The organism is Cryobacterium sp. TMT1-2-1, from assembly GCF_004403955.1.
In the GTDB taxonomy this organism is placed as follows: domain Bacteria; phylum Actinomycetota; class Actinomycetes; order Actinomycetales; family Microbacteriaceae; genus Cryobacterium; species Cryobacterium psychrotolerans.
Genome location: NZ_SOHC01000065.1, coordinates 1 through 56,137 on the forward strand (window position 1 = coordinate 1; position 56,137 = coordinate 56,137).

65 protein-coding genes (1 of these 65 cut by a window edge) are annotated in these 56,137 nt (G+C 65.7%); 58 read left to right on the top strand and 7 right to left on the bottom strand.

Translation table 11 applies throughout. From position 1 onward, the window contains the following. The 3 genes from E3T33_RS11595 to E3T33_RS11605 all read right to left on the bottom strand — a co-directional run. Positions 1–1,460 (bottom strand): DEAD/DEAH box helicase (locus tag E3T33_RS11595; RefSeq protein ID WP_134575345.1); only part of this gene is annotated, 1,460 nt, incomplete at its 3' end. Between the two features lie 263 nt (positions 1,461–1,723). Then, positions 1,724–2,362 (bottom strand): DUF1684 domain-containing protein, encoded by a 639-nt coding sequence (locus E3T33_RS11600; RefSeq protein ID WP_092322425.1) that lies wholly within the window; start codon positions 2,360–2,362, stop codon positions 1,724–1,726. A 4-nt stretch (positions 2,363–2,366) separates the two neighbouring features. Next, entirely contained in the window at positions 2,367–2,873 is a 507-nt protein-coding gene (locus tag E3T33_RS11605; protein WP_092322423.1) for a hypothetical protein, read from the bottom strand. 42 nt (positions 2,874–2,915) lie between these two features. Here E3T33_RS11605 and E3T33_RS11610 point away from each other — a divergent pair, with 42 nt between their 5' ends. The 3 genes from E3T33_RS11610 (at position 2,916) to E3T33_RS11620 (ending at position 5,434) form a co-directional block, all read left to right on the top strand. Further along, entirely contained in the window at positions 2,916–3,359 is a 444-nt protein-coding gene (locus E3T33_RS11610; protein WP_241982928.1) for an EVE domain-containing protein, read from the top strand. Between the two features lie 142 nt (positions 3,360–3,501). After that, positions 3,502–4,767 (top strand): hypothetical protein, encoded by a 1,266-nt coding sequence (locus tag E3T33_RS11615; RefSeq protein WP_092322419.1) that lies wholly within the window; start codon positions 3,502–3,504, stop codon positions 4,765–4,767. Positions 4,768–4,879: 112 nt separating this feature from the next. Then, entirely contained in the window at positions 4,880–5,434 is a 555-nt protein-coding gene (locus E3T33_RS11620) for a 2-phosphosulfolactate phosphatase (protein ID WP_092322418.1), read from the top strand. A gap of 11 nt (positions 5,435–5,445) precedes the next feature. Here E3T33_RS11620 and E3T33_RS11625 read toward each other — a convergent pair whose 3' ends face one another. The 4 genes from E3T33_RS11625 to E3T33_RS11640 all read right to left on the bottom strand — a co-directional run bounded on the left by E3T33_RS11625 (position 5,446) and on the right by E3T33_RS11640 (position 8,822). Further along, entirely contained in the window at positions 5,446–5,937 is a 492-nt protein-coding gene (locus E3T33_RS11625) for a SprT-like domain-containing protein (RefSeq protein ID WP_092322416.1), read from the bottom strand. Beyond that, on the bottom strand, positions 5,937–7,013 hold the full coding sequence (locus E3T33_RS11630) for a PQQ-dependent sugar dehydrogenase (RefSeq protein ID WP_241982929.1): 1,077 nt from the start codon (positions 7,011–7,013) through the stop codon (positions 5,937–5,939). Before E3T33_RS11630 ends, E3T33_RS11625 begins: the two co-directional genes overlap by 1 nt. A 207-nt stretch (positions 7,014–7,220) precedes the next feature. After that, complete coding sequence (locus E3T33_RS11635) at positions 7,221–7,805, bottom strand: hypothetical protein (protein ID WP_241977136.1); 585 nt, start codon at positions 7,803–7,805, stop codon at positions 7,221–7,223. 147 nt (positions 7,806–7,952) lie between these two features. After that, positions 7,953–8,822 carry a fused MFS/spermidine synthase gene (locus E3T33_RS11640; RefSeq protein ID WP_134575347.1) on the bottom strand — a complete coding sequence of 290 codons (870 nt, stop codon included), beginning with the start codon at positions 8,820–8,822 and terminating at the stop codon, positions 7,953–7,955. Positions 8,823–9,168: 346 nt separating this feature from the next. Here E3T33_RS11640 and rpoB point away from each other — a divergent pair, with 346 nt between their 5' ends. The 55 genes from rpoB to truA all read left to right on the top strand — a co-directional run. After that, positions 9,169–12,660, top strand: coding sequence for a DNA-directed RNA polymerase subunit beta (rpoB, locus tag E3T33_RS11645; protein WP_092322411.1), 3,492 nt, complete (start codon positions 9,169–9,171; stop codon positions 12,658–12,660). Positions 12,661–12,704: 44 nt separating this feature from the next. Next, entirely contained in the window at positions 12,705–16,601 is a 3,897-nt protein-coding gene (locus E3T33_RS11650; RefSeq protein ID WP_092322408.1) for a DNA-directed RNA polymerase subunit beta', read from the top strand. A gap of 99 nt (positions 16,602–16,700) precedes the next feature. Further along, positions 16,701–17,411: a hypothetical protein gene (locus E3T33_RS11655; RefSeq protein ID WP_134575348.1), complete on the top strand. Its 711-nt coding sequence runs from the start codon at positions 16,701–16,703 to the stop codon at positions 17,409–17,411. A 165-nt stretch (positions 17,412–17,576) separates the two neighbouring features. Beyond that, positions 17,577–19,247: an ATPase, T2SS/T4P/T4SS family gene (locus tag E3T33_RS11660; RefSeq protein WP_092322405.1), complete on the top strand. Its 1,671-nt coding sequence runs from the start codon at positions 17,577–17,579 to the stop codon at positions 19,245–19,247. Between the two features lie 19 nt (positions 19,248–19,266). After that, complete coding sequence (locus E3T33_RS11665) at positions 19,267–20,751, top strand: type IV pilus twitching motility protein PilT (protein ID WP_277870638.1); 1,485 nt, start codon at positions 19,267–19,269, stop codon at positions 20,749–20,751. Continuing rightward, a complete protein-coding gene (locus tag E3T33_RS11670; protein ID WP_241982930.1) occupies positions 20,752–21,981 on the top strand; it encodes a type II secretion system F family protein in 1,230 nt (409 codons plus the stop codon). A 135-nt stretch (positions 21,982–22,116) separates the two neighbouring features. After that, on the top strand, positions 22,117–22,524 hold the full coding sequence (locus E3T33_RS15700; RefSeq protein ID WP_092322402.1) for a prepilin-type N-terminal cleavage/methylation domain-containing protein: 408 nt from the start codon (positions 22,117–22,119) through the stop codon (positions 22,522–22,524). A gap of 133 nt (positions 22,525–22,657) precedes the next feature. Beyond that, positions 22,658–23,086 (top strand): type II secretion system protein, encoded by a 429-nt coding sequence (locus E3T33_RS11680; protein WP_134575349.1) that lies wholly within the window; start codon positions 22,658–22,660, stop codon positions 23,084–23,086. Next, the gene (locus tag E3T33_RS11685) at positions 23,086–23,670 is read left to right on the top strand and encodes a hypothetical protein (RefSeq protein ID WP_092322399.1); all 585 of its coding nucleotides are present in this window, start codon (positions 23,086–23,088) and stop codon (positions 23,668–23,670) included. Before E3T33_RS11680 ends, E3T33_RS11685 begins: the two co-directional genes overlap by 1 nt. Next, positions 23,661–25,295: a polymer-forming cytoskeletal protein gene (locus tag E3T33_RS11690; RefSeq protein ID WP_134575350.1), complete on the top strand. Its 1,635-nt coding sequence runs from the start codon at positions 23,661–23,663 to the stop codon at positions 25,293–25,295. Before E3T33_RS11685 ends, E3T33_RS11690 begins: the two co-directional genes overlap by 10 nt. Positions 25,296–25,298: 3 nt before the next feature. Continuing rightward, the gene (locus E3T33_RS11695) at positions 25,299–26,132 is read left to right on the top strand and encodes an A24 family peptidase (RefSeq protein WP_092322396.1); all 834 of its coding nucleotides are present in this window, start codon (positions 25,299–25,301) and stop codon (positions 26,130–26,132) included. Between the two features lie 25 nt (positions 26,133–26,157). Further along, positions 26,158–27,207, top strand: coding sequence for a type IV pilus assembly protein PilM (gene pilM / locus E3T33_RS11700; protein ID WP_134575351.1), 1,050 nt, complete (start codon positions 26,158–26,160; stop codon positions 27,205–27,207). Next, positions 27,204–27,869: a hypothetical protein gene (locus E3T33_RS11705; protein ID WP_092322393.1), complete on the top strand. Its 666-nt coding sequence runs from the start codon at positions 27,204–27,206 to the stop codon at positions 27,867–27,869. Before pilM ends, E3T33_RS11705 begins: the two co-directional genes overlap by 4 nt. Positions 27,870–27,871: 2 nt before the next feature. Beyond that, entirely contained in the window at positions 27,872–28,603 is a 732-nt protein-coding gene (pilO, locus tag E3T33_RS11710; RefSeq protein WP_092322392.1) for a type 4a pilus biogenesis protein PilO, read from the top strand. A 92-nt stretch (positions 28,604–28,695) separates the two neighbouring features. Further along, a complete protein-coding gene (locus E3T33_RS11715) occupies positions 28,696–29,682 on the top strand; it encodes a tripartite tricarboxylate transporter TctB family protein (RefSeq protein ID WP_092322390.1) in 987 nt (328 codons plus the stop codon). A gap of 10 nt (positions 29,683–29,692) precedes the next feature. Further along, the gene (locus E3T33_RS11720) at positions 29,693–30,181 is read left to right on the top strand and encodes a DUF6121 family protein (RefSeq protein WP_092322389.1); all 489 of its coding nucleotides are present in this window, start codon (positions 29,693–29,695) and stop codon (positions 30,179–30,181) included. 24 nt (positions 30,182–30,205) lie between these two features. After that, positions 30,206–30,859 (top strand): spermidine/putrescine ABC transporter substrate-binding protein, encoded by a 654-nt coding sequence (locus tag E3T33_RS11725; RefSeq protein ID WP_092322387.1) that lies wholly within the window; start codon positions 30,206–30,208, stop codon positions 30,857–30,859. A 285-nt stretch (positions 30,860–31,144) separates the two neighbouring features. Next, positions 31,145–31,519: a 30S ribosomal protein S12 gene (gene rpsL / locus E3T33_RS11730; RefSeq protein WP_055811472.1), complete on the top strand. Its 375-nt coding sequence runs from the start codon at positions 31,145–31,147 to the stop codon at positions 31,517–31,519. Continuing rightward, complete coding sequence (gene rpsG / locus E3T33_RS11735) at positions 31,519–31,989, top strand: 30S ribosomal protein S7 (protein WP_092322384.1); 471 nt, start codon at positions 31,519–31,521, stop codon at positions 31,987–31,989. The genes rpsL and rpsG overlap by 1 nt, the downstream gene beginning before the upstream one ends. Before the next feature lie 99 nt (positions 31,990–32,088). Next, positions 32,089–34,203 carry an elongation factor G gene (gene fusA, locus E3T33_RS11740; protein WP_092322383.1) on the top strand — a complete coding sequence of 705 codons (2,115 nt, stop codon included), beginning with the start codon at positions 32,089–32,091 and terminating at the stop codon, positions 34,201–34,203. A gap of 137 nt (positions 34,204–34,340) precedes the next feature. Continuing rightward, the gene (gene tuf / locus E3T33_RS11745; protein ID WP_092322382.1) at positions 34,341–35,534 is read left to right on the top strand and encodes an elongation factor Tu; all 1,194 of its coding nucleotides are present in this window, start codon (positions 34,341–34,343) and stop codon (positions 35,532–35,534) included. A 192-nt stretch (positions 35,535–35,726) separates the two neighbouring features. After that, complete coding sequence (locus E3T33_RS11750) at positions 35,727–35,936, top strand: antitoxin (protein WP_241977134.1); 210 nt, start codon at positions 35,727–35,729, stop codon at positions 35,934–35,936. A 182-nt stretch (positions 35,937–36,118) separates the two neighbouring features. Beyond that, positions 36,119–37,099, top strand: a complete 981-nt coding sequence (locus E3T33_RS11755) for a hypothetical protein (protein WP_134575352.1) — start codon at positions 36,119–36,121, stop codon at positions 37,097–37,099. Between the two features lie 528 nt (positions 37,100–37,627). Further along, the gene (gene rpsJ / locus E3T33_RS11760; RefSeq protein WP_005050520.1) at positions 37,628–37,936 is read left to right on the top strand and encodes a 30S ribosomal protein S10; all 309 of its coding nucleotides are present in this window, start codon (positions 37,628–37,630) and stop codon (positions 37,934–37,936) included. Between the two features lie 8 nt (positions 37,937–37,944). Next, positions 37,945–38,604, top strand: coding sequence for a 50S ribosomal protein L3 (gene rplC, locus E3T33_RS11765; RefSeq protein WP_092322377.1), 660 nt, complete (start codon positions 37,945–37,947; stop codon positions 38,602–38,604). Positions 38,605–38,609: 5 nt separating this feature from the next. After that, positions 38,610–39,260, top strand: a complete 651-nt coding sequence (gene rplD / locus E3T33_RS11770) for a 50S ribosomal protein L4 (protein ID WP_092322376.1) — start codon at positions 38,610–38,612, stop codon at positions 39,258–39,260. Beyond that, complete coding sequence (gene rplW / locus E3T33_RS11775) at positions 39,260–39,562, top strand: 50S ribosomal protein L23 (protein WP_092322375.1); 303 nt, start codon at positions 39,260–39,262, stop codon at positions 39,560–39,562. The genes rplD and rplW overlap by 1 nt, the downstream gene beginning before the upstream one ends. A gap of 25 nt (positions 39,563–39,587) precedes the next feature. Beyond that, positions 39,588–40,427 (top strand): 50S ribosomal protein L2, encoded by an 840-nt coding sequence (gene rplB / locus E3T33_RS11780; RefSeq protein WP_092322374.1) that lies wholly within the window; start codon positions 39,588–39,590, stop codon positions 40,425–40,427. A gap of 9 nt (positions 40,428–40,436) precedes the next feature. Further along, positions 40,437–40,718, top strand: coding sequence for a 30S ribosomal protein S19 (gene rpsS / locus E3T33_RS11785; protein WP_092322373.1), 282 nt, complete (start codon positions 40,437–40,439; stop codon positions 40,716–40,718). Positions 40,719–40,744: 26 nt separating this feature from the next. Continuing rightward, entirely contained in the window at positions 40,745–41,110 is a 366-nt protein-coding gene (rplV, locus tag E3T33_RS11790) for a 50S ribosomal protein L22 (protein WP_092322372.1), read from the top strand. Then, complete coding sequence (rpsC, locus tag E3T33_RS11795; protein ID WP_092322370.1) at positions 41,110–41,883, top strand: 30S ribosomal protein S3; 774 nt, start codon at positions 41,110–41,112, stop codon at positions 41,881–41,883. Before rplV ends, rpsC begins: the two co-directional genes overlap by 1 nt. A 2-nt stretch (positions 41,884–41,885) precedes the next feature. After that, positions 41,886–42,305: a 50S ribosomal protein L16 gene (gene rplP, locus E3T33_RS11800; RefSeq protein WP_092322369.1), complete on the top strand. Its 420-nt coding sequence runs from the start codon at positions 41,886–41,888 to the stop codon at positions 42,303–42,305. Further along, positions 42,305–42,646, top strand: a complete 342-nt coding sequence (rpmC, locus tag E3T33_RS15705; RefSeq protein WP_092322367.1) for a 50S ribosomal protein L29 — start codon at positions 42,305–42,307, stop codon at positions 42,644–42,646. The genes rplP and rpmC overlap by 1 nt, the downstream gene beginning before the upstream one ends. A gap of 2 nt (positions 42,647–42,648) precedes the next feature. Beyond that, the gene (rpsQ, locus tag E3T33_RS11810) at positions 42,649–42,948 is read left to right on the top strand and encodes a 30S ribosomal protein S17 (RefSeq protein ID WP_092322365.1); all 300 of its coding nucleotides are present in this window, start codon (positions 42,649–42,651) and stop codon (positions 42,946–42,948) included. Positions 42,949–42,981: 33 nt separating this feature from the next. Next, positions 42,982–43,350 (top strand): 50S ribosomal protein L14, encoded by a 369-nt coding sequence (gene rplN / locus E3T33_RS11815; protein ID WP_092322364.1) that lies wholly within the window; start codon positions 42,982–42,984, stop codon positions 43,348–43,350. A 2-nt stretch (positions 43,351–43,352) separates the two neighbouring features. Then, positions 43,353–43,712: a 50S ribosomal protein L24 gene (gene rplX / locus E3T33_RS11820; RefSeq protein WP_092322362.1), complete on the top strand. Its 360-nt coding sequence runs from the start codon at positions 43,353–43,355 to the stop codon at positions 43,710–43,712. Next, complete coding sequence (gene rplE, locus E3T33_RS11825; protein ID WP_092322360.1) at positions 43,712–44,299, top strand: 50S ribosomal protein L5; 588 nt, start codon at positions 43,712–43,714, stop codon at positions 44,297–44,299. The genes rplX and rplE overlap by 1 nt, the downstream gene beginning before the upstream one ends. A gap of 110 nt (positions 44,300–44,409) precedes the next feature. Beyond that, on the top strand, positions 44,410–44,808 hold the full coding sequence (gene rpsH / locus E3T33_RS11830; RefSeq protein ID WP_092322359.1) for a 30S ribosomal protein S8: 399 nt from the start codon (positions 44,410–44,412) through the stop codon (positions 44,806–44,808). A 6-nt stretch (positions 44,809–44,814) separates the two neighbouring features. Then, positions 44,815–45,351 carry a 50S ribosomal protein L6 gene (gene rplF, locus E3T33_RS11835; protein WP_092322357.1) on the top strand — a complete coding sequence of 179 codons (537 nt, stop codon included), beginning with the start codon at positions 44,815–44,817 and terminating at the stop codon, positions 45,349–45,351. 2 nt (positions 45,352–45,353) lie between these two features. Continuing rightward, on the top strand, positions 45,354–45,725 hold the full coding sequence (gene rplR, locus E3T33_RS11840; RefSeq protein ID WP_092322356.1) for a 50S ribosomal protein L18: 372 nt from the start codon (positions 45,354–45,356) through the stop codon (positions 45,723–45,725). Positions 45,726–45,763: 38 nt separating this feature from the next. Then, on the top strand, positions 45,764–46,432 hold the full coding sequence (gene rpsE, locus E3T33_RS11845) for a 30S ribosomal protein S5 (protein WP_277870639.1): 669 nt from the start codon (positions 45,764–45,766) through the stop codon (positions 46,430–46,432). Beyond that, positions 46,432–46,614 carry a 50S ribosomal protein L30 gene (rpmD, locus tag E3T33_RS11850; protein WP_174774754.1) on the top strand — a complete coding sequence of 61 codons (183 nt, stop codon included), beginning with the start codon at positions 46,432–46,434 and terminating at the stop codon, positions 46,612–46,614. The genes rpsE and rpmD overlap by 1 nt, the downstream gene beginning before the upstream one ends. Next, complete coding sequence (gene rplO / locus E3T33_RS15610) at positions 46,614–47,333, top strand: 50S ribosomal protein L15 (RefSeq protein ID WP_134575353.1); 720 nt, start codon at positions 46,614–46,616, stop codon at positions 47,331–47,333. Before rpmD ends, rplO begins: the two co-directional genes overlap by 1 nt. A gap of 95 nt (positions 47,334–47,428) precedes the next feature. Next, positions 47,429–48,751 carry a preprotein translocase subunit SecY gene (gene secY, locus E3T33_RS11860; RefSeq protein WP_092322351.1) on the top strand — a complete coding sequence of 441 codons (1,323 nt, stop codon included), beginning with the start codon at positions 47,429–47,431 and terminating at the stop codon, positions 48,749–48,751. Next, positions 48,748–49,350: an adenylate kinase gene (locus tag E3T33_RS11865; RefSeq protein WP_092322350.1), complete on the top strand. Its 603-nt coding sequence runs from the start codon at positions 48,748–48,750 to the stop codon at positions 49,348–49,350. The genes secY and E3T33_RS11865 overlap by 4 nt, the downstream gene beginning before the upstream one ends. A gap of 19 nt (positions 49,351–49,369) precedes the next feature. Then, positions 49,370–50,200, top strand: a complete 831-nt coding sequence (map, locus tag E3T33_RS11870) for a type I methionyl aminopeptidase (RefSeq protein ID WP_092322348.1) — start codon at positions 49,370–49,372, stop codon at positions 50,198–50,200. A gap of 245 nt (positions 50,201–50,445) precedes the next feature. Continuing rightward, positions 50,446–50,667, top strand: coding sequence for a translation initiation factor IF-1 (gene infA / locus E3T33_RS11875; protein WP_055811571.1), 222 nt, complete (start codon positions 50,446–50,448; stop codon positions 50,665–50,667). A 66-nt stretch (positions 50,668–50,733) separates the two neighbouring features. Next, entirely contained in the window at positions 50,734–50,847 is a 114-nt protein-coding gene (gene rpmJ / locus E3T33_RS11880) for a 50S ribosomal protein L36 (protein WP_035834639.1), read from the top strand. A gap of 144 nt (positions 50,848–50,991) precedes the next feature. Then, the gene (gene rpsM, locus E3T33_RS11885; RefSeq protein WP_092322347.1) at positions 50,992–51,366 is read left to right on the top strand and encodes a 30S ribosomal protein S13; all 375 of its coding nucleotides are present in this window, start codon (positions 50,992–50,994) and stop codon (positions 51,364–51,366) included. Positions 51,367–51,411: 45 nt separating this feature from the next. Then, positions 51,412–51,810, top strand: a complete 399-nt coding sequence (gene rpsK / locus E3T33_RS11890) for a 30S ribosomal protein S11 (RefSeq protein WP_092322345.1) — start codon at positions 51,412–51,414, stop codon at positions 51,808–51,810. A gap of 125 nt (positions 51,811–51,935) precedes the next feature. Further along, entirely contained in the window at positions 51,936–52,925 is a 990-nt protein-coding gene (locus E3T33_RS11895) for a DNA-directed RNA polymerase subunit alpha (RefSeq protein ID WP_092322344.1), read from the top strand. Positions 52,926–52,972: 47 nt separating this feature from the next. After that, positions 52,973–53,506 carry a 50S ribosomal protein L17 gene (rplQ, locus tag E3T33_RS11900; protein ID WP_092322342.1) on the top strand — a complete coding sequence of 178 codons (534 nt, stop codon included), beginning with the start codon at positions 52,973–52,975 and terminating at the stop codon, positions 53,504–53,506. A 336-nt stretch (positions 53,507–53,842) separates the two neighbouring features. Further along, positions 53,843–54,886, top strand: a complete 1,044-nt coding sequence (locus E3T33_RS11905) for a GNAT family N-acetyltransferase (protein ID WP_134575354.1) — start codon at positions 53,843–53,845, stop codon at positions 54,884–54,886. Positions 54,887–54,911: 25 nt separating this feature from the next. Next, entirely contained in the window at positions 54,912–55,955 is a 1,044-nt protein-coding gene (locus tag E3T33_RS11910; protein WP_134575355.1) for a GNAT family N-acetyltransferase, read from the top strand. Positions 55,956–55,984: 29 nt separating this feature from the next. After that, positions 55,985–56,137: the start of a tRNA pseudouridine(38-40) synthase TruA gene (gene truA / locus E3T33_RS11915; protein ID WP_134575356.1), read on the top strand. Its footprint extends 783 nt past the window's final position; 153 of the gene's 936 nt are visible here — the first part of the coding sequence; the start codon lies at positions 55,985–55,987; the stop codon falls past the right edge of the window.

A 56,137-nucleotide genomic window follows, 5' to 3' on the forward strand; every position in this document is an offset into this window, starting at 1 on the left:
AGGCCGCCGGTGCGACCGGAGCCCTGAGCCGAGCGTCCGCCGTTGCCCTGGGGTGCGTGGCCGCGGCCGGATGCTGCGGGGCGCTCGCCGCGCTCGTGGCGGTTCCCGCCGGGGGCGACGTCGTTGCTGCGGCCACCGCGGCCCCCGGCGCCCTGACCTCCACGGCCGTTGTCACGGTCGTCGCGGTTGACGCGCTTGCGCTGGGCGTTGGCGCCCTGCGAGCGTCCGCCCTGCGACTGGCCCTGCGGCTGCTCGATGCGCGGGACGGGCTTCACATAGGCGGCAACCTCGCCGACGAGGGCGTCCACGGCGGGCGAATGCGCGGTGACGCGCTGCGGAGTCACCTTGATGGCGGCCTTCTTCAGCAGGGCGTCCGTGTCGCGCTTCTGCTCGGGGAGCACGACGGTGACGACGTCACCGGCGCTGCCGGCGCGGGCGGTGCGGCCCGAGCGGTGCAGGTACGCCTTGTGCTCTGCGGGCGGGTCGACGTGGATGACGAGTTCGATGTCGTCGACGTGCACGCCGCGGGCGGCGACATCCGTGGCGACAAGCACCTTGACGGTGCCGGCGCTGAACGCGGCCAGGTTGCGGTCGCGGGCCACCTGCGAGAGGTTGCCGTGCAGGTCGACCGAGGGGATGCCGGAGTCGGTGAGCGACTTGGCCAGCTTCTTGGCCTGGTGCTTGGTGCGCATGAAGAGGATGCGGCGTCCGCTGCCCGAGGCCAGCTTCTGCACGAGCGCCTTCTTGGAGTCGGTGCCGTCGACCTCGAACACGTGGTGGGTCATCGCGGAGACGTGGCTGGTGGCCTCGTCGACCGAGTGCAGCACCTCGTTGTTCAGGAAGCGGCGGACGATCTTGTCCACGCCGTTGTCGAGCGTCGCCGAGAACAGCAGGCGCTGTCCGCCCTTGGGGGTCTTGTCGAGGATGCGGGTGACAACGGGCAGGAAGCCGAGGTCGGCCATGTGGTCGGCCTCGTCGAGCACGGTGATCTCGACCGAGTCGAGGTTCACGAAGCCCTGCTTCATGAGGTCCTCGAGGCGGCCGGGGCAGGCCACGACGATGTCGACGCCGGCCTTGAGGGCCTGCACCTGGCGGCCCTGCGACACGCCACCGAAGATGGTTGTCGTGTTGAGGCCGTAGGCCTCGGCCAGCGGGGTGAGCGCCGCGGTGATCTGGGTGGCCAGCTCGCGGGTCGGGGCGAGGATCAGGCCGAGCGGGCGACCCGGGCGACGCTTGCCGCCGGCGAGCTTGCCGCCGAGGCGCGCCACCATGGGCAGCGAGAACGCGAGGGTCTTGCCGGAGCCGGTCTTCCCGCGGCCGAGCACGTCGCGTCCGCCGAGGGTGTCGGGCAGGGTGTCGACCTGGATCGGGAAGGGGCTGTCGATTCCCTGGCTCGTCAGGATGGTGACGAGGGGAGCCGGCACGCCGAGCGTGCTGAAAGATGAAGAAGTTGCAGACAAAGTGGTGCCTTTCGGGCATCAGAGTCCTCGCCGGATCGCACGCCGCGATGGCGACGATCCGGGATCAGGGAGGAATCACATGGCGAAGGTGCCGAAGGGCACATCCGTTCGCCGTAAGAAAGTGACATTCGAAAAATCGGGCCGGGCCTGCAGGTGATGCGGGAGGCCTCGATAAGAAGAGGGCGTTCTACGACGCAGCAAGCGCAGCAATGCACTCGCAAGTGATTCCAGCTTAGCGGATGCTGTCAAGTCGGGTCAGAAAGCTAGTACTGACGCGGGTGGTACAGCTCGCCGACCGGCACGTCGACCGGCACGATATTGCCGGCCTGGGGGAGCGGGCAGGCCCACATCGGGTCGAAGGCGCACGATGGGTTGTAGGCGAAGTTGAAGTCGAGGATGAGGGTGTCGTCGTCCACGCCTGGGCCGAGGTCCGCGCCCTTGACGGTGTCGAGCAGGTAGCGCCCGCCGCCGTAGGTTCCGCCGGGTTTGCCGGCCAGGGCGTCTTTGAGCGGCAGGAACAGGCCGCCCGCGTAGCCGGCGAGGCGCCACACGTCCAGCACGCCGATGTAGGGCAGCCGAACCGTGCCGACGAGGTCGAACGGGACCGCGCCATCCGTTCCGGTCTCGACCACCATGCGCAGCGGTTCCTCGGCGCGGTGCACCTCGGCCTCGAACCGCCAGTCGGGGTCGTAGGCGGCGATGGGCAGGCCGGTGAACGCGGCGCGGTCATCCGGAAGCAGCGGCGACGACGGATGCCCGGCGAAGAGTTCGTCGCGGCCGGAGCGCCACAGCTCGTGGCCTGCGGCCGGGTTCTGCACGCTGAGCTGCCGCACTCCGGCGTAGAGGCCGAAGACCCGGCGCCGCCAGTCGACGAGCTGCAGGGCGCCCAGTGTTGAACTCATTCCGTCAGGCTAGCGGGATGTCGGCGCCGAGGTCGAGGCGCCAGGTGGGGGCGAGGCGCTTGAGCCGCAGCGCCCGCCACTGCCAGAACGCCCAGAAAGCGGGCCACAGGGCGAGGGTCGCCGGGCCGGCTCGGAAGACGAGCTGATCCCGGTAGAGCGTCTTGCCGGTGCCGGCCGGGTCGGGGGCGATCGCCATCCGGTGGTCCCACAATGTCACCGCGGCCAGCGAGCCGGACGTGCCCCGCCCGGTGTCGCGCAGGATGCGCACGCCGTCGGGCCTCGTGGTCGCCATGGTCAGCCGGATGACCTGCTCGCCGAGCGGCACCAGGCCCAGCCCGCGCAGCGCGACGGGGTGCTCGCCGGACTCCCACACGGTGGGGAAGCCCTCGTCGCCGAGCGACTCCATCCTGACGAGCGGCGAACTCACCTCGGCGAAAACGGCCGGGCTTCGGATGGCGCGCCAGGCGGCATCCGGGGGGCAGTCGAGAATTTCTTTCAGCAGCACGCGCATGCCCCCAGTCTCTGTGGAAGCGGGATGGGATACAACTGGAGCGTGGCAATCCGATACTGGCTGGGCGTTGCGCAGCGCGAAAACGTGCGGCGCGGGGTCGCCATGGGCATCGCCCAGGTCAGTAACGGCGCGCGGGAGGCGCTGGAGAGCATGCGGGACTCTGACGGGATCGTCTACTACTCGCCCAAATCCGACTTCGAGGGCGAGCCGCTCAAATCGTTCACCGCGATCGGGTGGGTGGCCGACGACACGGTCTTCCAGCCCGCCGAGTCCCCGGCGGGCGGCTACCGGCCGTGGCGGCGCCGGGTGGAGTACGACCCGGGCGCCGTGGAAGCGCCCATCCGCCCGCTCCTGCCCCTGCTCGACCTCACCCGCGGAAATCCGGACTGGGGGTATCAGCTCAGGCGCGGCCTGCTCGAGATCTCCCGGCATGACTTCGAGGAGATCCGCCGGCAGATGCGGCGACCCTCGGCCGACGACCGGTAGCGCCGGCACCTGGCTCGCCGAGTTCGCCCGTTCCGGTTGAGTTTGGCCGGCGCACCCGGGCAACTCGACCGGAACCGGTCAACGCGGCGCAGGCCGGCGGATGCGCCGGGCCGGGCCCCGGGGGATCGTTAGACTCGCGACTATGACTGGCGAACTGTGGTGGGTACCTTCGGTCATTGTCTTCGGTGCGGTCCTAGCCCTCGTCGCGCTCACCGTGATGCTCGCCGGGCGGCGACGCCGGCAGCGTGAGGGGGTCGCTGACGCGGCGGCGGCCGACCTCGCCCGCACGGCCTCGATCGGCCTCGTGCGTGCCGATGACGTCATCCAGGCTGCCACCGACGAACTGGGTTTCGCGATCGCGCAGTTCGGGGAGAAGGCCACCGGCGACTTCGCGGCGGCGCTCGCCGTGTCCCGCCGCCAGTTGGGCGACGCCTTCTCCGTGCAGCAGAAACTCGACGACGCGATGCCCGACAGCGCCGCCGAACGGCGGCGCTGGAGCGAGCAGATCATCGAGCTCACCGCGGAGGCCACGGCGCGCCTGGACGAGCAGACCCGGGACTTCGACGCAAAACGCGGCATGGAGCTGGACGCCCCGCGCCGGCTCGACCAGCTGAGCCGGCGCCTGGACCGGGTCGCCGACCGCCTCAAATCCGGGGCGGCGAGCCTGGACCGCCTGGGCCGGACGTACGACGCCCCGGCCCTCGCTCCGATCATTGGCAATGTGGCGCGGGCGAAGAGCGCCCTCGACGAGGCACGATCCGCGGCCGACGTCGCCGCCGACCGGCTGGAGCGCGGGGCGACCGAGCCGGTGGGAGAACAGATGCGCGAGGCCGAGCGCGGCCTGTTTCTCGCCACCCGACTGCTCGATGCGATCGAAACCGGCGAGGACGAGCTGCACATCGGCCACGCCGGCCTGGTCACCGCCCTCGACGCGGCCGAGACGGAACTCGCCGAGGCGCGCGCGCTGCGCGACCGCCACGAGGAAGCCGACACGAGCGCCGACCTCAACCAGGTCATCGCCGAGGCCGGCCGGGTGCTCGGCGAGCTGCGGGATCCGACCAGGCTGAGTCATCCGTCGGTGGACCTCGCCCGTCTCCGGGACGCGATGGACGGCCTCGACGTCATGCGCTCCGCGGCACGGAACCGCCAACTGCGCCTCGAGAACGCGCGCACCGCGCTGGGCGGCGCGCTGCTCGCGGCCCGCAGCCAGATCACGCTCACCCGCGATTTCATCACCGGGCACCGCGGCCGGGTGGGAGCGGCGGCCCGCACCCGTCTCGCCGAGGCCGAACGGCAGCTAGCGCTCGCCGAGGCCGAGGCCGACCCGGTCACCGCCCTCGACGCCGCCCGCCGGGCCATGACCCTCGGGACGGATGCCGAGGCCCTCGCCCACTACGACGCCGCCTGAGCCGCCCGTCCCGCCCCGCCGTTCCCGCGCGTGAGGGGTCGCATATCGACCTTCCCGAGGGCAACGAAGGTCGATATGCGACCCCTCACGCGGAGTTAGCTAGCCTTGGGGGGTGATTGACGAGCAGCCGCAGCAGAAGTACCAGGTGAGGTTCGACTGGGGGCTGGCGGGGTTCCAGGCCCTCGCGGCGCAGGCGGACGTCGTCATCCTCGCCGACGCGCTGCCCGGGACCGATGCCGAGAGCGGCTACCCGACACCGCTCGCCGCGCACCAGGTCATCGCCGCCGGGTTCGGCAATCGCAGCGCCGTGGCCGAGTGGGTGCTCGCCCGCCAGACCGAGAAGGGCGACCGATTCGCCGTCGCCGTCATCGCCGTGGGGGAGCGCCGCCCCGACGGCACACCGCGCGTCGCCGTCGAAGACCTCCTCGTCGCAGGTGCCGTGATCGACGCCCTCACCGGCCTCGGCATCGACCATTGTTCTCCGGAGGCGGCCGCGGCATCCGCGGCCTTCGTGGGCTTGAAGCGCGCGCTGCGGCACCTCACCAGCGCCTCCGAAACCGGCCAGGCGCTCGCCCGAGCCGGCCGGGAGCTCGAGGTGGAAGCCGCGGGGCGGCTGGACGACTCCTGCACCGTGTTGGCACTCGGGGAATTTACCTTTCCAGCCTGAACCCCGGGCGGTCAGCTGGCGGCCGCTGCCGCCCGGCGCCGGGCCGCCGCGGTGATCTCGCGCCGGTCCCAGGTGATCAGGTGGGCGCGGTTGAACCCGCGGCCGCACAGCCCGCAGGCCAGCGCGCGGGTCGGCTGCCGGTACCGGTAGTGCGTGTGCCCGGCCGGGCAGGTTCCCACCCAGGGAGCGAGCTCGTCGGCGATCTCGCCGTCGTGCGTGCGCTTGCCGTCGTAGCCGAGGTCGAGGGCGACCTTTTTCCACCTCGGGCCGTGGGCGGCGCGAGGGCCGGCGAGCGCGTGGGCGACCTCGTGCAGCAGGATCTGGTGGATCTCGTCGTCGTCGTACCGGGCCGCAAGGTAGCGGGAGACGGTGACGCGCCGGGCGGTGAAGTTGCAGAGGCCCGCGCGCTTCTTCGCGTTGTCGAAGTCGAAGGTCCAGCTGGGGTCGAGGTGCAAGGCGATGAGCGCATTCGCCCACCGGCGCACTCGGTCGAGGTCTGCCATCAGGGCGCCACCTCCACCTGGTACAGCCGGTCGTCGCCGGGAGCGGGGCTGCCCCGGCCATCCGTATTGTTGCTCACAAACCACAGTGTGCCATCCGGACCCGGCACCACATCGCGCAGCCGCCCGTAACTGTGCACAAACCAGTCGCTGGACTCGCCTGTCGAGGGGTCGATGCGCCACAACCGCTGGCCGCGCAGGCTCGCCATGAAGACGGTGTCGCCCACGATCGCGATCCCGCTGGGGCTGGCCTGGTCCGTCGGCCACTGGACCAGGGGGTCGACGAAGCCCTCGCGGTCCCCGGTCCCCTCGACGATCGGCCAGCCGTAGTTCGCGCCCGCCGTGATCTCGTTGAGCTCGTCCCAGGTGTTCTGGCCGAACTCGCTCGCCCAGAGCCGACCCCGGGAGTCCCACGCGATCCCCTGCGGGTTGCGGTGCCCGTAGGAGTAGACGAGCGTACCGAACGGGTTGTCGGTCGGCGCCCGGCCGGTCGGCGTCATCCGCAGGATCTTGCCGCCGAGCGAGTCCCGGTCCTGCGCGTTCGCACCGTTCCCGGCGTCGCCGGCCGTCGCGTAGAGCAGTCCGTCCGGTCCGAACGCGATGCGGCCGCCGTTGTGGTTCCCGGCCTTCGGGATGCCGTCGAGCACGAGCTCGGGAGCGCCCAGGGTGAGGCGTCCCGCGGGGCCGTCGAGGGGCATCCGCACGATGCGGTTGTCGTCGGCGGCCGTGAAGTAGGCGTACACCCAGCCCTGCCCGCCGGGGGCCGCATTGTCCGCGAGGAACGCCAGGCCGAGGAGGCCGCCCTCACCGGATGGCCGGGCATCGGCGACGGCACCGGCCCGCCGCAGGCTTCCGTCGCGGCGCAGTTCACGGATGAGCGTCGTGTCGCGTTCGCTGATCAGGGTGCCGCCGCCGGGAATGCGCAGGATCGACCACGGTGCGGCCAGGCCGGAGGCGATGACGACGGGGTCGCCGACCGGGTGCACCGGGCGCGGAACGGCTCCGGGCGACGGACTCGAAGACGGGACGTCCCGGCTCGGCGTCGATGTCGAGGCGGAAGGTGCGGGGGCGCTCGCCATGCAGCCGGAGAGCGCGAGAAGCACACTTGCTGCCAGCGCAGCCGGTGCCACAGACCCCGCCCGCATGTTCACGTTCCACCTCGTTGACGTTCGCAGGTCGACACCCGCTGGTGACAGCATGGCGCAGATCGGCGGGTGCGGCGAGTGCGGCGAGGCATGGCGCGGGTCTGCGCGCTCGGCGCTGCCTCCGCAGCCGAGGAGTGCGGGTCAGCGCGCCTGGTCGCGCTCGGCGATGAAGGATTCGACGACGGCGACCGCGATCAGCGAGCTCTCGAGCTGGTCGGCCGGGGCGCCGCCTTTCTCCCGCAGGAACACGGCCGCGGTGAAGTCGGTCAGCGCGTCCTCGAGGTTGCCCTGGTCGAAATGCACCTTGCCCCGGTGCTGCCGGGCAAAGGCGGCAACGTGGGTCCAGTCGTGCGTCTCGGCGTCGGCCACGCAGTGCGTCAGTTCGTAGGCGGCATCGTCGAGCTTGCCCTGGGCCTGCAGCACCTGGGCGCGACGGATGCGGCATGCCGTGAGCTGCTCGCGGGACCCGGTGAACCGGGCCTGGCGGGTGGCCTCGTTGGCGAGGTCCCAGGCCTCGTCGAGTCGGCCGAGCAGGCGCAGCAGCGCGGCCTTCTCATTGAGCGCGGACAGGCTGCGCAGCGCCCCGAGTTCGTCGAGGCGTTCCGCGGCGGCCCGGAGGTCGACCTTTTCGCGCAGGGTGACTGCGTCGTAACCGATGATGATGCTCAGGGCGTGTTCCTGTAGTCCAAGGCGGCACGTGCCGCGTACGGGGGGTGAGTCTTCCACACTAACTCGGCCGCCGCGGGCTGAGCCCCAGACGCGCCCCGGGTCGCCGTTCGGCTCGCCGACTTTGCCTGTTGCGGTCGAGATTGGCCGGTGCGCCTGGCAAAGTCGACCGCAACCGGCAAACTCGGCGCACGGGCCGGGTGCGGCTCAGTTGCCGATCTGGAAGACCGTGCGGCCTGGGAGCGGCGACGGCGTGGCCGTGGCATCCGTCGACACGGCGGCCGTGGCCATGAACTGACGGAACTCGGCGCCTTCGATCACCTTCGCCGGGTGCGGACCGCCGGCCAGCAGCCGCGGGATCCAGTCGGTGTCGATCGGCGTGTTCGCGGCCACGAAGACGATGTTGCCGAAGCGGCGGCCCTTGAGCACCTGCGTCTCGGCCAGCCCGATCACGTGCGCGAACACGGCGGACAGCGTGGCGGCCTGGCCGCGGGCGAAGGCCAGGCCGGGCCCGTCGGCGACGTTCACGGCGAGCACCCCGCGCGGGCTCAGCAGCGGCGCGGCCAGTTCGTAGAACTCTCGGCTGGTCACGTGCGCGGGGGTGCGCGCGCCGGAGAAGACGTCGACGACCACGAGGTCGACCGCGCCGCGCAGCCCCGCGGGCAGCTTGCCGAGCACCTCCCGGGCGTCGCCGTGCCGTACGCGCAGCTGGGCGCGCTTGTCCCAGGGCAGCTCGGCGCGCACCAGGTCGATCAGGTCGCTCTCGAGTTCGATCACCTGCTGGCGTGAGCCGGGCCGGGTGGCCTCGACGTAGCGGGGGAGCGTCAGGGCTCCGCCGCCGAGGTGCACCGCGGTGATCGGCTCGCCGGGGTCGCCGATCAGGTCGATGACATGGCCGATGCGCTGCACGTACTCGAAGAACAGCTCGCCCGGGTTGTCCATGTTCACGTGCGACTGCGGCGTGCCGTCCACGATCAGCTGGAAGCTTCCCGGCGTGAAGCGGTCGGGCTCGATCACGGCCACGTGCCCGCTCAGCTTCAAAACGATCGACGGATGCTGCTGCTCGCCCCTGCTCATCCCCCCATCTTCCCCCGTCCGCACGCGTTCGTCCCCCGCGAACCAGCAGTCGTGCGCGTTATTCGGGGGTTTTAACTCGCACAAGTGCGGTTTCGCGGAGGGGGCGAAGCGGGGTTATACCTGAGAATTTGCACAAGGTCAAGAATCCAGTGGACACGGCGATTCAAAAACAATATGATTGATCTTTGCGCTCCCAGATTAACTCTGCCTTCATATTGCGGTCGGCTTTGCGTGCTCAAGCCAACTTGCGGCACATCTTCCACGAGGTCTCAGACTTCAGAGGGTCTGTGGAGTAATCCCTTAATAACAGTAACTAGGCCTGACGGGGTCCACGGAGGTTATTTTCTTGGCTGCTGCGCGCAACGCAACCACCAACTCACCCAAGAACGGTCGCTCAGCAGAGCGTCTTTCGTTCGCAAAGATCAGCGACAACCTCACTGTTCCGGATCTGCTCGCTTTGCAGACCGAGAGCTTTGACTGGCTTGTCGGGAACGACATCTGGAAGGCGCGCCTCGCTGAGGCGCAGAAGGCCGGTCGTCAGGACCTGCCCAGCCGTACCGGACTCGACGAAATCTTCGAAGAGATCTCTCCCATCGAGGACCTCGGCGAAACGATGCAGTTGTCGTTCACCAACCCGGAGCTCGAGCCGGAGAAGTACACCATCGACGAGTGCAAGGAAAAGGGCAAGACCTACTCCGCACCGCTCTATGTGAACGCTGAGTTCATGAACCACCTCACCGGTGAGATCAAGACCCAGACCGTGTTCATGGGTGACTTCCCCCTCATGACGCCCAAGGGCACCTTCGTGATCAACGGCACCGAGCGTGTCGTCGTCTCGCAGCTCGTGCGTTCGCCCGGCGTCTACTTCGACCGCCAGCAGGAGAAGACCTCCGACAAGGACATCTACTCCGCTCGCGTCATCCCGAGCCGTGGTGCCTGGCTCGAATTCGAGATCGACAAGCGCGACCAGGTCGGCGTTCGCATCGACCGCAAGCGCAAGCAGTCCGTGACCGTCTTCCTCAAGGCGCTCGGACTCACCAGCGAGGAAATCCTCGAGGAGTTCAAGGGCTTCGCGTCCATCGAGCTCACCCTCGAGAAGGACAACATCCTCACCAAGGAAGAAGCCCTCAAGGACATCTACCGCAAGCTCCGCCCGGGCGAGCAGGTTGCCGCCGAGGCCGCACGCGCGCTCCTGGACAACTTCTTCTTCAACTCCAAGCGCTACGACCTGGCCAAGGTTGGTCGTTACAAGATCAACCGCAAGCTCGGCCTCGAGGCCCCGCTCAGCGACTCCGTACTGACGCTCCAGGACATCCTGGCCACGATCAAGTACCTCGTCGCGCTGCACGACAACCAGACGACGATCGTCGGCACCCGCGAGGGCAAGAAGACCGACATCCGGATCGACATCGACGACATCGACCACTTCGGTAATCGTCGTATCCGCGCCGTCGGCGAGCTGATCCAGAACCAGGTCCGCACCGGCCTGTCCCGCATGGAGCGCGTCGTTCGCGAGCGCATGACCACGCAGGACATCGAAGCGATCACCCCGCAGACCCTGATCAACGTGCGCCCCGTCGTTGCCGCGATCAAGGAGTTCTTCGGGACCTCGCAGCTCTCGCAGTTCATGGACCAGAACAACCCGCTCGCCGGACTGACGCACAAGCGTCGCCTGTCCGCGCTGGGCCCGGGTGGTCTGTCCCGTGACCGCGCCGGCGTCGAGGTGCGAGACGTTCACCCCTCGCACTACGGCCGCATGTGCCCGATCGAGACCCCGGAAGGCCCGAACATCGGCCTGATCGGTTCGCTCGCATCGTTCGCTCGGATCAACGCCTTCGGTTTCATCGAGACCCCGTACCGCCGTGTAGTCAACGGCAACGTCACCACGGACATCGACTACCTGACCGCGTCGGAGGAAGACGAGTTCATCGTCGCCCAGGCAAACGCGCCGCTCACCAAGGACTCGCACTTCGCGCAAGACCGCGTGCTGGCTCGTAAGAAGGGTGGAGAGGTCGACCTCTTCCCCGCCGACGAAATCGGTTACATGGATGTCTCGCCGCGCCAGATGGTGTCGGTCGCGACCTCGCTCATCCCGTTCCTCGAGCACGACGATGCCAACCGCGCGCTCATGGGCGCCAACATGCAGCGTCAGGCCGTGCCGCTTCTGCTCAGCGACAGCCCGCTCGTCGGAACCGGTATGGAGGTCTTCGCGGCCATCGACGCCGGCGACGTGCTCACCGCCGACAAGGCCGGTGTGGTGATGGAGGTTTCGGCCGACGTCGTCACCATCCAGCTGGACGAGGGCGGAACGCAGGACTACTACCTGCGCAAGTTCGCCCGCTCCAACCAGGGAACGAGCTACAACCACCGCGTCATCGTCAATGCGGGCGACCGTATTGAGGTCGGCGAGGTCATCGCCGATGGCCCGGCCACCGACAACGGAGAGCTCGCCCTCGGAAAGAACCTCCTCGTGGCATTCATGCCGTGGGAGGGTCACAACTTCGAGGACGCGATCATCCTGAGCCAGAACCTGGTGAAGGACGACACCCTCTCCTCGATTCACATCGAGGAGTACGAGGTCGACGCCCGCGACACCAAGCTGGGCAAGGAAGAGATCACTCGCGACCTGCCCAACGTGTCGCCTGACCTCCTCGCCGACCTCGACGAGCGTGGCATCATCCGGATCGGTGCCGAGGTTCGCCCCGGCGACATCCTCGTGGGCAAGGTCACGCCGAAGGGCGAGACCGAGCTGTCCGCCGAGGAGCGCCTGCTGCGCGCGATCTTCAACGAGAAGAGCCGCGAAGTTCGCGACACGAGCCTGAAGGTTCCCCACGGTGAGCGCGGCACGATCATCGGCGTCAAGGTGTTCGACTCGCAGGATGGCGACGACGAGCTCGGCTCGGGCGTCAACCAGCGCGTTGCCGTCTTCATCGCCCAGAAGCGCAAGATCACCGAAGGTGACAAGCTTGCCGGCCGTCACGGCAACAAGGGTGTCATCTCCAAGATCCTGCCCGTCGAAGACATGCCGTTCCTCGCCGACGGTACCCCGGTTGACATCATCCTCAACCCGCTGGGTATCCCCGGTCGAATGAACTTCGGCCAGGTGCTCGAAACCCACCTCGGCTGGATCGCCAAGCAGGGCTGGAACGTCGAGGGCAAGCCCAAATGGGCTGCCAAGCTCCCCGAGCAGGCGCACAGCGCGGCCCCGGGCACCAAGGTTGCGACCCCGGTGTTCGACGGCGCGCTCGAGGCCGAGATCGAGGGTCTTCTGGACTCGACGACCAAGACCCGCGATGGCGACCGCCTGATCGACTCCACCGGAAAGACCATGCTGTTCGATGGCCGCTCCGGCGAGCCGTTCCCGCGGCCGATCTCCGTTGGCTACATGTACATCCTGAAGCTCCACCACCTGGTCGACGACAAGATTCACGCACGTTCGACCGGTCCGTACTCCATGATCACGCAGCAGCCGCTGGGTGGTAAGGCGCAGTTCGGTGGACAGCGTTTCGGTGAGATGGAGGTGTGGGCGCTCGAAGCATACGGAGCCGCTTACGCCCTGCAGGAACTCCTGACCATCAAGTCGGACGACATCCTCGGCCGCGTCAAGGTGTACGAAGCGATCGTCAAGGGCGAGAACATCCAGGAGCCCGGTATTCCGGAGAGCTTCAAGGTTCTGATCAAGGAAATGCAGTCGCTGTGCCTGAACGTCGAGGTGCTCTCGGCGGACGGTACCGCAGTCAGCCTGCGCGACACGGATGACGAGGTCTTCCGCGCTGCGGAGGAACTGGGCATCAACATTTCCACCCGGTTTGAGTCGTCATCCATTGACGACATCTAAGCCTGGCCACTGAAGAGACTTCGAAAACTTTCCAAGGAGAGAAATTGCTCGACGTAACAACATTTGACGAGCTTCGCATTGGCCTGGCTACCGCCGACGACATCCGTCGTTGGTCGCACGGTGAGGTCAAGAAGCCCGAAACCATCAACTACCGCACGCTCAAGCCGGAAAAGGACGGGCTGTTCGGCGAACAGATCTTCGGCCCGTCCCGCGACTGGGAGTGCTCCTGCGGCAAGTACAAGCGAGTGCGCTTCAAAGGCATCGTTTGTGAGCGCTGTGGCGTCGAGGTCACCAAGTCGTCGGTGCGCCGTGAGCGCATGGGCCACATTGAGCTCGCCGCCCCGGTCACCCACATCTGGTACTTCAAGGGTGTTCCCTCGCGTCTCGGCTACCTGCTGGACATGGCCCCGAAGGACCTCGAAAAGGTCATCTACTTCGCGGCGTACATGGTCATCACGGTTGACGAAGACGGTCGCCACCAGGACATGCCTGGCCTGGAGAACGAACTGCGCCTCGAGATCAAGACCATCGAGGGTCAGCGCGATTCCCGGATCGCCGACCGCCTGCAGCGCCTCGAAACCGACCTCGCAGCACTGGAGGCCGAGGGCGCCAAGAGCGACCAGAAGAAGCGTGCCAAGGACTCGGCCGAGAAGGAGATGAGCCAGGTCCGCAAGTCCCTCGACGAGCAGATCGCTCACCTCGAGCGCGTGTGGGAAGACTTCCGCACCCTCAAGGTCGGCGACCTGAAGCCCGAGGACTCGGTCTTCCACGAGCTGCAGGACCGCTTCGGCATGTACTTCGACGCCTACATGGGTGCCGAAGCCATCAAGAAGCGCCTGCTGGCCTTCGACCTGGTCACCGAAAGCGAAAACCTGCACCTGCAGATCGCCGAGGGCAAGGGCCAGAAGAAGATCCGTGCGATCAAGCGCCTCCGCGTGGTCAACGCATTCATCATGACCGGCAACTCGCCGGCCGCGATGGTGCTCGACGTCGTGCCGGTCATCCCGCCGGAACTGCGCCCGATGGTGCAGCTCGACGGTGGCCGCTTCGCGACCTCCGACCTCAACGACCTCTACCGTCGTGTGATCAACCGCAACAACCGCCTGCGTCGTCTGCTTGACCTCGGTGCTCCCGAGATCATCGTGAACAACGAGAAGCGGATGCTGCAGGAAGCCGTTGACGCGCTCTTCGACAACGGCCGTCGTGGCCGCCCCGTCACTGGTACCGGCAACCGCGCCCTCAAGTCCCTGAGCGACATGCTCAAGGGCAAGCAGGGTCGCTTCCGCCAGAACCTGCTCGGCAAGCGCGTCGACTACTCGGGCCGTTCGGTCATCGTCGTCGGCCCGCAGCTCAAGCTGCACCAGTGTGGTCTGCCCAAGCAGATGGCGCTGGAGCTGTTCAAGCCGTTCGTGATCAAGCGCCTGATCGACCTGAGCCACGCTCAGAACATCAAGGCCGCCAAGCGCATGGTTGAGAGGAGCCGCCCGCAGGTCTGGGACGTGCTCGAGGAGATCATCCGCGAGCGCCCCGTGCTGCTGAACCGCGCACCGACGCTTCACCGCCTGGGAATCCAGGCGTTCGAGCCTCAGCTCGTTGAGGGTAAGGCCATCCAGCTGCACCCCCTCGTCTGTGCCGCGTTCAACGCCGACTTCGACGGTGACCAGATGGCAGTCCACCTGCCGCTGTCGATGGAAGCCCAGGCCGAGGCGCGCATCCTGATGCTCGCGTCGAACAACATCCTGAAGCCGTCAGACGGCCGCCCGGTGACCCTGCCCACACAGGACATGATCATCGGTCTGCACCACCTGACCACGCTCAAGGAAGGCGTCGAAGGCGAAGGCCGTGCGTTCTCCTCCACGTCAGAGGCGATCCTCGCCTTCGACCAGAAGTCGCTCGACCTCAACGCCAAGGTGCGCATCCGCCTGACCGACAAGTACTTCACCGAGGGCACGCAGCCCGAAGGCGTCGAGCTTGTCAATGGCCAGGCCGTGGGAACGGTCCTCGTGACCACCACGCTCGGACGCGCGATCTTCAACGAGGCCATGCCGGTCGACTACCCGTACTTCGAGAAGGTGGCCGACAAGGGCACGCTCTCCGGGATCGTCAACGACCTCGCCGAGCGCTACCCGAAGGTGGAAGTTGCCGCGACGCTTGACCGCGTCAAGGACGCCGGTTTCTACTGGGCTACCCGCTCAGGCGTGACCGTCGCCCTCAGCGACATCCTGACCCCGCCGAACAAGCCGCAGATCGTTGCCGGCTACGAGAAGCAGGCCGCCAAGGTCCAGTCGCAGTTCGAGAAGGGTCTGACGACCGACCTCGAGCGTCGCCAGGAGCTCATCCAGATCTGGACCCGCGCAACGGAAGACGTTGCCAAGGCCATGCAGGAGAACTTCCCGGAAGACAACACGATCAACCGCATGGTGACATCCGGTGCTCGTGGTAACTGGCTGCAGGTGCGCAACATCGCCGGTATGCGAGGCCTGGTGAACAACCCGAAGGGTGAGATCATCCCTCGCCCGATCATCTCGAGCTACCGCGAAGGCCTGTCCGTCGCCGAGTACTTCATTGCTACTCACGGTGCTCGTAAGGGTCTGGCCGACACGGCGCTTCGTACCGCCGACTCGGGTTACCTCACGCGTCGTCTCGTGGACGTTTCGCAGGATGTCATCATCCGCGAAGACGACTGTGGAACGACCAAGGGCCTCGAGCTGCCGATCGCCGTCGCCGACTCGACCGGGGCACTGGTTCGCCACCCCAACGTCGAGAACGCGGTTTACGCTCGCAGCCTGGCCGCTCCCGCGGTCAACGCCAAGGGCGAGGTCGTCGCAGACGCCGGAGCCGACGTGGGCGACGTGCTCATCGGCAAGCTGGTCGAAGCGGGCGTTGAGAACATCAAGGTGCGTTCGGTGCTCACGTGTGAGTCGGCCGTCGGTGTGTGTGCTGTCTGCTACGGCCGCTCGCTTGCCACCGGGCTGCTCGTCGACATCGGTGAGGCCGTCGGTATCATCGCCGCACAGTCCATCGGTGAGCCGGGTACCCAGCTCACGATGCGTACCTTCCACACCGGTGGTTCGGCATCCGCCGACGACATCACCCAGGGTCTGCCGCGCGTGCAGGAACTGTTTGAGGCGCGTACCCCCAAGGGTGCATCGCCGATCGTCGACACCGCCGGCCGCATCACGATCGAGGACACGGACCGCAGCCGCAAGGTGATCCTGACCCCCGACAACGGCGACGAAGCGATTGCCTACCCGGTGCTCAAGCGTTCGACCCTCCTCGTTGAGGACGGCCAGCACGTCGAGCTCGGCACGCAGATCATCATCGGCGCCGTCGACCCGAAGGAAGTTCTTCGAGTCAAGGGTGTGCGCGAGGTGCAGAAGCACATCGTCGGTGGCGTGCAGGATGTCTACCGTTCGCAGGGCGTGCCGATCCACGACAAGCACATTGAGGTCATCGTTCGCCAGATGCTCCGCAAGGTGACCGTTGTGGACCACGGCGACACCGGCCTGCTGCCGGGCGAGCTCGTTGACCGGTTGAAGTACAACGAGCTCAACCGCACCGCGCTCACCGAGGGCAAGAAGACGGCTTCGGCTCGTCAGGAAGTCATGGGTATCACCAAGGCTTCGCTGGCAACCGAGTCGTGGCTGTCGGCCGCTTCCTTCCAGGAGACCACCCGGGTTCTGACCCAGGCGGCCATGGAAGGCAAGAGCGACCCGCTGATGGGCCTCAAGGAGAACGTGATCATCGGTAAGTTGATCCCGGCCGGCACCGGTCTTCCCCGCTACCGCGACGTCAACGTCGAGGCAACGGATGAAGCCAAGGCTGAGCGTTACCCGAACCGCATCTTCACCGATGATGCGTCGTTCACCGAGGGTGACCTGAGCTTCGTCGACTTCGACAGCTTCTCGTCTGACGACGCGACGCCCGGTACGTACAACTAGTACTGCGTTTAGTCCAACGGATGGCCCCCTGCTTCGGCAGGGGGCCATCCGTCGTTCACGGTGAGCGATAAGGTAGAGCCAATCTCGAAGGGGTAACCGGTGGCCGCTGATCGAGCTCGACGCGCGCCGGGTGCCGGGCGGCCCGTCGGGGCGCCGCGGCCCTGGGTCTTCGTGCTGCTTGCGGTCGCCGTGATCGCGGTCGTCGTCCTGGTGGTCCTGGCCCTCCTGCCCAGGGGGACCAGCCCGACCACCCCGACCGGCCCGGATGCCCCCGCCGCGCGCCCGGTGCCCAGCTCTCCCGCGACAGCCCTGCCGATCACTCCGACCCCTACGCCCGTGGCCGACGACGGGACGCCGCGGCCGACCAGCTGCGACGAGCTCTACAGCCCGTCGATGGTGGAGGCCATGGGCGACCTCGTGCTGAACCCGGCCTGGGCGACCGCCCCCGGCGCCGAGGTGCTCTACGGATCCGACGATGCAGCGCTCCGCAGGGTCATTGACACGGCCGAGAACCTGACCTGCATCTGGGGCACCGCGGCGGGCGGCTCCGACACCGGCGTCGTCACCGACCTCGTCTGGGTCACACCGGCGCAGAGCGGCGCGGTCAAGGCCCGGCTCGAGGAGGCCGGCCTCCGCTGCTACGAGGAGCTCGAGGGCCTCCGCTGCGTCATCCAGACGACCACGGAGTCCGGAACGTTCGGCGAATCGCACTTCCTGCGCGACGGCATCTGGCTGGCCACCAAGTACACGAACGCCGGCCCCGACGGCTACACGCACGACATCATCGCCAATGTCTGGAAGGCCGCGTAGCTTCTCGGGACATCCGGCGCCGACTCACCCCCAGATCGCGGGACTGTCGAGCGTGTCGGCCCGCCGGTACCGTTAGCCTTGAGCTAAATCACACCCCGGGCACAGCCTTACCCTGCACCGCCCGACGGTTCCGCATGCAGCGCCCGACCCGGGGGGAGTACCAACGTGGCAACCCTGACCGAAATCCTGATCCTGCACGGCCTCCTGCCCATCGAGGTGCTCGACACCCTCATGTCCGGCGATCCGGCCGACGAGAGCGCCGTGCGCGCCCTGGTCAAGAGCGGCGTGATCAGCGAGATCCAGTTCGCCAGGGCCGTCGCCGCGCAGGCGAACCTGCCCTTCGTCGAGCTGCTCGACTACCCGGTTGACCGGCTCGCCGTCTCGCTCGTTCCCGCCGCAGTCTGCCGACGCCACAACGTGCTCCCGATCAAGATCGACGGCGGCCACCTCGTACTCGCCATGGTCGACCCCGGCAACGTCTTCGCCATCGACGACGTGCGCGAAGCGGCACGGATGCGTGTTGTCCCGGTCGTCGCAGAACGCTCCGACCTGCTCGGCGCCCTCGCCCGCTACCACCGGGCCGACGACGAACTCAGCGACCTCACCTCCACCCTGGAGGACGAGAACGCCGCAATCGAAAGCTCCTCGTTCGGGCTGGCCGATGCCGGCGACGACGACGCCCCGATCGTGCGGTTCGTCAACCTGTTGGTCAGCCAGGCGATCCAGGACCTGGCCTCGGACATCCACATCGAGCCGGCCGAGAACAGCCTGCGCGTGCGTTACCGCATCGACGGCGTGCTGCACGAGATGCAGACCGCGCCGAAGAGCATCCAGAACGGCGTGATCTCGCGGCTCAAGATCATGAGCGACATCGACATCGCCGAGCGTCGCAAACCGCAGGACGGCCGCATGTCGGTCAGCCACGGCGGCCGCAAGATCGACCTGCGCGTGGCGACCCTGCCCACGGTGTGGGGCGAGAAGATCGTCATGCGAATCCTCGACAACGCGAGCACCACCATGAGCCTCTCGGCCCTCAACCTGCTCGAGTACAACGCCGAGGCCTACAAGACGGCGTACTCCAAGCCGTACGGGATGATCCTTGTGACCGGGCCCACGGGCTCGGGCAAGTCGACGACGCTGTACACGACCCTGAACTCGGTCGCCCGGCCGGAGATCAACGTGATCACCGTCGAAGACCCGGTGGAGTACCGGATGGCGGGCATCAACCAGGTGCAGGTCAACGTCAAGGCCGGCCTCACCTTCGCCAGCGCCCTGCGCTCGATCCTGCGTTCAGACCCCGACGTCGTGCTGCTCGGTGAGATCCGCGACCACGAGACGGCGCAGATCGCGATCGAGGCAGCCCTCACCGGCCACCTCGTGCTCTCCACTCTGCACACCAACAACGCGCCCAGCGCGATCACTCGCCTCACCGAGATGGGGATCGAGCCGTTCCTGGTCGGCTCCGCGCTCGACTGCGTCGTGGCCCAGCGGCTCGCGCGTCGCCTCTGCCCGCGTTGCAAGGCGCCCGGCGAGCATGACGCGTCCGAGCTGCAAAGCCTGGGCATACGCTTCGATCCGAATCTCCCGCTGCCGACGCTGTACAAGCCGGTCGGATGCGCGAGCTGTTCCAACACCGGCTACCGAGGGCGCGTCGCCGTGCACGAGGTCATGACGGTTTCGGAAGAGATCGAACGCCTCACGGTTGCCCGCGCGTCGAGCGCGGACATCTCCAGGGCCGCGTGCGAGCAGGGGATGCTCACGCTGCGTGAAGATGGTTGGGCGAAAGTTCGACTTGGTTTGACGTCCATCGAGGAAATTCTCCGGGTGGTCGCATAGTGCCGAAGGGGAAATCCGCATGAACCAGCCCATCTACGAGATTCCGGTCACGCCGCCGGGCACCACGGCGGCCAGCTGGAGCCTCAGCGAGCCCGAAACCGAGTCCGGGCTCGCGGAGGCCATGGCCGCTGCTGCCGCCCAGGCCGCGGCCCGGATGGAGACCCACACGGACAGCCGTGCGGAAGGCCACGCGGAAAGACAGTCGGCCTCCGGCGTCATCGACTTCGACCCGCCCACCCTGCGCCTGCCGGTGCCGTCAGTGCCGTCGGTGACGACCCCCGAGGTGCCGCTCGGCCAGTTCGAGGGCGTCGCCGAGGCAGACATCGTCACCTTCGCCGAACGCCCCCGCCGCACCCGCGCGGGCGACACCAACGCGCCCGACCCTGACCTCATGGGCGCCCTCGCCGAGGTGCTCGACCTCAACGCCTCCGACCTGCACATCACGGTCGGCGCGCCGCCGAGCATCCGCCTCGACGGCGGCCTCCGGCCCATCGACGGCTCGACCAAGTGGATGCGCGACAAGGTCTTTTCGGCACTGCAGAGCATCCTGACTCCGGCGCAGCGGGAGGAGTTCGAGCGTGAACTCGAACTCGACTTCGCCTACACCGCCGGCGGGGCGCGGTTCCGCGTGAACTACTACCAGCAGCGCAGCTCGATCGGAGGCGCCTTCCGGCTGATCCCGCGCGAGATCAAGCAGCTGAAAGACCTCGGCGTGCCCGAGTCGGTCGCCCAGTTCGCTGCGATCCCGCGTGGCCTCGTGCTCGTCACCGGCCCCACCGGTTCGGGCAAGTCGACCACGCTCGCCGCGCTCGTCGACCTGGTCAACCGCACACGGGCCGACCACATCGTCACGGTCGAAGACCCGATCGAGTTCCTGCACCGGCACCAGAAGTCGCTGGTCAACCAGCGCGAGGTCGGCAGCGACACGCACAGCTTCGCCGCTGCGCTCAAGCACGTGCTGCGGCAGGACCCCGACGTCATCCTGATCGGCGAGCTGCGCGACCTGGAGACGATCTCGGTGGCCCTGACCGCCGCAGAGACCGGCCACCTCGTCTACGCCACGCTGCACACCCAGTCGGCCGCGCAGACGATCGACCGCATCATCGACGTCTTCCCGCCGCACCAGCAGGGCCAGGTACGGGCGCAGCTCGCGGCGACGTTGCAGGGCGTCGTCTGCCAGACCCTGGTGAAGAAGGTCGGCGGCGGGCGTGTGGTGGCCACCGAGGTGCTCGTCACGACCTCGGCCATCGCCAACCTGATCCGCGAGGGCAAGACCTACCAGATCGCCTCCTCGATGCAGGCCGGTCGCAGCCAGGGCATGCACACCATGGACCAGCACCTGGCCGAGCTCGTCAACAGCGGCTTGATCACTCGCCACTCGGCGGAGGAAAAGGCCCAGGACCTGGAGGGCCTCGCCCAGCTCATTCGCCGGGTCGACCCCTCCGACGATCCCATGGCCGGCGGCATCGACTTCGGCGACTCCTTCTCGCCCAAGGGCAAGTAGGTGCCCTCGACCCTGGCCTTCGCGTACAAGGGCCGGAACGCGGCCGGCAAGGTCGTCAAGGGACGACTGGATGCCGCATCCGAGGCTGCGGCGATGGGACGCATGCGCACCATGGGGCTGTCGCCCATCAGCGTGTCGGAAGTCGCTGTGGGCACCGGCCTCAGCATGGAGATCAAGATCCCCGGCTTCGGCAAGGGTGTCGGGCTCAAGGACCTCGCGATCATGAGCCGCCAGATGGCCACGATGACCTCTGCCGGGCTGTCGCTGCTCCGTACGCTGAACATCCTCTCGGAGCAGACTGAGAACAAGGAGCTCGCCCGAATCCTCACGTCGATTCGGAACGACGTCGAATCCGGTGTCTCCCTGTCAGAGGCGATGGACAAACACAACACGGTCTTCCCGCCGATCATGATCAACCTAGTTAAGGCGGGCGAAACCGGCGGGTTCCTTGAGAACTCGCTCAACTCGGTCGCCGGTAACTTCGAATCGGAGGGCAAACTTCGCGACACCATCAAGTCGGCGATGGCCTACCCGACGATCGTGCTCATCATGGCTGTGGTTGCCGTGATCGGCATGCTCACGTTTATCGTTCCGGTCTTCGAGAAGATGTTCAAGAACCTTGGCGGACAATTGCCGCTGCCGACTCAAGTTCTTGTCGTGCTCTCTCAAGCAATGGTGTGGCTGCTCCCCTTGCTCATAGTCGGCGGAATCGTTTTTGCCGTGTGGTGGCGCAAGAACAAGAACACAGAAGTCGTACGCAAGATCTTGGACCCGATCATTTTGAAGCTCCCCGTTTTCGGCCCGTTGATGACCAAGCTGGCCATCGCGCGGTTCAGCCGCAACTTCTCGACGATGATCGGCGCGGGTGTCCCCATCCTGGCGGCACTGAACATCGTCGGCGAGACATCAGGCAACTGGGTAGTCGAGTCTGCCGTGCGTAAGGTGCAGGAGTCCGTGCGACAAGGGAAGTCGATTGCCGGTCCGCTGAGCCTCGAGCCGGTCTTCCCCGCCATGGTCACTCAGATGATCGCCGTCGGTGAAGATGCCGGCGCCCTGGAGCAGATGCTCGGCAAGATAGCCGACTTCTATGACCAGGAGGTGCAGTCCACGGCCGAGCAGCTCACCGCCCTGATCGAGCCCCTGATGATCGCCTTCATCGGAGTCGTCGTGGGCGGCATGATCGTCGCGCTGTACATGCCCATGTTCAGCATCTTCGAATACATCAAGTAGCCGCCCCCTCACTGGGGGCGCGTTATGCCAGAAAACCCCCTGTAAGTGGGATATTGCCCCACGCTGTGGCCCATAAGCTTCAACTCAGGCAACGCAAAAGCCTTTCCCAGCACCCATCCAGTAAAGGACACTCACATGATCAGAAGCATCACTGAGGCGCTTGCCCGCAAGCGTTCAGAACTCGGCCAGAAGGAAAAGGGCTTCACGCTCATCGAGCTTCTCGTCGTCGTCATCATCATCGGCATCCTCGCCGCCATCGCCATCCCCATCTTCCTCAGCCAGCAGAACCAGGCCAAAGATTCGGCCGCAAAGTCGGACCTCGCGACGGCCAAGGTCGCCTATGTGAGCCTGCTCCTCGACACCCCGGCCGGTACAACGACCATCGGAGATCTCACCGCGTACGGATTTGTGAAGTCCGCCGATGTGACAAGCGTCTTGATCAAGACCGGTGGAACGAACTTCTGCATCGACGCTGTCAGCGGTTCGACGGTTGCATACAGCATTACGAACTCCGGTGGAGTCAAGAAGGCAGCTTGCGCCTAGATCGCAGGGCTCCCGGCTCTCCCGTCTGACGCGGAGGAATCGGACCCTTTGGCGGTGGGGCGTCGTTGAAGTGACGCTCCACCGCCGTTTTTGCCATTCAACGCACTCTCAATCCTCAGGAAGGGGTCGGCGCGTGAACAAGCGACTGCGGGTCAACCGCGGACCGTGCGAAGCTGGGTTCGGCCTGATAGAAATTGTCGTCTCAATGTTCCTGCTCGGCCTTCTGTCCGTCGCGTTTCTCCCTCTTCTCGTCACCTCTCTGCAGACTTCCGTTCGCAACTCGACCATCGCCACGGCGACCCAGTTGGTCAACCAGCAAATGGAGCAAGCCCGCGCGGCGGGCGACACCTGTTCTCTCATCACCGCTTTTGGGAGTGCATCCCTGGCCGTCGTTCCTCCTGACGCGCGCGGAGTCAGCTATCAACCGACGCGCAATGTGGAGTCCTGCTCCGCGGTGGTCGCCTATCCGACCACCGTAAAGGTCATCGTGTCCGTTTCGGTTGTCGGGTCGACTGCGCCTGCCCAGACCGCCAGCACGCGAATCTACCTGAGGGCGCCCTGATGCCCTCGCGCAGTGGGGTGTCGGGGCGCGAATCCGCAGAGGTCGGCTTCAGCCTCATCGAGCTGCTGATCTACATGGTGCTCGCAGTCGTCGTGCTTCTGGTCGTGGGTAGTCTCCTCATCAATTCCCTCACTGCTGAGCGCACGGTGCGCGATGCGGCCCAGTCGAGCAGCACGGGCCAGCTTGTCTCGAAGTCTGTAGGCCAGGGCGTTCGCAATTCCAGCTCCATTTGGCGCAGTCCCGCCGGGGCCGTTCCCCAAGTCCTGATCGTCCGAACTGCCGGGACCGCGAGCACCGAGAGCTGGTTCTGCCAGGCCTGGTCCTTCCAAAACGGCCAAATTCGATCCACGAGTTCACCGGACCTCATCCCCACCACAACCGCAAACATCGCGACCTGGACCCTTATCGGGGACGGAATGGCGCCGGTCGCAGGCTTCCCAGTGTTCGGTGGTAGTGGCCGAACCGTCGTCCTCAAGCTCGACGTCGACTCAGGCAAAGGTCAGCCCCTACGCATCGAAACCTCGTTACACAGTCGGCAGCCCGTGCCGGCGACCGGAGTGGAAGTGAGCCTCCCATGTTTCTAGCCGCTGGACTGGACCGTCTTCAGCGCAAGGAGCGCGGGAGCGCGCTGATGGCAGTGCTGGGCGTCATGGCGGTGACCCTCGTAATAGGCATGACGGTTACCGCGGCCACCGTCAATAGCTTGGGTGTCACCAGCAGCAGCCGCGCCTCCGTGCAAGCCAGGGCTGCGGCAGAGGCGGGCGTCGACGTCGCCGCGGTTGGTCTCCAGACCGCCGGCAGCTGTGCCGCGGTCAGTCACGTGTACACGTCCGCGGTCGGGGCGGTTCCGAAGTACAGCGCAGTCATCGAGTATCAGGCGGGCGCGGGCTGGACGGCAGGGTGTCCCACGACTACGACGTCGCAGGTGCGCATCCGGTCCACCGGGTATGCCGAGGCCAACGGAGTCGCCGGTGCCACGTCGGGGGACACGGAGAAGGTCGAAGCCCTCTACGACTACATCCCCGCCTACCCAGGCATCCCCCAGATCGCCGCGACCGGAGCCGCGATCTACGCGGAAACCTTCGCGGCCACGCACAGCCAATTCGGCATCGTCGACCCCATCATCACCGACAGCATCCTGGCCGACGTCCAGGTCGGGCACGGTGACATTGACATCGACTGCAAGACCAATGGGGGAATCGCCGGCAGCGTCATGGCGGGCGACGGATCCATCATCCTGAACAACTGTGACGTCACCGGCTCCATCCACGCGTCGAAGAACGTGACCCTGACCGGCGGGACCGTGCAGGGCGACGTGATCGCAAGCGGCACCGTGACCGTTGGAGGAACCGTCAACGGCAGCATCTGGGCCGGCGGAAACACCACCGTGTCCAGCAGCACGGTGAAGAAATCGATCATCCTGGCGGGAACCGCAACCAGCGTCGCGACCGTCACAGCGGGCTCCACGGTGATGGGTGACCTCCTCTCGAGCGGCACGGCAACCGTCGCCACGGGCGCCGTGCAGGGCACCGTGCGCACCGGCGTCGGCAGCCTGACGCCGCCGCCGGCACCGGTCATTCCGAGCTGGGTGGATGTGCCGTATCCCTACGCGTCCCCCGCCTCGGCAGCGTGGTTCGCCACCTCGACCTGGAAGGGGCAGGGGTATGTCGAGATCCCCTGGGCGGGCGCGCCCGCCAGCTGTTCGATCAAGAACCTCGAAGCAGAGTGGATAAAGGACCTTGTCGTTCCCACGGTGGTGAACGCCCTGAACTGCCCGAACGGCATCACCACGGAGAGCAGCATCAAGCCCATCGCTCTGAATGCCAATGTCGCCATCATCGCCAAGAGCTTCACGATCACCAAGCTCGAGGCGACGGGGGTTGGAGGCAGCCGGAAGCTCTGGCTGATTGTGCCCGACAACACGGCAGACCACGCACCGACTTGTGTGCCACCTGGGGACATCTACCTCAACAACGAGACGAACACCGACGTGACCCTGTCCGTTATGGTCTACACGCCCTGCAACATCTTGATCGACCGCAACAACTGGCGCGGCCAGCTCTACGGCGCGAAGGTGCAGTTCAACCAGCAGGCCCAGATGAATTTTGCCCCGGTGGGTATCCCGGGCGTGAACCTCGGTGGGCCGGCGCCCACGCCGCCGATCCCCGCACACCTGGGAAGCCGAACAAGCTTCCGAGACCTGAGTTAGCTGATGGTTGGCGCACTGGCTGGCGTGGCCGGAGTCTTCGGGTCGCTCATCGGATCGTTTCTGAACGTGGTGATCTTCCGTCTGCCTGCGGGGCGCTCGATTGTCGCGCCGCCGAGTGCGTGTGGCAGTTGTGGCGCCCGGATTCGACCGTGGGACAACGTGCCGGTGGTTTCGTGGCTGCTGTTGCGCGGGAGGTGCCGCGACTGTGCGGCGGGGATCTCGGTGCGGTATCCGCTGGTGGAGCTGGGGACTGCTCTGTTCTTCGGGGTCGTTGCGTGGTGGCTCTTGTCTGGCGTGGTGTCGACAAGCTCCAGCACCGGTAGCGCGACCGCTGGGGTCGCCGCAACGCTGGTCGCTTTTCTGTATCTCGCTGCCGTGAGCGTGGCGCTCGCGATGATCGACCTGGACACGCACACGCTGCCCAACCGGATCGTGCTGCCGGCGTACCCTGTGGCGGCGGTGCTGCTGACCGGCGGCGCCCTCCTGGCGGGAACGCCCGAGCGGCTGCTCACCGCCCTTGCGGGCGGGGCGGCGCTGTTCGGCCTCTACCTGTTGCTTGCGCTCATCTACCCCGGCGGCATGGGCCTGGGTGACGTGAAACTGGCCGGGCTGCTCGGCCTCTACCTCGGCTGGCTCGGCTGGGCTCCGCTCGCCGTCGGCGCGTTCAGCGCGTTCCTGCTCGGCGGAGTCTTTAGTCTTGTGCTTGTCATCACCCGCAGGGCAAACCGGAAGAGCGGTATTCCGTTCGGCCCGTGGATGCTGGCCGGAGCGTGGCTGGGCATTTTCGGCGGCGAAACGATCGCCACTTGGTACCTGTCACTCTTTGGTTTGGCATGACGACACGACTAGCGGGGGAGAAGCCATGACGACCAGCGTCGTAGGGATCGACATCGGCAGCGCCGCGGTGCGCGCCGTAGAAGTGAGCGACGCCGGCAAGGCGAAGCCAACGCTCGTGCGCTTCCATGAGGTGGCCCTGCCCGGCGGCGCCGTCAGCCGCGGCGAGGTCGTCGAACCGAATACGGTCGCGGCCGCCATCAAGCAGTTATGGTCAGCCGGGGGGTTCAAGAGCAAAAACGTCGTGCTCGGCATGGGCAACCACCGGGTGCTCGCTCGGGACCTCGCGGTGCCCAAGGCCTCGATGAAGCACATCCGCGAGGCGCTGCCCTTCCAGGTGCAGGACATGCTGCCCGTTCCGGTCTCCGACGCGCTGCTCGACTTCTACCCGATCTCCGAGAGCGACGGAGAGAACGGCCCGCAGGTCAATGGCCTGCTGATCGCGGCGGTGAAAGAAGCGGTGCTCGGCAATGTGCTCGCAGCCGAGCTCGCCGGGCTGACACCCGTCGAAGTCGACCTCATCCCGTTCGCGCTCAGCCGCGCCATCCACCGCGGCGAGAACACGGATGGAGCGGTCGTGCAGATCGACGTCGGCGCCGGAACGACGAGCGTGGTCATCACGATCGCCGGCGTGCCCCAGTTCGTGCGCCTGATCCCGACCGGGGGCGACGACCTCACCCAGGCGCTCACCGTTCGTCTGGCCATCGACGCCGAACAGGCAGCGGCCATGAAGAGGAGCCTTGGCCTCTCCCCGGCGGGCGCCCTGCCCGAACACCACGCGGCCGTCACGATCATCCGCGAGGTCACGACCGAGCTGCTCAACAGCCTGCGGAACACCGTCAACTATTTCACCAACACACGCGACCACCTCACGGTGACCCGCATCGTGCTCACCGGCGGCGGAGCGCAACTGGGCGGGTTCGCCGAGGCGCTCGGGGAGATGACGAGGCTTCCGGTTGTGGCTCCGGAATCGATCGGGTCCGTGGCCCTCGGTCGCGGCGTGGACGCAACTGCCTTGACGCAGACCAGGGGCGCATTCCTGGTCGCGCTGGGCCTGGCGCTGGGGAGTAAAGCATGAGCCGCACATCCGCAACCGACGAACTGATCATCGGCGGGGAGCCGCGGGTCGACCTGCTGCCTCCCATCGTCAAGGACAGGCAGCGCGGCAGGATCCTCCGCAGGAACCTCGGCTTTGCCGTCGTCGCAATCGTCGTGCTCGTGGCCGCCGGGGCGGGCGTGGCGTTCTGGCAGGCCGCCGCGAGCCAGGCGAAGCTCGCCTCCGTGCAGCAGCGCACGACCGAACTGCTGGCCGAGCAGGCCAAGTTCGTGGAGGTGCGCCAGGTGCAGGATGACGTCGACCTGTCGATGGCCGCACGCCAGGTGGGCGCCTCGACCGAGGTCGACTGGAAAGCGTATCTCGAGAAGATCCGCCGGGTGCTGCCGTCGGACGTGACGATCGACACCGTCGACATCAGCGCGGCGTCGCCGCTCGTGCTCTTCGAGCAGCCGACCGTTCCCCTGCAAGCGGCGCGGATCGCCACCATCATGATCACGATGACCAGCCCCGGCCTGCCGACGGTCCCCGACTGGCTCGAGGAGATGAAAGCCCTGCCAGGTTATGCAGATGGCTCGCCGACCTCAATCAGGCGCTCCGACACGGGCGCGTACCAGGTCGACCTCACCCTGCACATCAATGAAGGCGCGTACTCCAACCGCTTCGCCGAAACCGAGGAGAAGTAGTCATGAATATGAACAGGTTGTGGGTGCTCGGAGCGGTTCTTCTGATCGGCATCGTCGCCGTGTTGGGCTGGATGCTCGGCATCTCGCCCAAGCTCAGCGAAGCGCGGGAGGCCAAAGCTCAGCAGGAGACAGTGGAGACGCAGAACACCGATCTCGAGGCCCAGTTGGTGACGCTCAAAGAACAGTTCGAGAGCATCGACGACCTCCGCGACGAGCTCGCGGGCCTTCGGGAGTCCGTACCCAGCGGGCCGGACATGCCGGCGTTCGTCGGCCAGCTCGGCACGATGGCCGAGAAGCACAGGGTCGCGCTCACCCAGATCACAGTCAGCGACGCCCAGCCGTATGTGCCCGTCGTCGCAGCCCCGGCCGCCGAGGTTGCGCCGGCCGATGGCGCCGCTACGGGCGATGCCGCAGCCGCGGCACCTGTCGACGCGGCCGCTACAGCAGCTGCCGCGGCAGAAGCGGCGGCGGCCGCCGCGGTTCCTGCCCCGGTCGTGAATCCGCTGGTGACGGCGCAGAACTTCGTCGCTGTACCCATCTCGCTCGAGGTCAACGGTCGCTACGACGACGTGCTCACCTTTGTCGCGGGGCTGCAGAAGGGCAAGCGACTGGTCATGGTGACCACGTTCAAGACCTCGGAGGAAGAAGACTCCGGCAACGTGACCGGCACGATCACCGCCTTCGTCTACGTGCTGCTCGACCCGACCGCGGATGCGCTGGTCGAGACGGGTTAGGCGCGCCGCGCGCCCAGCAGTCCGCTGATCGGGGCGTGCGCGTTGCTACAGTTGCTGCAGAGAACTACGGCCCAGGCCACGAGGAGCGCAGCATGAGCGACACCACGCCCAACAACGGCAACCGGAACGACCAGAACCGGGACGAGAACCCGTCGGACGCCGGCGAGGCTCGCGAGCCCGCCGACTCCCCGGAGTCTGCTGAAGAACACGCCACCGAGCAGCACTCCGATGAGCACCACGCCACCACCGAGACCGACCCGAACGGCTACACCGGAACGGGCTCGCACGCCGCCGCCTCCGAGCCGGAGGCCACGTCCGACTACCGCAACGAAACCGCGGAGGACCAGCCCCTCACGCACGAGGCCTACCGGCCCGCCGCCACGGTCGGCACCGCGGCAGCTGCATCCGATACCGCAGCGGCCCCGACAGCGCCCGCCGCCCCCGAATACACGCCGCGCGGCGAGCACCCCGAGTACGTCCCCGCTGCGGCCGCAACCCAGACGGCCACCCAGCAGCCCATCTACGTGCAGGCCCCCACACCCCCGCGCAACCGCGGCAACCGCGCCACCGGCGTCCTCGTTGCCGCGCTCGCAACGGTCGTCTACGCAGCCCTCTACGCGCTCGTCGCCATGATCGTCGTCGGCGTCAACGTCGACAGCGCAGCCGAAGCGACCGCACGGTTCACCGAGTTCGTCATCCGGCCCGTGTTCTACATCCCGGTCCTGTTCTTCTTCATCGCCCTGGCGGTGCTCGTCGCCCTCGTCAACCGCGGCGGCTGGTGGGCCTACGTGCTCTTCGGCTTCGTGGTCGCGGCCGTCGTGTACTTCTCCTACATCGGTGGAGCCCTGCTCACCGTGCAGGCGTGGAACTACTCCCCGGATGAGGCCGTGCGGTTCGTCAACACGCTCTGGCTGAACCCGCTCGCCATCGCCGCGGCGGTCATCGCCCGCGAGGTGCCGATCTGGGCCGGTGCCTGGATCGCGCGCAGCGGACGCTCCGTCACCGCCCGCAACGCCGAGACCCGCGCCGAGTACGAGCGCCAGCTCGCCGAAGGTCCGCAGCTCACCCATTCGGCCTAAGCTCGGCCTTGTGCGGGACTACCAGAAATACGCGACGATCCTCGCCGTCTTCACGGCGGTGCTCTACCTCGCGCTGGTCGTCGCCGCCTTCGGCCTGATCAGCCTGGCCACCAACACGGATGTCATCACCCAGCCGGATGCCGGGCCCCTCGTCGGGCCCGGCATGACCGGAACGGCCGTGCTGCTCGTCTTCATCCTCCTGCTCGTGCTCGGCGTGAACACGCCGCCGGAGCGGCAGCGGATCGCGGTCGGATTCGCCGTCGGCACCGGCCTGGCCGCCGTGGCCGCCTTCGTTGTCGCCGGCGCCGTGCTCTACGCGGTAGGGGAGGGGCAGTCGATCAATATGCTCACCTTCGCGTCATCGATGCTGCTCGGCCCCTACGCCGCGGCGACCGGCATCCTCGCCTTCATCGTCGTGCTCGTCTACTCCTGGATCCTCGCGGCCCGCGTGGGCGAAAACGGTCGCCCGCTGTGGCCGTGGGAACGCCGCGGCGAGTAGCCGTAGGGAGTATCCTCAGTATCCATGGAAGGGTCCATCGAGTCGCGCGTCAGCCACGAGGTTGACAACTGGCTGCGTTGGGTTCCCCGCTGGCGCCCCGGCACGCACCGAGGCCGCGCCAGGCTCTGCCGGCAGTGCTTCGGGTCGCCGATTGTCGCCGCCGCCGGCCTGGCCACGGATGTCCCTCACGCGGTGCAGCACGCGCTCTCGATGCGCATGAAACTCGTGATCGATGCGTCGGTGGATGAGTACACCGACCGCAACCTGCCGCTGCTCAGCCGGGAGCTCCGCCTCAATGAGGCTCGCAAGGCCTCCACGGAATACCGGCCGGCCGAGGGGCTCGAGCCCGAGTTCAAGGGCCTCGACCTCGACCCGCCGGCAGCCCCGGATGCCCCGTACCTCTTCACCTTCGGCGAACTCGCCAACGCCGAGGAACCCGTCGACGTTCAGCCACCGCCCCCGCAGCTCTCACTTGAGGAGAAGGCGGCCATCCGCGCCGAACTGAAGCTCGCCGACGACTACGCGATCCTCGTGGGCAAGCGGGTCTGCGCCGAACTCGCCGAGCACCGCGAACGGATCCACAGGGCGGTCTCCGAGTACGTCGAACCGCAGGTGAAGGCGCTGCTCGCCGACCTGGAGAGTGCGCTGGATTCGCCGCTCTGGCCGAGCAGCGGGTAGCGGGATCTCGACAAGCTCGATCAGCGGCATCCATTTGACCGGGTGGGCAGGCGCGGGTTAGTATTTTGGGGTGTGCGCTTTGTCGTGCGGTTGAACTATGCCGTCGACAAGAACATGCACTCAGGGTTTGCTCTCCGAGCAGCCCCCACGGCATACCCACCTGAATCGCGGAAACACGTTCCGCGCGCTGGTGGGTCCAGATGAACTCGATTCGCCCGGAGACGTGCGGAACGAATGCTAGCCATCAATGAGCTGTCACCGTGCAGTTATATCAAGGAGTAATTAGTGCCCACCATTCAGCAGTTGGTCAGAAAGGGCCGCAGCCCCAAGGTCACCAAGACCAAGGCTCCCGCCCTGAAGTCCAACCCACAGCAGCGCGGCGTTTGCACCCGTGTCTACACCACCACCCCGAAGAAGCCGAACTCGGCTCTTCGCAAGGTCGCCCGCGTCAAGCTGTCGAACGGTACCGAGGTCACCGCCTACATCCCAGGCGAGGGTCACAACCTGCAGGAGCACTCGATGGTGCTCGTCCGCGGCGGTCGCGTTAAGGACCTCCCGGGTGTTCGTTACAAGATCGTTCGCGGCGCACTGGACACCCAGGCCGTCAAGAACCGCAAGCAGGCTCGTAGCCGTTACGGCGCCAAGATGGAGAAGAAGTAATGCCTCGTAAAGGCCCAGCGCCCAAGCGTCCCGTTATCGCTGACCCGGTTTACGGTGCTCCCATCGTCAGCCAGCTGGTCAACAAGATCCTCCTCGACGGCAAGAAGGGGCTCGCCGAGCGCATCGTTTACGACGCACTCGAAGGAGTCACCGCCAAGAACAACGCGGATGCCGTTGTCACGCTGAAGAAGGCACTCGACAACGTGCGCCCGACCCTCGAGGTGCGTTCGCGCCGCGTCGGTGGCTCCACGTACCAGGTGCCGGTTGAGGTCAAGCCTCACCGCGCCAACACCCTGGCCCTCCGCTGGTTGACCAGCTACGCGAAGGCGCGTCGCGAGAAGACCATGACCGAGCGTCTCACCAACGAGATTCTCGACGCATCCAACGGCCTCGGCGCCGCGGTGAAGCGTCGCGAAGACACTCACAAGATGGCTGAGGCGAACAAGGCCTTCGCACACTACCGCTGGTAGTCGTTTCGATGATCGAGCTTGTCGAGGTCACAGATCTCGACAAGCTCGATCACCGTGCTTGTTTAGCCCCACCAAACCACAGACTTCCGGAGGACTCCCGTGGCACTTGACGTGCTGACCGACCTGAGCAAGGTCCGCAATATTGGCATCATGGCGCACATTGATGCCGGCAAGACCACCACGACCGAGCGCATCCTGTTCTACACGGGTGTCAACCACAAGATCGGCGAGACCCACGACGGCGCCTCGACGATGGACTGGATGGCGCAGGAGCAGGAGCGCGGCATCACGATCACGTCTGCTGCGACGACGTGTTTCTGGGACAACAACCAGATCAACATCATTGACACCCCCGGTCACGTTGACTTCACCGTCGAGGTGGAGCGTTCGCTCCGCGTCCTCGACGGCGCCGTCGCCGTGTTCGACGGCAAGGAGGGCGTTGAGCCCCAGTCCGAGACCGTCTGGCGCCAGGCCGACAAGTACGACGTGCCCCGCATTTGCTTCGTCAACAAGATGGACAAGCTCGGCGCCGACTTCTACTTCACGGTCGACACGATCATCAAGCGCCTCGGCGCAAAGCCGCTGGTCATCCAGCTGCCCATTGGTGAAGAGTCGAACTTCGAGGGTGTTGTCGACCTCGTCCAGATGCGTGCACTGACCTGGCGCGGCGACTCCAAGGGTGACGTCGAGATGGGCGCCAAGTACGCCATCGAAGAGATCCCCGCCGACCTCGTTGAGAAGGCTGCCGAGTACCGCAAGCTCCTCCTCGAGACCGTCGCCGAAACCGACGATGACCTCATGGAGCGTTACTTCGCCGGCGAAGAGCTGACTGTCGCCGAGATCAAGGGCGCCATCCGCAAGCTCACCGTCAACAGCGAGATCTACCCGGTTCTCTGCGGTTCCGCGTTCAAGAACCGCGGCGTCCAGCCGATGCTCGACGCAGTCGTTGACTACCTCCCGACGCCGCTCGACGTGCCCGCCATTGAGGCGCACGACGCACGCGACGAAGAGAAGGTCGTCATGCGTCACCCGGATGCCGACGAGCCGTTCACCGCTCTCGCCTTCAAGGTTGCCGTGCACCCGTTCTTCGGTCGCCTGACCTACGTGCGCGTGTACTCCGGCCGCCTCGACTCCGGAGCCCAGGTCATCAACTCGACCAAGGGCAAGAAGGAGCGCATCGGCAAGATCTTCCAGATGCACGCCAACAAGGAGAACCCGGTGGCCTTCGTGACCGCCGGTCACATCTACGCGGTCATCGGCCTCAAGGACACGACCACGGGCGACACCCTGTGCGACCCGAACTCACAGGTCGTGCTCGAGTCGATGACGTTCCCGGAGCCGGTCATCGAGGTTGCCATCGAGCCGAAGACGAAGCAGGACCAGGAAAAGCTGGGTCTCGCGATCCAGAAGCTGGCCGAAGAAGACCCCACCTTCCGCACCGAGCAGAACCAGGAAACTGGCCAGACGGTGATCAAGGGAATGGGTGAACTTCACCTCGACATCCTCGTCGATCGCATGAAGCGTGAATTCAACGTTGAGGCGAACGTCGGCAAGCCGCAGGTTGCCTACCGTGAGACCATCCGCAAGTCGGTTGAGCGTCACGACTACACGCACAAGAAGCAGACCGGTGGTTCCGGCCAGTTCGCGAAGATCCAGATCGCACTCGAGCCGATGGAAATCACCGTCGACAAGACGTACGAGTTCGTGAACAAGGTCACCGGCGGCCGCATCCCGCGCGAGTACATTCCGTCGGTCGACGCTGGTATCCAGGACGCGCTGCACGTTGGCGTCCTGGCCGGCTACCCGATGGTCGGCGTCCGCGCGAGTCTGCTCGACGGTGCTGCTCACGACGTCGACTCCTCGGAGATGGCGTTCAAGATTGCCGGATCGATGGGCTTCAAGGAAGCCGTTCGCAAGGCAAACCCCGTTCTGCTCGAGCCGTTGATGGCCGTCGAGGTGCGTACCCCTGAGGAATACATGGGAGACGTCATCGGAGACCTCAACTCGCGTCGCGGGCAGATCCAGACCATGGAGGACGCGCAGGGCGTGAAGGTAATTCGCGCCCACGTGCCCCTCTCGGAGATGTTCGGATACATCGGTGACCTGAGGTCGAAGACCTCCGGCCGCGCCGTGTACTCGATGACTTTCGAGAGCTATGCGGAGGTCCCGAGGGCTGTCGCCGACGAGATCATCCAGAAGAACAAGGGCGAATAGCCCAACCCCTGGCCTTCGGGCCGAATCGCTTAGGCCGCCTGGCCCAAGTAACATAAGTAGACACATCTCCAGCAGCGTCACCGGTCGCCGTGAAAAGCGGCCGGTGGACTGCACGAGGATCCTGAGGAGGACCTACAGTGGCCAAGGCCAAGTTCGAGCGGACCAAGCCGCACGTAAACATCGGAACGATCGGTCACGTTGACCACGGAAAGACCACGCTGACTGCAGCGATCTCAAAGGTCCTTGCCGACACGTATCCGTCCAAGACCAACGTTCAGCGCGACTTCGCGTCGATCGACTCCGCTCCCGAAGAGCGCCAGCGCGGCATCACGATCAACATCTCGCATGTTGAGTACGAGACCGAGAAGCGTCACTACGCACACGTTGACGCCCCGGGCCACGCTGACTACATCAAGAACATGATCACCGGTGCTGCTCAGATGGACGGCGCAATCCTGGTGGTTGCCGCTACTGACGGCCCGATGGCTCAGACCCGCGAGCACGTTCTTCTCGCCAAGCAGGTCGGCGTGCCGTCCCTGATGGTCGCGCTGAACAAGTCCGACATGGTCGATGACGAAGAGATCCTTGAGCTCGTTGAGCTCGAGGTTCGCGAGCTCCTCTCCGCCCAGGGCTTCGACGGGGACAACGCTCCCGTCGTGCGCGTCTCTGCACTCAAGGCGCTCGAGGGCGACCCCAAGTGGACCGCGAACATCCTTGAGCTCATGAAGGCTGTCGACGACTTCATCCCGGACCCCGTCCGCGACAAGGACAAGCCGTTCCTCATGCCCGTCGAGGACGTCTTCACGATCACCGGTCGTGGAACCGTTGTCACCGGCCGCGCCGAGCGTGGAACCCTCAAGATCAACTCCGAGGTCGAGATCGTCGGCATCCGCCCGACGCAGAAGACCACGGTCACTGGTATCGAGATGTTCCACAAGCAGCTCGACGAGGCGTGGGCCGGCGAGAACTGTGGTCTTCTTCTTCGTGGCACCAAGCGCGAAGACGTCGAGCGCGGCCAGGTCGTCGTCAAGCCGGGTTCGGTTACGCCGCACACCGAGTTCGAGGGCACCGCCTACATCCTGTCAAAGGATGAGGGTGGCCGTCACAACCCGTTCTACGCCAACTACCGCCCGCAGTTCTACTTCCGCACCACGGACGTCACCGGCGTCATCACGCTGCCCGAGGGCACCGAGATGGTCATGCCCGGCGACACCACCGACATGACGGTCACGCTGATTCAGCCGATCGCCATGGAAGAGGGCCTCGGCTTTGCTATCCGTGAAGGTGGCCGCACCGTCGGCGCCGGAACTGTCACCAAGGTACTCAAGTAACAACCTTCTGCCGGCTCGCATGCTGAGCTAGTCGATCCGAAAGGGGTCGGGCCTTCGGGCCCGGCCCCTTTTTGTGTGCCCGGCTGCGTGCCCGGCTTGTGTGCCAAGGGTCGGGGCATTGCGCCGGTCGCAGCGTCGTTCTAGTTTTGACGGGATGAGCCGCGCAGGGCGGCCGACACCGGAGGAGCGATCGTGGGACTCGAGGACATCACCAGGAAGGCCCAGGAATTCCTGGACGACAACAAGGTCAAGGAAGCGCTGAACAGCCAGCAGGCCGAGGACATCAGCGACAAGCTGCTCGGCGGAACAGCGGATGCCGTCAAGAAGGTCACGGGCGGCAAGTTCGACGAACAGATCGAGGGCGCCCGCGACGCAGCCGACAAGAAGGTCGGCAACGAATAGCGGCAGCCGGGCCGAGCGCGGGTAGTGCGCCGCTACGCGGGCGTTGCGCCGCCCGCGCACGGGCGCAACGCCCGCGTAACTCGGGCGGACGGGAGTCCTCCCCAGTGGGCGCGCATGGGGATCCTCCACCCGATTGGCGCCGTACCCACTCGGCGTGCGTGTCCGTCGAACAGACTGAACGGATGCTCGAGCCGAATGACGCAGACGCCCTCACCGACGGCCTCGTGCTCGCCTCCGACCTCAGCGGGGCCCTCGGCGAAGACCTTCGTCTGCGTCGCCTGGCTGGGCGTGGGCACCTATATCGGTTCTACCGCGGGCAGTACATCGTTGCTGCTCGCTGGCGGGAGTTCACGCCGGACCAGCAGTACGAGCTTCGGGTGCGCGGTGCCGCGCTGGCCCGCAGGGGCTCCCCGCCGGTATCCCATCAATCTGCCGCGGTCCTCTGGGGGCTGCCGATTCTTGTGCCATGGCCGCGGGAGGTCCACTTCCTGATCGAACGCGCGGCCGGCGGTCGGTCTGATCCCGGGATTCGAAAGCACGCATTGGGCATTCACGAGGCAGACGTGACCGAACGCGATGGAGTGCTCCTGACGACCGTCGGGCGAACGGTCGTCGATCTCGCCGCCACCATGGATCTGAAGTCGGCGGTCGCGGCGGTCGATCGTGCGCTCGCAGTCGACCGCTTCGGCCGAGTGCTCCCTTTGACGACCAGGGAGGAGCTATTTGACACCTGGGAAAGGATGCTTCCCTTCCGAGGATCCGTTCGGGCGCGCGCAATCATCGACTTCGGCACCCACCTGTCCGGATCCTCCAGCGAATCGGGGAGCCGCGTCAACATCGCGCTGAGCGGATTCCCGGCCCCGGAACTCCAGCATCGCTTCGAGGTTGACGGCCGAGCCGTGGAAACGGACTTCTTCTGGCGGGACTACGACTGCGTCGGCGAGTGCGACGGTGCAGGCAAATACTTCGACCCGGTGATGCTCGGGGGGCGGACGCCGGCCGAGGTGGTGTACGCGGAGAAGCTGCGGGAGGACGGCATCCGGCGACAGGTACGTGCGTTCACACGCTGGGACACCGCCACCGGGCTGAATCAGTACCGGCTACGGGCGCGTTTGCTCCAGCTCGGGCTTCCGGTCGGACCTTCGCGGCTGAATCGCGGGTAATACGCCGCTGCGCGGGACGTGCGCCACCCGCGCAGCGGCGCGCCACCCGCGCAACGCGAGATTCGGGAGAAACTCGCAGGAATGCACATCGGCGCGCGGGTTCCCGCGCCCGCACCGTCGTCGCGCGACTCCCGGGCGGGCATTGGGCGAGAGGGACACGCCCAAAGCGACACGCCCGGGTTGCAGAAAGCATCAACCGTGTGGCAGACTCTTCTAGTTCAACACTTTCGGCCCGCGTTCTGCGCAGCGGCTGGAATCACTGCCAGGCAGTGCATAACCGCTCCCCAGGGGAGTCCAGGTTAGGCCGCGGGTAGCAGAGCACAGCTTGAATCAACTCTCCAAAAGATGTGGGTAGAACCACGTCCGCCCTCCGGTTCGCCGGTGCGCGGGAGTTGGCCTTAGCGAAGACCGATCCTTCGGTGTGAGCTGAAATTGACAGAAGAACAGTGGTGCTTCAGCAGTAGTGCTACTACGGCGTCCAATGCAGCCTTCGGGATGTAAGAAGCCTTGACAGAGAGAGAGTTCGACATGGCGGGACAGAAAATCCGCATTCGGCTTAAGTCGTACGACCACGAGGTCATCGACACCTCGGCGCGCAAGATCGTCGACACAGTCACCCGTGCGGGTGCCACCGTCGTCGGCCCCGTGCCGCTTCCGACCGAGAAGAACGTGGTGTGTGTCATCCGTTCCCCTCACAAGTACAAGGACAGCCGGGAGCACTTTGAAATGCGCACCCACAAGCGTCTGATCGACATCATTGACCCGACGCCGAAGGCCGTCGACTCGCTTATGCGTCTCGACCTCCCGGCAGACGTCAACATCGAGATCAAGCTGTAGGGGCCGGTATGTCTTACTCCGATACCAAGACCACCAAGGGTCTGCTCGGCAAGAAGCTCGGCATGACCCAGGTGTGGGACGAGAACAACAAGCTCGTACCCGTCACCGTCATCGAGATCTCGCCGAACGTTGTGACCCAGATCCGCAGCAAGGAGATCGACGGCTACGCCGGCGTTCAGATCGCTGCAGGCGCCATCGACCCGCGCAAGGTGAACAAGCCGGCCGCAGGCCACTTCGACAAGGCCGGCGTCACGCCGCGCCGTCACCTCACCGAGCTCCGCACCGCGGATGCCGCTGACTACACCCTGGGCCAGGAACTCACCGTTGACGGTGTCTTCGTTGCCGGCACCAAGGTCGATGTCATGGGCACCAGCAAGGGCAAGGGCTTCGCCGGTGTCATGAAGCGCCACAACTTCAAGGGTGTTTCCGCTTCGCACGGTTCACACCGTAACCACCGCAAGCCCGGTTCCATCGGTGCTTCCTCGACCCCGAGCCGTGTCTTCAAGGGCATGCGCATGGCCGGTCGTATGGGTGGAGAGCGCGTCACCGTCATGAACCTCAAGGTTCACGCGGTTGACGCCGAGAAGGGCCTCCTGCTGGTCAAGGGTGCCGTTCCCGGCGCCAAGGGCCGCCTCGTATTCGTCCGCAACGCAGTGAAGGGAGCGTAGTCACTATGACTAACTCACTTGACCTCATTGACGCGAAGGGTCAGAAGGCCGGCACCGTTGAGCTGCCCGCCGAGATCTTCGACGTTCAGACCAACGTTCCGCTCATTCACCAGGTCGTTGTCGCGCAGCTCGCTGCCGCACGCCAGGGCACGCACAAGACCAAGGGTCGCGGCGAGGTTTCCGGTGCAGGGCGCAAGCCGTTCAAGCAGAAGGGAACCGGTCGCGCTCGTCAGGGCTCGATCCGCGCCCCTCAGATGACCGGTGGTGGCATCGTGCACGGCCCGACGCCGCGCAACTACGAGCAGCGCACCCCCAAGAAGATGATCGCGGCAGCACTGCGCGGATCGCTTTCGGACCGCGCCCGCGGTGACCGCCTGCACGTCGTCACGGCGCTCTTCAGCGCCGAGACGCCCAGCACCAAGGGCGCCATCGAGCTGCTCACCAAGATTGCCACCAGCAAGCACGTGCTGGTCGTCCTGGAGCGCACCGATGAGCTCACGCTTCGCAGCGTGCGCAACGTCCCGACGGTCCACGTTCTTTCGTGGGACCAGCTGAATGCCTATGACGTGCTCGTCAGCGACGACATCGTCTTCACCAAGGGCGCGTTCGACGCGTTCGTGGAGAGCAAGACCAAGAAGGAAGAGGTGTCCGCATAATGGCTACCCAGATCCAGAAGGACCCCCGCGACGTCATCATCGCTCCGGTCGTCTCTGAGAAGAGCTACGGCCTGATCGATGAAGGCAAGTACACCTTCGTTGTGGACCCCCGCGCGAACAAGACCGAGATCAAGCTCGCTATCGAGAAGATCTTCAAGGTCGAGGTCGCGTCGATCAACACCCTGAACCGTCAGGGCAAGACTCGCCGCACCAAGTTCGGACTCGGCAAGCGCAAGGACACGAAGCGTGCCATCGTCACGCTGAAGTCCGGCTCCATCGACATCTTCACGGCCGTCGGCTAAGCGGCGCGGACAAGAGGACTAAGAAATGGCTATTCGTAAGTTCAAGCCCACGACCCCGGGTCGTCGCGGATCATCTGTTGCGGACTTCGCAGAGATCACCCGTTCGACCCCCGAGAAGTCGTTGCTCCGCCCCCTGTCGAAGACCGGTGGCCGCAACAACCAGGGACGCATCACTACTCGTCACATCGGTGGTGGCCACAAGCGCCAGTACCGCGTGATCGACTTCAAGCGCAATGACAAAGATGGCGTCAACGCGAAGGTCGCTCACATCGAGTACGACCCGAACCGTACGGCACGCATCGCGTTGCTGCACTTCCTGGATGGTTCCAAGCGCTACATCATCGCCCCGAACAAGCTCAACCAGGGCGACATTGTGGAGTCGGGCGCCGGTGCTGACATCAAGCCCGGCAACAACCTGCCGCTGAAGAACATCCCCACCGGTACCATCATTCACGCGATCGAACTCCGCCCCGGCGGCGGTGCCAAGATGGCCCGCTCCGCTGGCGCATCGGTTCGCCTCGTCGCGAAGGATGGCATCTACGCCCAGCTGCGCCTGCCGTCCGGAGAAATCCGTAACGTCGACGCCCGCTGCCGCGCCACGATCGGCGAGGTCGGCAACGCCGAGCAGTCGAACATCAACTGGGGCAAGGCCGGCCGCATGCGCTGGAAAGGCGTTCGCCCCACAGTTCGTGGTGTCGCCATGAACCCGGTCGACCACCCCCACGGTGGTGGCGAGGGCAAGACCTCCGGTGGACGTCATCCTGTGAGCCCCTGGGGCCAGAAGGAAGGCCGGACCCGGCACATCAACAAGGAAAGCGACAAGCTCATTGTTCGTCGCCGTACCGTCGGCAAGAAGCGTAAGTAGGAGTAGACGATGCCAAGAAGTCTTAAGAAGGGCCCCTTCGTTGACGACCACCTGCTTCGCAAGGTTGTCAGGGCGAATGAAGCCTCCAGCAAGAATGTGATCAAGACCTGGTCGCGCCGTTCGATGATCATCCCCGCCATGCTGGGACACACCATCGCCGTGCACGACGGGCGCAAGCACATCCCGGTGTTCGTCACCGAGACCATGGTTGGGCACAAACTCGGCGAGTTTGCTCCCACCCGCACCTTCCGTGGACACGTGAAGGACGACAAGAAGGGCCGTCGCCGCTAACGCGGGGACGTGAAGGAGGAGAAGAAATGGTGGAGTCGATCGCACGCGTGCGTCACATCCGCGTTACCCCCCAGAAGGCTCGTCGCGTTGTCAACCTGATCCGCGGCAAGCAGGCGCAGGAAGCCCTGGGCATTCTGAAGTTCGCACCGCAGGGTGCAAGCGACCCGGTGTACAAGCTGGTTGCTTCGGCCATCGCTAACGCGAGGGTCAAGGCAGACGCCGCGAACACCTACCTGGACGAGCAGGACCTGTTCGTCAGCCAGGCATACGTCGATGAGGGAACCACCCTCAAGCGTTTCCAGGCACGGGCACAGGGCCGCGCATTCCAGATCAAGAAGCGCACCAGCCACATCACGGTTGTGCTCACCACTCCTGAGGAGGGGACGAAGTAATGGGTCAGAAAGTAAATCCCTATGGCTTCCGTCTGGGAATCACGACCGACCACGTGTCGCGTTGGTTCTCTGACAGCACGAAGCCGGGCCAGCGTTACAGCGACTTCGTTGCTGAAGACGTCAAGATCCGTCGTCTGCTGAGCACGAGCCTCGACCGTGCGGGCGTGTCCCGCATCGAGATCGAGCGCACCCGTGACCGCGTCCGCGTCGACATTCACACCGCCCGTCCGGGCATTGTGATCGGTCGCCGTGGCGCCGAGGCCGAGCGCATCCGCTCCGACCTCGAGAAGCTCACCGCCAAGCAGATCCAGCTGAACATCCTCGAGGTCAAGAACCCCGAGCAGGATGCCCAGCTCGTCGCCCAGGGTATTGCCGAGCAGCTCTCCGCTCGTGTGGCTTTCCGCCGCGCGATGCGTAAGGGCCTGCAGGGCGCCCAGCGTGCCGGCGCCAAGGGTGTTCGCATCCAGGTGTCGGGCCGTCTCGGCGGCGCTGAGATGAGCCGGTCGGAGTTCTACCGCGAAGGCCGCGTGCCCCTGCACACGCTTCGCGCGAACATCGACTACGGCTTCTACGAAGCCAAGACCACCTTCGGCCGCATCGGCGTGAAGGTCTGGATCTATAAGGGCGACATCACGAACAAGGAACTCGCCCGCGAGCAGGCAAGCGCAAAGTCATCGCGCCCCGAGCGCCGCGGCGGCGACGACCGTCCCCGCCGTGCGCCCCGCGCAGAGGCACCTGCGGCTCCGGCCGCAGCGGCAGGAGTTGAGGCATAACCATGTTGATTCCACGCAGAGTCAAGCACCGCAAGCAGCACCACCCCGGCCGTAGCGGCCATGCAACCGGTGGCACCACCGTTTCGTTCGGTGAATACGGCATCCAGGCCATCACCCCCGCTTACGTGACCAACCGTCAGATCGAGTCCGCTCGTATCGCCATGACGCGTCACATCAAGCGCGGCGGCAAGGTATGGATCAACATTTACCCCGACCGTCCGCTCACCAAGAAGCCGGCCGAAACCCGCATGGGTTCCGGTAAGGGTTCCGTTGAGTGGTGGGTTGCGAACGTCAAGCCGGGTCGCGTGCTCTTCGAGCTGAGCGGTGTCTCTGACGCCGTCGCTCGCGAAGCGCTCACCCGCGCAATTCACAAGCTGCCCCTCAAGGCACGCATCATCAAGCGCGAGGAGGGCGACGCATAATGGCGATCGGATCCAAGGAGCTCGCCTCAGACGAGCTCGACACTTTTGAAAACGAACGGCTGTTCGACGAGCTGAAGAAGGCCAAGGAAGAGCTGTTCAACCTGCGCTTCCAGTCGGCCACCGGCCAGCTCGAAAGCCACGGCCGCCTCCGCGCGGTCAAGCGGGACATCGCTCGTATCTACACGGTTCTCCGTGAGCGCGAGCTGGGCATTCGTGCCACTCCCGTCGCAGTCGAGGCTCCGGCCAAGGCTGAGAAGAAGACGACCAAGAAGGCCAAGGCCGAGACTGCACCCGTAACGGATGACGTCGCAGCCGAGGCCGTCGAGACGAAGGAGGCCTAGTCATGGCGAAGTCAGACGAGAAGGTCGTCGCAGCCGAGGCCACGGCTCTCGAGCGCGGCTACCGCAAGACCATGCGCGGATTCGTGACCAGCGACAAGATGGACAAGACCATCGTCGTTGAGGTCGAAGACCGCGTGAAGCACCCGCTGTACGGCAAGGTCATCCGCCGTACCTCCAAGCTGAAGGTGCACGACGAGGCGAACATCGCCGGCGTCGGCGACCTGGTCATGATCAGCGAGACCCGTCCGCTGAGTGCCACCAAGCGCTTCCGCCTGGTCGAGATTCTCGAGAAGGCCAAGTAAGCCTCGCGCTTGCTTGACATAAGGAGTTAGAAAGTGCTTCAGCAGGAATCACGACTCAAGGTTGCCGACAACACGGGTGCCAAGGAACTGTTGACCATTCGCGTGCTCGGCGGCTCAGGCCGTCGTTACGCCGGTCTCGGTGACGTCATCGTCGCCACGGTCAAGGACGCCATCCCGGGCGGCAACGTCAAGAAGGGTGACGTCGTCAAAGCCGTCATCGTTCGAGTCAAAAAGCAGACCCGTCGTTCAGACGGTTCGTACATCAAGTTCGATGAGAACGCCGCAGTGATCTTGAAGGCTGACGGGGACCCTCGTGGCACCCGCATCTTCGGACCGGTCGGTCGCGAGCTTCGCGACAAGAAGTTCATGAAGATCATCTCGCTGGCACCGGAGGTTATTTAATCATGGCCAGAATCAAGAAGGGTGACCTCGTTGAGGTCATCACCGGCCGCAGCCAGGCTCGCGGAGGCGACAAAGGCAAGCAGGGTCGCATCCTCGAAGTGCAGGTAGAGAAGAACCGGGTCCTCGTTGAGGGCATCAACTTCGTCACCAAGCACAGCCGCGTCGGCCAGAGCCAGCGCGGCACCAAGACCGGCGGCATCGAGACCATGGAGGCCCCGATCCACGTGTCCAACGTGGCCCTGGTCGACCCGGAGTCCAAGAAGCCGACTCGCGTCGGAGTTCGCATTGAAGAGGTAACGAAGGACGGCGTCACCAAGACGGTCCGCGTTCGTTACGCAAAGAAGTCTGGTAAGGACCTGTAATGACTGACACAGCAGTTGCAGCTGGCAAAATCCAGCCGCGTCTCAAGCAGAAGTACCGCGACGAGATCTCCGCCCAGCTCTCCAAGGACCTCGGTTTCACCAACGTGCACCAGGTGCCGAACCTGGTGAAGATCGTCGTCAACATGGGTGTCGGCGAGGCTGCCCGCGACGGCAAGATCATGGACGGCGCCGTCGCCGACCTCACCAAGATCACCGGCCAGAAGCCGCAGGTCACCAAGGCACGCAAGTCGATCGCGCAGTTCAAGCTGCGTGAGGGACAGCCCATCGGCGCCCACGTCACGCTTCGTGGCGACCGCATGTGGGAATTCCTCGACCGCCTGCTGAGCCTCGCGCTTCCCCGTATCCGTGACTTCCGCGGCCTCTCGGACAAGCAGTTCGACGGCAGCGGTAACTACACCTTCGGTCTCACCGAGCAGGTAATGTTCCACGAGATCGACCAGGACCGGATTGACCGTATCCGCGGAATGGACATCACAGTTGTGACGACCGCCCGCAACAACGAAGAGGGACGCGCGCTGCTCAAGGCGCTCGGCTTCCCCTTCAAGACGGCCGAGAACACCCCGTAACACGGGCCAGTATTACCCCCGGGGGCTGGACAGCCGTTCAGCCCCGCAACCACCACAGGTCGTCATCCGTGTAACGGGTGCACGAAACCAGGCGAGAAAGGCACCACAACATGACAATGACAGATCCGGTCGCAGACATGCTGACCAGACTGCGCAACGCTAACTCGGCGTACCACGACACAGTGTCGATGCCGCACAGCAAGCTCAAGGCGCACATCGCTGACATCCTCAAGGCCCAGGGTTATATCTCCGCCTGGGACGTCAAGGATGCCAAGGTAGGCCAGACCCTCACGCTGAACCTCAAGTTCGGCCCCAACCGCGAGCGTTCCATCGTCGGCATCAAGCGGGTTTCCAAGCCCGGCCTTCGCGTGTACGCAAAGTCGACCGAGATCCCCACGGTTCTCGGCGGCCTCGGCGTTGCCATCCTGTCCACGTCCAGCGGACTCCTCACGGACCGCCAGGCTGAGAAGAAGGGCGTAGGCGGAGAAGTTCTCGCTTACGTGTGGTAGCCGACAATGTCACGTATTGGAAGAGTTCCCATCCAGATCCCCGCGGGGGTCACGGTGGAGGCTGACGGCCAGGCCGTCAGCGTCAAGGGCCCGAAGGGTGAGCTCGCGCTCACCGTCGCCAAGCCCATCGAGGTCAAGGTCGAAGACGGCCAGGTTGTCGTCACGCGTCCCGACGACGAGCGCAACTCGCGTTCGCTGCACGGACTGACCCGCACCCTGATCGCCAACCAGATCATCGGGGTGACCGTGGGCTACACCAAGGGCCTCGAGATCGTCGGTACCGGTTACCGCGTTGCGCAGAAGGGCACCTCAGTTGAGTTCGCCCTCGGCTTCTCGCACCCGGTCCTCATCGAACCGCCCGCCGGCATCACCCTCACCGTGGACAGCGTCAACCGCCTCACGGTCGGTGGCATCGACAAGCAGGCCGTCGGCGAGGTTGCCGCCAACATCCGTAAGATTCGCAAGCCTGAGCCCTACAAGGGCAAGGGTGTGCGTTACGCCGGCGAGATTGTTCGCCGCAAGGCCGGAAAGAGTGGTAAGTAACCATGGGTCTCGGAACTAGAGGAAAAAGCAAGTCGGCTGCCCGCGGACGCAGGCACGCACGTCTTCGTAAGAAAATCGAGGGCACCGCGGTTCGTCCGCGCCTCGTCGTCACCCGTTCGGCTCGCCACGTATTCGTGCAGGTCGTTGACGACAGCAAGGGTTTCACCCTCGCTTCGGCTTCGACGCTCGAAGCGGACATGCGCACCTTCGATGGTGACAAGACCGCCAAGGCTCGTAAGGTCGGCGAACTCGTCGCAGAGCGCGCCAAGGCAGCCGGTGTCGACGCCGTCGTATTCGACCGTGGTGGCAGCAAGTATGCGGGTCGCGTCGCGGCCATCGCCGAGGGAGCTCGAGAGGGTGGATTGAACCTGTGAGCACTGAAACTGCTAAGACAGCAACAAAAGAGACCGTGGTGGCTGCAGAGGCACCAGTGGAGACCGCTGCATCAACGACTCCGCCCCAGAACGAGCCCCGCGAGGCTCGTCGTGGCGGACGTGAGCGCAGCCCGAACAAGGACCGCGGCAGCCGCGACGCCGAGAAGAGCCAGTTCCTGGAGCGGGTTGTCACCATCAACCGCGTTTCCAAGGTGGTCAAGGGTGGTCGTCGCTTCAGCTTCACCGCGCTCGTTGTCGTCGGTGACGGCAACGGCCTGGTTGGCGTTGGCTACGGCAAGGCTCGCGAGGTTCCGACGGCGATCTCCAAGGGCGTCGAGGAAGCGAAGAAGAACTTCTTCCGCGTTCCCCGCGTCGGCCTGACGATCCCGCACCCGGTGCAGGGCGAGGCAGCAGCAGGCGTTGTCCTGCTCCGTCCCGCCGCTGCCGGTACCGGCGTTATCGCCGGTGGCCCGGTTCGCGCCGTGCTTGAATGCGCCGGCATCCACGATGTGCTGAGCAAGTCGCTCGGTTCGTCGAACACCATCAACATCGTCCACGCCACGGTCGAGGCGCTGCACCAGCTCGAAGAGCCGCGTGCAGTCGCAGCTCGTCGTGGCCTCGCGTACGAAGATGTGGCTCCGGCCCGCTTCCTGCGCGCCGACGCCGACGCAGCAGCTGCTGCAGCGGCAGCAAAGGCAGGTGCCTGATGGCTCGCCTCAAAGTGACGCAGATCAAGTCCAAAATTAGTGAGAAGCAGAACCAGCGCGACACGCTTCGCAGCCTGGGTCTCCGACGCATTGGCGCCGTGGTTATTCGCGAGGACAACTCGCAGAACCGTGGCTATGTCAACACCGTCGCTCACCTTGTGAAGGTCGAGGAGATTGACTAATGGCTGACGAGAAGGACGCTGTCAAGAAGACAGCCGACAAGCCCGCCACCGCGAAGAAGGCTGCCCCCAAGGCTGCTGCTGCCAAGGCTCCGGCCAAGGCTGCCGCGCCGAAGAAGGCCGCCGCCAAGGCTCCGGCCAAGGACGCCAAGGCTCCGGCCAAGGCTGCCAAGGCTGCCAAGGCCCCGGCCAAGGACGCCGCGCCCAAGACGGCTGCTGCAACCAAGGCTCCGGCCAAGGCTGCCGCGCCGAAGAAGGCCGCCGCCGAGCCCACCGAGACCCGCGAGCACGTGCTGAAGGTTCACCACCTTCGCCCGGCTCCCGGTGCGAAGAAGGCCAAGCAGCGCGTCGGCCGAGGTGAAGGATCCAAGGGTAAGACCGCGGGTCGTGGCACCAAGGGCACCAAGGCACGCTACAAGGTGCGTATCGGCTTCGAGGGTGGGCAGATGCCCCTGCACATGCGCACCCCGAAGCTGCGCGGGTTCAAGAACCCGTTCCGCGTCGAGTACCAGGTTGTCAACCTGGAGCGCCTGGCCGAGCTGTACCCGAAGGGTGGGGACGTAACCGTCGCCGACCTGGTTGCCAAGGGTGCCGTTCGCGACAATGAGAAGGTCAAGGTTCTCGGTAACGGGGACATTGCGGTTAAGCTGACAGTTGCAGTCGACAAGGTCTCCGGCTCAGCAGAGCAGAAGATCGTCGCAGCAGGTGGCTCGATCAAGTAAGTCCGTAGACGCTGGTCGAGCTTGTTGAGTGATCCCACCAAGAAATTAGTGGCGGATCTCGACAAGCTCGATCAACGCATTTAACTGGAGGCCTTTTGTTTAGCGCCATTGCGCGGATATTCCGCACACCGGACCTTCGCAGGAAGATCGGGTTCACCCTGATCGTCATTGCGGTGTACCGCCTGGGTTCGTTCATCCCGACCCCCTTTGTGGATTTCGGGAACGTCCAGGCCTGTCTCGCAGCCAACCAGGACGCCAGCGGCCTCTACCAGCTCGTCAACCTGTTCAGCGGTGGCGCGCTGCTGCAACTCTCCATCTTCGCCCTGGGGATCATGCCGTACATCACGGCCTCGATCATCGTGCAGTTGCTGCGCGTGGTCATCCCCCACTTCGACACCCTCTACAAGGAGGGTGCGTCCGGCCAGGGCACGCTGACGCAGTACACGCGTTACCTGACGATCGCGCTGGCCATCCTCCAGTCGACCACGCTGATCACCGTCGCCCGCAGTGGCGCCCTGTTCGGCACGTCGGGCAGCCCCGAGTGCTCGCAGCTGCTCACCAATGACGCCTGGTACGCCATCATGCTGATGGTCCTCACGATGACCGCCGGCACCGGCGTCATCATGTGGATGGGTGAGATGGTGACCGAGCGCGGCATCGGCAACGGCATGTCGATCCTCATCTTCACCTCGATCGCAGCCCAGTTCCCGAACTCGCTCCTGTCGATCGCCCAGCAGCGCGGCATCGACATCCTGCTCATCGTGCTTGCGATCGGCCTGCTGATCGTCGCGGCCGTGGTCTTCGTCGAGCAGTCGCAACGTCGCGTCCCGGTGCAATACGCCAAGCGGATGGTCGGCAAGCGCACCTACGGCGGCAACAACACCTATATCCCGATCAAGGTGAATATGGCGGGTGTGATCCCGATCATCTTCGCGTCGTCGCTGCTCTACCTGCCGGCGCTGATCGCCCAGTTCAACCAGCCGGCGGCCGGCCAGGAGCCCGCAGCCTGGGTGGTCTGGATCACGAACTACCTGACCAAGGGCGATCACCCGCTCTACATGCTCATGTACTTCCTGCTCATCGTCGGGTTCACCTACTTCTACGTCGCGATCACCTTCAACCCCGAAGAGGTCGCCGACAACATGAAGAAGTACGGCGGGTTCATCCCGGGCATCCGTGCCGGGCGCCCGACGGCCGAGTACCTCGACTTCGTGCTGACGCGAGTGACCCTCCCCGGATCGATCTACCTGGGGCTGATCGCACTCATACCGCTCATCGCGTTCGTCGCGATCGGCGCCAACCAGAACTTCCCGTTCGGCGGCGCGAGCATCCTGATCATCGTCGGCGTCGGCCTCGAGACGGTCAAGCAGATCGACTCGCAGCTCCAGCAACGTCACTATGAAGGGCTTCTCCGATGACCCGACTGCTCCTGATCGGCCCGCCGGGCGCCGGCAAGGGAACCCAGGCCGCGCGCCTCGCCGAGGCGTTCGATGTTCCCGCCGTCTCCACCGGGGACATCTTCCGGGCGAACCTGAAGAACGGCACCGAACTGGGCCTCGAAGCGAAGAAGTTCATGGATGCCGGCGAGTACGTGCCGGACTCCCTGACCAACGCGATCGTGCACGACCGCCTGCAGGAGGTCGACGCCGCCGGCGGATTCCTCCTCGACGGCTACCCGCGCACGACCGAGCAGGTGCACGAACTCGATCGCCTTCTGCTCGCCGACGGCACGGCACTCGACGCGGTCGTCCAGATTGTCGCCGACACCGACGAGGTCGTCGCCCGGCTGCTCAAGCGGGCCGCCGAACAGGGCAGGGCGGATGACACGGTCGAGGTGATCCGTCACCGGATGGACATCTACGAGCAGCAGACCGCGCCGCTGACCGAGGTCTACGGGTCGCGCGGCCTCGTCGTCACCGTCGACGGGCTTGGCCCCGTGGACGAGGTGACCGACCGCATCCTGGTCGGCCTCGCCGCGCGGGGGCTGCATGCCGTTCGCCCGGTCGAAGCATCCTGACCGGTTCGCGGGGAATCCGATGAGCCTCCGACGCTCGATTTACAAGACGCCGGCGCAGCTGCGCCTCATGATCGCGCCGGGCCTCGCGACCGCGGCGTCGCTGGTCGCGGCCCGGGCCGTCATGCGGCCGGGCGTCTCGACGCTGGAGCTCGACGCGGCCGCTGAGGCGGCGATCGTCGCCCTCGGCGGCACCTCCAACTTCAAGCTGGAGCCCGGCTACCGGCACACCGTGTGCGCGTCGATCAACGAAGAGGTCGTGCACGGCATCCCGACCGAACGGCGCCTGGCCGCCGGCGACATCGTCTCGATCGACAGCGGCGCCGTCATCGACGGTTGGAACGGCGATGCCGCCTTCACCTTCGTGATCCCCGACCCGTCCCGCCCGGAGCTCGTCGCCGCGCGCGAGGAGCTGTCCCGGGTCACCGAGCAGTCGCTGTGGCACGGGATCGCCCGCCTGGCCGTGGCCCGGCACCTCAACGAGGTCGGCGAGGCCATCGAGGACTACGTCGAGTCGCAGGGCAGCTACGGCATCCTGACCGACTACGTCGGCCACGGCATCGGACGCTCGATGCACGAGACTCCGCCGGTGTTCAACTACCGGGTGCGCCAGAAGGGCCCGGACGTCAAGCCCGGCCTGGTCGTCGCGATCGAACCGATGGTGGTGCTCGGCTCCATTGAAACGTTCGTGCGCGAGGACGAGTGGACGGTCGCCACGAGCGACCTGAAGGCCGCCGCGCACTGGGAGCACAGCGTTGCCGTGCACAAGGACGGCATCTGGGTGCTCACCGCCGAAGACGGCGGCGCATCCGGCCTGAAGCCGCTCGGCATCACGCCCGTCCCGATCCCCTAATTCCCCTCCTCCCCCCACCGCGAAACCGCACTTGTGCGCGTTATGGACGCGTTTTAACGCGCACAAGTGCGGTTTCGCGGTGGGGGAGAGGGGTCGGGAGGCCGGGGATTATAGGAGAGAATTGCTATAAGGCAACTTCATACCTTAGAGTTGATCCTTGGTGTCTTGCACCGTCGAATCCGGCGTGTCTTTACATCACAATCCACGCATGACCAGCAACCAATGCATTGAGCGACAGTGAGGCTATGGCGAAAAAAGACGGTGTCATCGAAATCGAGGGCGCAGTAGTCGAAGCTCTTCCCAACGCGATGTTTCGCGTTGAATTGACCAACGGCCACCGTGTTCTTGCCCACATTTCGGGCAAGATGCGTCAGCACTACATCCGCATCCTCCCCGAGGACCGCGTGATCGTTGAGTTGAGCCCGTACGACCTGACCCGCGGCCGGATCGTTTACCGCTACAAGTAACGGCTGCTGTAAGTAACGGCCCGCGGCATCCCGTGGGTACGAAGACAGCGAACACAAGGAATCACCATGAAGGTCAAGCCCAGCGTCAAGAAGATCTGTGACAAGTGCAAGGTAATTCGCCGTAACGGAAACGTCATGGTGATTTGCGAAAACCCGCGTCACAAGCAGCGCCAGGGTTAGAGTCCGACCCGGCGCCCAGCCGGCCGGATCTCGACCACCACAGTTTCATAGCAGCACCGGGAACCCTTCGGGGCGACACCATCGGTTGGAGGCCGATGCACAGGTGCTGCTACAGACCTCCACTCATCTACAGGAGAAGCCACAATGGCACGTCTAGCCGGCGTTGACATTCCCCGCGACAAGCGCGTGGAAGTTGCACTGACTTACATCTATGGCGTTGGACGCACGAGGGCCCTCAAGACCCTCGCCGACACCGAAATCGATGGAAACATCCGAGTCAAGGATTTGAGCGACGACCAGCTCGTCCTGCTCCGTGACTACATCGAAGGAACCTTCAAGGTTGAGGGTGACCTCCGCCGCGAGGTTGCCGCTGACATCCGCCGCAAGGTCGAGATCGGTAGCTACGAAGGTATTCGCCACCGCAAGGGCCTGCCCGTTCGCGGCCAGCGCACCAAGACCAACGCTCGCACCCGCAAGGGCCCGAAGCGCACCGTAGCCGGCAAGAAGAAGGCCCGCTAGGCCTCGGCCCAGCGCGCCCACGCCTTTAGGATTCAGGAGAAATTCATGGCAGCACCCAAGTCGGCCGTACGGAAGCCGCGTAAGAAAGAAAAGAAGAACATTGCTGTGGGCCAGGCCCACATCAAGTCCACCTTCAACAACACCATCGTCTCGATCACCGACACCACCGGTGCGGTCATCAGCTGGGCGTCCTCAGGCGCCGTTGGCTTCAAGGGCTCGCGCAAGTCGACCCCGTTCGCCGCACAGCTGGCCGCCGAGTCGGCAGCCCGCCAGGCGCAGGAGCACGGCATGAAGAAGGTTGACGTCTTCGTCAAGGGACCGGGCTCCGGCCGCGAGACCGCGATCCGCTCGCTTCAGGCCGCAGGCCTCGAGGTCGGTTCGATCAACGACGTCACCCCGCAGGCGCACAACGGTTGCCGCCCGCCCAAGCGTCGCCGCGTCTAACCACCCTGCGGTGAAGGAGTAGGCCTTCGCGGGCCTGCTCCTTCACCGGTTCTTCGTTTTCTTTCATAACTCAAAACATCATCGCAAGTGTCATATAGCGGACACTTAGCCGAAAGGAATCAATAGTGCTTATCGCACAGCGTCCCACGCTCACCGAAGAGAACGTCTCGGAGTTCCGCTCCAAGTTCACGATCGAGCCGCTTGAGCCCGGTTTCGGTTACACCCTCGGCAACTCGATGCGCCGCACCCTTCTTTCCTCGATTCCCGGCGCGGCTGTCACCAGCATCCGCATCGACGGTGTGCTGCACGAGTTCAGCACCGTTCCCGGTGTCAAGGAAGATGTCACGGAGATCATCCTGAACATCAAGGGCCTCGTCATCTCCAGCGAGCACGACGAGCCGATCACCGCGTACCTGCGCAAGCAGGGTGCCGGCCAGGTCACCGCCGCCGACATCTCGGCTCCGGCCGGCGTCGAGGTTCTCAACCCCGAGCTCGTCATCGCGACCCTCAACGACAAGGCCAAGTTCGAACTCGAACTGACCATCGAGCGTGGCCGCGGCTACGTGTCGTCCACCCAGAACCGGAACGAGTACTCGGAAGCCGGCCAGATCCCGGTCGACTCCATCTACTCGCCCGTGCTCAAGGTGACCTACCGCGTTGAGGCCACCCGTGCCGGTGAGCGCACCGACTTCGACCGCCTCGTCGTTGACGTGGAGACCAAGCCGGCGATCACCCCCCGCGACGCCATCGCATCCGCCGGTCGCACCCTGACCGAGCTGTTCGGCCTGGCCCGCGAGCTCAACACCGCTGCCGAGGGCATCGAAATCGGCCCCGCGCCGGTTGACGCCGTGCTCTCGAACGAGCTGTCGATCCCGATCGAAGACCTCGATCTGTCGGTTCGCTCGTACAACTGCCTCAAGCGCGAGGGCATCAACAACGTCAGCGAACTGGTCGCCCTCTCGGAGACCCAGCTGATGAACATCCGCAACTTCGGTCAGAAGTCGGTGGATGAGGTCAAGGACAAGCTCGTAGAGCTCGGCCTGTCGCTCAAGGACTCGGTGCCCGGATTCGACGGCGCTCACTTCTACAGCGGTTACGACGAAGAAACCATCTAAAGCAGTCGTTAAGACTGACTTTCGACTTTTGATACTGGAGATTACCAATGCCTACGCCCACTAAGGGAGCCCGCCTCGGCGGCGGACCGGCCCACGAGCGCCTCATGCTCGCCAACCTGGCCGCGTCCCTGTTCACCCACAAGTCGATCAAGACGACCGAGACCCGTGCCAAGCGCCTGCGTCCGGTTGCCGAGCGACTGATCACGTTCGCCAAGAAGGGCGACCTGCACGCTCGTCGTCGCGTGCTCGCCACCATCGGCGACAAGACCGTCGTGCACGAGCTCTTCACCGAGATCGCGCCGCAGGTTGCTCTTCGTGAGGGTGGCTACACCCGCATCACGAAGCTCGGCTTCCGCAAGGGCGACAACGCCTCGATGGTTCAGATGGAACTCGTTCTCGAGCCCGTCACGCCGAAGGTGAAGAAGTCCAAGACGTCTTCCGCCAAGGCTGCCACGCCGGTTGTCGAAGAGCCCGCTGCCGAGGAGCCCACCGAGGCTCCGGTCGCCGAGGAGTCCACGGACGAATCCACCGAGGCTCCGGCCGAGGCAGACGCCGCGGTAGACGCCGAAGAAGCCAAGTAACACCAGCTTCACCAGTTTCACCAGCTTCACCAGTTCCATCTCGAGAGGGGCCCGACTTCGGTCGGGCCCCTTTCGTGTGCCCTCCCGCTGTCGCGCGCGTTGGCTGAGTTGCGGAGAAAGTACCTTCGTTTCGAAATTGAAGGTACTTTCTCCGCAACTCAGCGTGGAATGGCCCTGCGCGCGCGGGGGCTGGGGAAGTGGCGCGGGGGGAGGTGGCGAAGGGGGAGGATCGCGGGGGAGGTGGCGCGCGGGAGAGGGCGAAGGGGGAGGCGGCGCGCGGGGGAGGTGGCGAAGGGGGAGAGGGAGCGCGGGCGAGGGCGTCGCTAGGCTGGACGGATGGCTGAAGAACTGCGTCCGCTGAGCGAGCGCGTCACCGCGCCGACCGAACCGGCGCTGCCGGAGCATCCGGATGTCGCCGAGTGGCGGCCGGCGACCGACGCCGACATCGACGGAATCTGGCGGCTCCGCCAGGCGATGGGTCGGCTCGACCACCCGAACTACCTCACCACGCGCGGCGCAATCGCCGCCGACTTCGGCTACTCCCACTTCCACCCGGAGCTGGACTCGCTGGTCGGCCTCGACGCGGACGGGCGCATCGTCGCCAACGGCGTGGTGCTGCTCCCGCCCCGGCAGGAGACCCTGGTGCGATCGATCGCGATCGGCGGCGTGCACCCCGAGCTGCGCGGCCGCGGCATCGGGCGGCAGTTGCTCGCCTGGCAGCTGGACCGCGCGAAGCAGCAGCTGGCCTCCTCCGCCAAACGCCTGCCGGGCTGGATCCTGCTCTACGCCGACGAGCGCGCCCCGCAGAACGCGCGGCTGTTCGAACGCGCCGGACTGAACCTCGCCCGCTACTTCCTCTCGCTCGAACGGGTGCTCGCCGAGCCGATCCGCGCGGTCGAACCGGCCGACGGCATCCGCATCGCCGCGTACACGCCCGCGGTCTCGGCCGCGGTGCACGCCGCGCGCGACGACGCGTTCATGGACCACTGGGCCAGCCAGCCGATGAGCGACGAGAACTGGGCCGCCTTCGTGGGGTCGCGTTGGTTCCGGCCCGACCTCTCCTTTGTCGCCTTCGGCACCGACCCAAGAGGCCAGGAACAGGTCGTGGGCTTCGTGCTCACCACCGCGAACGAAGACGTCTGGAAGACCCAGGGTTTCACCGGCAGCTACATCGACCTGGTCGGCGTGGTCAGCGGATGGCGCGGCAAGCACATCGCGCAGGCTCTCCTCGCCGCCCAGCTGCAGGCGGGGCGCGCCCTGGGGCACGAGCGCGTGACGCTCGCCGTCGACTCGGCCAGCCCCACCGGCGCCCTCGGCCTGTACACCGGCATGGGGTTCCAGCCGGTTCACCGGAAGCTCGCGTTCACGCTCGAGTTCTGACCGGGCCCGGGAATAGGGTTGGCACATGGTTGACACTGTGCGTCCGCTCCGCGACCGCGTCAGCGCCCCGGAGTCGCTGCCGCTTCCCTCGCATCCGGATGTCGCCGCCTGGCGCCCGGCAACGGTCGCCGACATCGACGGCATCTGGCAGCTCGACCGGGCCATGGACCGGGTCGACCATCCCAACTACCTGGCCACGCGGGACGAGATCGCCGAAGACTTCGGCTTTTCGCACTTCAACCCGGCGCTGGATTCCCTCGTCGGCCTGGATGCCGAGGGCCGCATCGTCGCCAACGGGATGGTGATGTTCCCGCCGGGGCAGCAGACGCTCGTGCGCTCGGTGTTGCACGGCGGGGTGCACCCCGAACTGCGCGGCCGGGGGATCGGCCGCGAACTCCTCGCCTGGCAGCTCGGCCGGGCGAAGCAGCAGCTCGCGTCGTCGCCGAAGACGCTGCCCGGGTGGGTCATCGCGTTCAGCGACGAGCGCGCACCGCAGAACGCCCGGCTGTACGAGCGCGGCGGCCTGACCCTCGCGCGGCACTTCCTCGCCCTCGAACGGGTGCTCGCCGACCCGATCCGGGAGTTCGCGCTCGCCGACGGCATCCGGATCGCGCCCTACACGCCGGAGCTTTCGGCGGCCGTCCATGCCGCCCGCGACGAGGTGTTCATGGACCACTGGTCCAGCCAGCCGATCAGCGCCGAGGGCTGGGACGCATTCGTGGGGGCAGAGGTGTTCCGCGGCGACCTGTCCTTCGTCGCCCTGGGCCCCGGCCCGGGAGGCACCGAGGAGATCGTGGGCTTCATCCTCACCACGGTGAACGAAGACGACTGGGAGCGCCAGGGGTTCCCGGGCTCGTACATCAGCCTGGTCGGGGTGCGGCGGAACTGGCGCGGCCGGCACATCGCCCAGGCGCTCCTGTCCGTGCAGCTGGCGGCCTCCCGCGCGGCCGGCCACGAGCGGGCGACCCTCGACGTCGACTCTGCCAGCGCGACGGGCGCCCTCGGCCTGTACACCGGCATGGGGTTCACGCCGACCAACCGGGAGTTCGCGTTCACGCACGAGTTCTAGCGGGCCGCGCGGCGGCTTAGGCTGGGACTGTGAATCGAGCCCCGGATGACGTCTCCCGGCGCCCGGAGACCACGGACAGCATCCGGATCCGGCTCGACATCGCCTACGACGGCACCAACTTCGCCGGCTGGGCCATCCAGCCGGGCTTCCGCACGGTGCAGGGCGAGATCCAGTCCGGGCTC

Bases quoted from the DNA above. Each gene is read 5' to 3' on its own strand.
- E3T33_RS11600 (WP_092322425.1), bottom strand. From the start codon at position 2,362: ATGAGTTCAACACTGGGCGCCCTGCAGCTCGTCGACTGGCGGCGCCGG.
- E3T33_RS11605 (WP_092322423.1), bottom strand. From the start codon at position 2,873: ATGCGCGTGCTGCTGAAAGAAATTCTCGACTGCCCCCCGGATGCCGCC.
- E3T33_RS11615 (WP_092322419.1), top strand. From the start codon at position 3,502: ATGACTGGCGAACTGTGGTGGGTACCTTCGGTCATTGTCTTCGGTGCG.
- E3T33_RS11625 (WP_092322416.1), bottom strand. From the start codon at position 5,937: ATGGCAGACCTCGACCGAGTGCGCCGGTGGGCGAATGCGCTCATCGCC.
- E3T33_RS11630 (WP_241982929.1), bottom strand. From the start codon at position 7,013: ATGGCGAGCGCCCCCGCACCTTCCGCCTCGACATCGACGCCGAGCCGG.
- E3T33_RS11640 (WP_134575347.1), bottom strand. From the start codon at position 8,822: ATGAGCAGGGGCGAGCAGCAGCATCCGTCGATCGTTTTGAAGCTGAGC.
- E3T33_RS11665 (WP_277870638.1), top strand. From the start codon at position 19,267: ATGAACCAGCCCATCTACGAGATTCCGGTCACGCCGCCGGGCACCACG.
- E3T33_RS15700 (WP_092322402.1), top strand. From the start codon at position 22,117: ATGATCAGAAGCATCACTGAGGCGCTTGCCCGCAAGCGTTCAGAACTC.
- E3T33_RS11685 (WP_092322399.1), top strand. From the start codon at position 23,086: ATGCCCTCGCGCAGTGGGGTGTCGGGGCGCGAATCCGCAGAGGTCGGC.
- E3T33_RS11690 (WP_134575350.1), top strand. From the start codon at position 23,661: ATGTTTCTAGCCGCTGGACTGGACCGTCTTCAGCGCAAGGAGCGCGGG.
- E3T33_RS11695 (WP_092322396.1), top strand. From the start codon at position 25,299: ATGGTTGGCGCACTGGCTGGCGTGGCCGGAGTCTTCGGGTCGCTCATC.
- pilM (WP_134575351.1), top strand. From the start codon at position 26,158: ATGACGACCAGCGTCGTAGGGATCGACATCGGCAGCGCCGCGGTGCGC.
- E3T33_RS11705 (WP_092322393.1), top strand. From the start codon at position 27,204: ATGAGCCGCACATCCGCAACCGACGAACTGATCATCGGCGGGGAGCCG.
- pilO (WP_092322392.1), top strand. From the start codon at position 27,872: ATGAATATGAACAGGTTGTGGGTGCTCGGAGCGGTTCTTCTGATCGGC.
- E3T33_RS11715 (WP_092322390.1), top strand. From the start codon at position 28,696: ATGAGCGACACCACGCCCAACAACGGCAACCGGAACGACCAGAACCGG.
- E3T33_RS11725 (WP_092322387.1), top strand. From the start codon at position 30,206: ATGGAAGGGTCCATCGAGTCGCGCGTCAGCCACGAGGTTGACAACTGG.
- rpsG (WP_092322384.1), top strand. From the start codon at position 31,519: ATGCCTCGTAAAGGCCCAGCGCCCAAGCGTCCCGTTATCGCTGACCCG.
- E3T33_RS11755 (WP_134575352.1), top strand. From the start codon at position 36,119: ATGCTCGAGCCGAATGACGCAGACGCCCTCACCGACGGCCTCGTGCTC.
- rpsJ (WP_005050520.1), top strand. From the start codon at position 37,628: ATGGCGGGACAGAAAATCCGCATTCGGCTTAAGTCGTACGACCACGAG.
- rplC (WP_092322377.1), top strand. From the start codon at position 37,945: ATGTCTTACTCCGATACCAAGACCACCAAGGGTCTGCTCGGCAAGAAG.
- rplD (WP_092322376.1), top strand. From the start codon at position 38,610: ATGACTAACTCACTTGACCTCATTGACGCGAAGGGTCAGAAGGCCGGC.
- rplW (WP_092322375.1), top strand. From the start codon at position 39,260: ATGGCTACCCAGATCCAGAAGGACCCCCGCGACGTCATCATCGCTCCG.
- rplB (WP_092322374.1), top strand. From the start codon at position 39,588: ATGGCTATTCGTAAGTTCAAGCCCACGACCCCGGGTCGTCGCGGATCA.
- rpsS (WP_092322373.1), top strand. From the start codon at position 40,437: ATGCCAAGAAGTCTTAAGAAGGGCCCCTTCGTTGACGACCACCTGCTT.
- rplV (WP_092322372.1), top strand. From the start codon at position 40,745: ATGGTGGAGTCGATCGCACGCGTGCGTCACATCCGCGTTACCCCCCAG.
- rpsC (WP_092322370.1), top strand. From the start codon at position 41,110: ATGGGTCAGAAAGTAAATCCCTATGGCTTCCGTCTGGGAATCACGACC.
- rplP (WP_092322369.1), top strand. From the start codon at position 41,886: ATGTTGATTCCACGCAGAGTCAAGCACCGCAAGCAGCACCACCCCGGC.
- rpmC (WP_092322367.1), top strand. From the start codon at position 42,305: ATGGCGATCGGATCCAAGGAGCTCGCCTCAGACGAGCTCGACACTTTT.
- rpsQ (WP_092322365.1), top strand. From the start codon at position 42,649: ATGGCGAAGTCAGACGAGAAGGTCGTCGCAGCCGAGGCCACGGCTCTC.
- rplX (WP_092322362.1), top strand. From the start codon at position 43,353: ATGGCCAGAATCAAGAAGGGTGACCTCGTTGAGGTCATCACCGGCCGC.
- rplE (WP_092322360.1), top strand. From the start codon at position 43,712: ATGACTGACACAGCAGTTGCAGCTGGCAAAATCCAGCCGCGTCTCAAG.
- rpsH (WP_092322359.1), top strand. From the start codon at position 44,410: ATGACAATGACAGATCCGGTCGCAGACATGCTGACCAGACTGCGCAAC.
- rplF (WP_092322357.1), top strand. From the start codon at position 44,815: ATGTCACGTATTGGAAGAGTTCCCATCCAGATCCCCGCGGGGGTCACG.
- rplR (WP_092322356.1), top strand. From the start codon at position 45,354: ATGGGTCTCGGAACTAGAGGAAAAAGCAAGTCGGCTGCCCGCGGACGC.
- rpmD (WP_174774754.1), top strand. From the start codon at position 46,432: ATGGCTCGCCTCAAAGTGACGCAGATCAAGTCCAAAATTAGTGAGAAG.
- rplO (WP_134575353.1), top strand. From the start codon at position 46,614: ATGGCTGACGAGAAGGACGCTGTCAAGAAGACAGCCGACAAGCCCGCC.
- E3T33_RS11865 (WP_092322350.1), top strand. From the start codon at position 48,748: ATGACCCGACTGCTCCTGATCGGCCCGCCGGGCGCCGGCAAGGGAACC.
- map (WP_092322348.1), top strand. From the start codon at position 49,370: ATGAGCCTCCGACGCTCGATTTACAAGACGCCGGCGCAGCTGCGCCTC.
- infA (WP_055811571.1), top strand. From the start codon at position 50,446: ATGGCGAAAAAAGACGGTGTCATCGAAATCGAGGGCGCAGTAGTCGAA.
- rpmJ (WP_035834639.1), top strand. From the start codon at position 50,734: ATGAAGGTCAAGCCCAGCGTCAAGAAGATCTGTGACAAGTGCAAGGTA.
- rpsM (WP_092322347.1), top strand. From the start codon at position 50,992: ATGGCACGTCTAGCCGGCGTTGACATTCCCCGCGACAAGCGCGTGGAA.
- rpsK (WP_092322345.1), top strand. From the start codon at position 51,412: ATGGCAGCACCCAAGTCGGCCGTACGGAAGCCGCGTAAGAAAGAAAAG.
- rplQ (WP_092322342.1), top strand. From the start codon at position 52,973: ATGCCTACGCCCACTAAGGGAGCCCGCCTCGGCGGCGGACCGGCCCAC.
- E3T33_RS11905 (WP_134575354.1), top strand. From the start codon at position 53,843: ATGGCTGAAGAACTGCGTCCGCTGAGCGAGCGCGTCACCGCGCCGACC.
- E3T33_RS11910 (WP_134575355.1), top strand. From the start codon at position 54,912: ATGGTTGACACTGTGCGTCCGCTCCGCGACCGCGTCAGCGCCCCGGAG.